The sequence below is a fragment of the Exiguobacterium sp. s146 genome, from assembly GCF_018618415.1.
Taxonomy (GTDB): Bacteria; Bacillota; Bacilli; order Exiguobacteriales; family Exiguobacteriaceae; genus Exiguobacterium.
Genome location: NZ_JACSMA010000001.1, coordinates 166,454 through 223,184, shown reverse-complemented (window position 1 = coordinate 223,184; position 56,731 = coordinate 166,454). Strand labels below are relative to the sequence as shown.

At 54.3% G+C, this 56,731-nt stretch carries 59 protein-coding genes (2 of these 59 cut by a window edge); 16 read left to right on the top strand and 43 right to left on the bottom strand.

Annotated elements, in window-relative coordinates; genetic code table 11:
* From fba to KNP83_RS01270, 3 genes are all read right to left on the bottom strand, one after another.
* Positions 1-525 carry the 5' portion of a class II fructose-1,6-bisphosphate aldolase gene (fba, locus tag KNP83_RS01280; protein WP_214759561.1) on the bottom strand. Its footprint begins 330 nt before the window's first position, so only the first 525 of its 855 coding nucleotides appear in the window; it begins with the start codon at positions 523-525; its stop codon lies beyond the left edge, outside the window.
* Between the two features lie 157 nt (positions 526-682).
* A complete protein-coding gene (locus tag KNP83_RS01275; protein ID WP_021066098.1) occupies positions 683-1,045 on the bottom strand; it encodes a response regulator in 363 nt (120 codons plus the stop codon).
* An 80-nt stretch (positions 1,046-1,125) separates the two neighbouring features.
* Positions 1,126-1,476, bottom strand: coding sequence for a YxeA family protein (locus KNP83_RS01270; RefSeq protein ID WP_214759560.1), 351 nt, complete (start codon positions 1,474-1,476; stop codon positions 1,126-1,128).
* Positions 1,477-1,588: 112 nt separating this feature from the next.
* On the opposite strand from KNP83_RS01270, the gene KNP83_RS01265 reads away from it, so the two are divergent.
* Positions 1,589-2,056, top strand: a complete 468-nt coding sequence (locus KNP83_RS01265) for a hypothetical protein (protein WP_214759559.1) — start codon at positions 1,589-1,591, stop codon at positions 2,054-2,056.
* Between the two features lie 37 nt (positions 2,057-2,093).
* On the opposite strand, the gene KNP83_RS01260 is transcribed toward KNP83_RS01265, so the two are convergent.
* Positions 2,094-3,749: a glycerol-3-phosphate dehydrogenase/oxidase gene (locus KNP83_RS01260; protein ID WP_214759558.1), complete on the bottom strand. Its 1,656-nt coding sequence runs from the start codon at positions 3,747-3,749 to the stop codon at positions 2,094-2,096.
* A 263-nt stretch (positions 3,750-4,012) separates the two neighbouring features.
* Between KNP83_RS01260 and KNP83_RS01255 the strand changes: the two genes are divergently transcribed.
* From KNP83_RS01255 to KNP83_RS01245, 3 genes are all read left to right on the top strand, one after another.
* Positions 4,013-5,128, top strand: a complete 1,116-nt coding sequence (locus KNP83_RS01255) for an NADH-dependent flavin oxidoreductase (RefSeq protein WP_214759557.1) — start codon at positions 4,013-4,015, stop codon at positions 5,126-5,128.
* A gap of 264 nt (positions 5,129-5,392) precedes the next feature.
* A complete protein-coding gene (locus KNP83_RS01250) occupies positions 5,393-5,605 on the top strand; it encodes a hypothetical protein (RefSeq protein ID WP_214759555.1) in 213 nt (70 codons plus the stop codon).
* Between the two features lie 39 nt (positions 5,606-5,644).
* Positions 5,645-6,388, top strand: a complete 744-nt coding sequence (locus KNP83_RS01245; protein ID WP_214759554.1) for a helix-turn-helix transcriptional regulator — start codon at positions 5,645-5,647, stop codon at positions 6,386-6,388.
* 14 nt (positions 6,389-6,402) lie between these two features.
* Here the strand turns inward: KNP83_RS01245 and KNP83_RS01240 are convergent, their stop codons facing one another.
* From KNP83_RS01240 to KNP83_RS01220, 5 genes are all read right to left on the bottom strand, one after another.
* On the bottom strand, positions 6,403-6,951 hold the full coding sequence (locus KNP83_RS01240) for a GNAT family N-acetyltransferase (protein WP_214759553.1): 549 nt from the start codon (positions 6,949-6,951) through the stop codon (positions 6,403-6,405).
* Between the two features lie 42 nt (positions 6,952-6,993).
* Entirely contained in the window at positions 6,994-7,824 is an 831-nt protein-coding gene (locus KNP83_RS01235) for a TVP38/TMEM64 family protein (protein ID WP_214759551.1), read from the bottom strand.
* A 132-nt stretch (positions 7,825-7,956) separates the two neighbouring features.
* A complete protein-coding gene (locus tag KNP83_RS01230) occupies positions 7,957-9,552 on the bottom strand; it encodes a CTP synthase (RefSeq protein ID WP_214759550.1) in 1,596 nt (531 codons plus the stop codon).
* Positions 9,553-9,787: 235 nt separating this feature from the next.
* Positions 9,788-10,267, bottom strand: coding sequence for a DNA-directed RNA polymerase subunit delta (gene rpoE, locus KNP83_RS01225; protein WP_214759549.1), 480 nt, complete (start codon positions 10,265-10,267; stop codon positions 9,788-9,790).
* Between the two features lie 80 nt (positions 10,268-10,347).
* Positions 10,348-11,667: a hypothetical protein gene (locus KNP83_RS01220; protein WP_353048503.1), complete on the bottom strand. Its 1,320-nt coding sequence runs from the start codon at positions 11,665-11,667 to the stop codon at positions 10,348-10,350.
* A 169-nt stretch (positions 11,668-11,836) separates the two neighbouring features.
* Between KNP83_RS01220 and KNP83_RS01215 the strand changes: the two genes are divergently transcribed.
* Positions 11,837-13,135, top strand: a complete 1,299-nt coding sequence (locus KNP83_RS01215) for a methyl-accepting chemotaxis protein (protein ID WP_214759547.1) — start codon at positions 11,837-11,839, stop codon at positions 13,133-13,135.
* A gap of 39 nt (positions 13,136-13,174) precedes the next feature.
* Here KNP83_RS01215 and KNP83_RS01210 read toward each other — a convergent pair whose 3' ends face one another.
* The 7 genes from KNP83_RS01210 to KNP83_RS01180 form a co-directional block, all read right to left on the bottom strand.
* Positions 13,175-15,304 carry a (Fe-S)-binding protein gene (locus KNP83_RS01210; RefSeq protein ID WP_214759545.1) on the bottom strand — a complete coding sequence of 710 codons (2,130 nt, stop codon included), beginning with the start codon at positions 15,302-15,304 and terminating at the stop codon, positions 13,175-13,177.
* A gap of 90 nt (positions 15,305-15,394) precedes the next feature.
* A complete protein-coding gene (locus KNP83_RS01205; RefSeq protein WP_214759539.1) occupies positions 15,395-16,111 on the bottom strand; it encodes a hypothetical protein in 717 nt (238 codons plus the stop codon).
* Between the two features lie 6 nt (positions 16,112-16,117).
* Positions 16,118-16,633, bottom strand: coding sequence for a GNAT family N-acetyltransferase (locus KNP83_RS01200; protein ID WP_214759537.1), 516 nt, complete (start codon positions 16,631-16,633; stop codon positions 16,118-16,120).
* A 132-nt stretch (positions 16,634-16,765) separates the two neighbouring features.
* Positions 16,766-17,194 (bottom strand): hypothetical protein, encoded by a 429-nt coding sequence (locus tag KNP83_RS01195; RefSeq protein ID WP_021066082.1) that lies wholly within the window; start codon positions 17,192-17,194, stop codon positions 16,766-16,768.
* The gene (locus KNP83_RS01190; protein WP_021066081.1) at positions 17,191-17,610 is read right to left on the bottom strand and encodes a YwiB family protein; all 420 of its coding nucleotides are present in this window, start codon (positions 17,608-17,610) and stop codon (positions 17,191-17,193) included. The genes KNP83_RS01195 and KNP83_RS01190 overlap by 4 nt, the downstream gene beginning before the upstream one ends.
* 186 nt (positions 17,611-17,796) lie before the next feature.
* Positions 17,797-18,456: a Type 1 glutamine amidotransferase-like domain-containing protein gene (locus KNP83_RS01185; RefSeq protein WP_214759535.1), complete on the bottom strand. Its 660-nt coding sequence runs from the start codon at positions 18,454-18,456 to the stop codon at positions 17,797-17,799.
* A gap of 94 nt (positions 18,457-18,550) precedes the next feature.
* Positions 18,551-20,260 (bottom strand): glycoside hydrolase family 13 protein, encoded by a 1,710-nt coding sequence (locus tag KNP83_RS01180; protein ID WP_276689907.1) that lies wholly within the window; start codon positions 20,258-20,260, stop codon positions 18,551-18,553.
* A gap of 213 nt (positions 20,261-20,473) precedes the next feature.
* Between KNP83_RS01180 and KNP83_RS01175 the strand changes: the two genes are divergently transcribed.
* Together KNP83_RS01175 and KNP83_RS01170 are read left to right on the top strand one after the other, a co-directional pair.
* On the top strand, positions 20,474-20,938 hold the full coding sequence (locus KNP83_RS01175) for a GNAT family N-acetyltransferase (protein WP_214759533.1): 465 nt from the start codon (positions 20,474-20,476) through the stop codon (positions 20,936-20,938).
* Between the two features lie 47 nt (positions 20,939-20,985).
* Positions 20,986-21,750 carry a MerR family transcriptional regulator gene (locus KNP83_RS01170; protein ID WP_214759531.1) on the top strand — a complete coding sequence of 255 codons (765 nt, stop codon included), beginning with the start codon at positions 20,986-20,988 and terminating at the stop codon, positions 21,748-21,750.
* Between the two features lie 26 nt (positions 21,751-21,776).
* Here KNP83_RS01170 and KNP83_RS01165 read toward each other — a convergent pair whose 3' ends face one another.
* Genes KNP83_RS01165 through KNP83_RS01140 form a run of 6 tightly spaced genes read right to left on the bottom strand, consistent with a single transcriptional unit; the run spans position 21,777 to position 28,017 of the window.
* The gene (locus tag KNP83_RS01165) at positions 21,777-22,430 is read right to left on the bottom strand and encodes a hypothetical protein (RefSeq protein WP_214759524.1); all 654 of its coding nucleotides are present in this window, start codon (positions 22,428-22,430) and stop codon (positions 21,777-21,779) included.
* 35 nt (positions 22,431-22,465) lie between these two features.
* A complete protein-coding gene (locus KNP83_RS01160) occupies positions 22,466-23,467 on the bottom strand; it encodes a polysaccharide deacetylase family protein (RefSeq protein WP_214759522.1) in 1,002 nt (333 codons plus the stop codon).
* A 22-nt stretch (positions 23,468-23,489) separates the two neighbouring features.
* Entirely contained in the window at positions 23,490-24,074 is a 585-nt protein-coding gene (locus KNP83_RS01155) for a hypothetical protein (RefSeq protein WP_214759504.1), read from the bottom strand.
* A gap of 12 nt (positions 24,075-24,086) precedes the next feature.
* Positions 24,087-25,229, bottom strand: coding sequence for a DegT/DnrJ/EryC1/StrS family aminotransferase (locus tag KNP83_RS01150; RefSeq protein WP_214759502.1), 1,143 nt, complete (start codon positions 25,227-25,229; stop codon positions 24,087-24,089).
* Positions 25,226-26,068, bottom strand: coding sequence for an NAD-dependent epimerase/dehydratase family protein (locus KNP83_RS01145; RefSeq protein ID WP_214759493.1), 843 nt, complete (start codon positions 26,066-26,068; stop codon positions 25,226-25,228). Before KNP83_RS01145 ends, KNP83_RS01150 begins: the two co-directional genes overlap by 4 nt.
* 29 nt (positions 26,069-26,097) lie before the next feature.
* The gene (locus KNP83_RS01140; RefSeq protein ID WP_214759483.1) at positions 26,098-28,017 is read right to left on the bottom strand and encodes a polysaccharide biosynthesis protein; all 1,920 of its coding nucleotides are present in this window, start codon (positions 28,015-28,017) and stop codon (positions 26,098-26,100) included.
* 420 nt (positions 28,018-28,437) lie between these two features.
* Here KNP83_RS01140 and KNP83_RS01135 point away from each other — a divergent pair, with 420 nt between their 5' ends.
* On the top strand, positions 28,438-29,190 hold the full coding sequence (locus KNP83_RS01135; protein ID WP_021066071.1) for a homing endonuclease associated repeat-containing protein: 753 nt from the start codon (positions 28,438-28,440) through the stop codon (positions 29,188-29,190).
* 39 nt (positions 29,191-29,229) lie between these two features.
* Here KNP83_RS01135 and KNP83_RS01130 read toward each other — a convergent pair whose 3' ends face one another.
* From KNP83_RS01130 to speE, 4 genes are all read right to left on the bottom strand, one after another.
* Positions 29,230-30,180, bottom strand: a complete 951-nt coding sequence (locus KNP83_RS01130) for a sodium-dependent bicarbonate transport family permease (RefSeq protein ID WP_214759476.1) — start codon at positions 30,178-30,180, stop codon at positions 29,230-29,232.
* A gap of 193 nt (positions 30,181-30,373) precedes the next feature.
* Entirely contained in the window at positions 30,374-30,742 is a 369-nt protein-coding gene (locus tag KNP83_RS01125) for a Na-translocating system protein MpsC family protein (protein WP_021066069.1), read from the bottom strand.
* A 2-nt stretch (positions 30,743-30,744) separates the two neighbouring features.
* A complete protein-coding gene (gene speB / locus KNP83_RS01120) occupies positions 30,745-31,626 on the bottom strand; it encodes an agmatinase (protein WP_214759474.1) in 882 nt (293 codons plus the stop codon).
* Positions 31,623-32,462 carry a polyamine aminopropyltransferase gene (gene speE, locus KNP83_RS01115; RefSeq protein WP_029594637.1) on the bottom strand — a complete coding sequence of 280 codons (840 nt, stop codon included), beginning with the start codon at positions 32,460-32,462 and terminating at the stop codon, positions 31,623-31,625. The genes speB and speE overlap by 4 nt, the downstream gene beginning before the upstream one ends.
* 204 nt (positions 32,463-32,666) lie before the next feature.
* On the opposite strand from speE, the gene KNP83_RS01110 reads away from it, so the two are divergent.
* Entirely contained in the window at positions 32,667-33,587 is a 921-nt protein-coding gene (locus tag KNP83_RS01110) for an EAL domain-containing protein (protein ID WP_251139142.1), read from the top strand.
* A 39-nt stretch (positions 33,588-33,626) separates the two neighbouring features.
* Here KNP83_RS01110 and KNP83_RS01105 read toward each other — a convergent pair whose 3' ends face one another.
* A complete protein-coding gene (locus KNP83_RS01105) occupies positions 33,627-33,767 on the bottom strand; it encodes a hypothetical protein (protein ID WP_214759457.1) in 141 nt (46 codons plus the stop codon).
* A 138-nt stretch (positions 33,768-33,905) separates the two neighbouring features.
* Here KNP83_RS01105 and cls point away from each other — a divergent pair, with 138 nt between their 5' ends.
* Complete coding sequence (cls, locus tag KNP83_RS01100; protein ID WP_353048502.1) at positions 33,906-35,429, top strand: cardiolipin synthase; 1,524 nt, start codon at positions 33,906-33,908, stop codon at positions 35,427-35,429.
* On the opposite strand, the gene KNP83_RS01095 is transcribed toward cls, so the two are convergent.
* The 9 genes from KNP83_RS01095 to ypfJ all read right to left on the bottom strand — a co-directional run bounded on the left by KNP83_RS01095 (position 35,405) and on the right by ypfJ (position 43,797).
* The gene (locus KNP83_RS01095) at positions 35,405-35,938 is read right to left on the bottom strand and encodes a TVP38/TMEM64 family protein (protein ID WP_214759448.1); all 534 of its coding nucleotides are present in this window, start codon (positions 35,936-35,938) and stop codon (positions 35,405-35,407) included. The genes cls and KNP83_RS01095 overlap by 25 nt on opposite strands.
* Positions 35,939-35,999: 61 nt before the next feature.
* Positions 36,000-37,262 (bottom strand): dicarboxylate/amino acid:cation symporter, encoded by a 1,263-nt coding sequence (locus tag KNP83_RS01090; RefSeq protein WP_214750972.1) that lies wholly within the window; start codon positions 37,260-37,262, stop codon positions 36,000-36,002.
* Positions 37,263-37,420: 158 nt separating this feature from the next.
* Positions 37,421-37,924, bottom strand: a complete 504-nt coding sequence (locus KNP83_RS01085; protein WP_214759446.1) for a YwhD family protein — start codon at positions 37,922-37,924, stop codon at positions 37,421-37,423.
* 57 nt (positions 37,925-37,981) lie between these two features.
* Positions 37,982-39,034, bottom strand: a complete 1,053-nt coding sequence (locus KNP83_RS01080; protein ID WP_214759444.1) for a DUF871 domain-containing protein — start codon at positions 39,032-39,034, stop codon at positions 37,982-37,984.
* Between the two features lie 54 nt (positions 39,035-39,088).
* Positions 39,089-40,462 carry a PTS transporter subunit EIIC gene (locus KNP83_RS01075; protein ID WP_214759442.1) on the bottom strand — a complete coding sequence of 458 codons (1,374 nt, stop codon included), beginning with the start codon at positions 40,460-40,462 and terminating at the stop codon, positions 39,089-39,091.
* A 12-nt stretch (positions 40,463-40,474) separates the two neighbouring features.
* Entirely contained in the window at positions 40,475-41,368 is an 894-nt protein-coding gene (murQ, locus tag KNP83_RS01070) for an N-acetylmuramic acid 6-phosphate etherase (RefSeq protein ID WP_285801521.1), read from the bottom strand.
* A gap of 162 nt (positions 41,369-41,530) precedes the next feature.
* Positions 41,531-41,986, bottom strand: a complete 456-nt coding sequence (locus tag KNP83_RS01065; RefSeq protein ID WP_214759427.1) for a GNAT family N-acetyltransferase — start codon at positions 41,984-41,986, stop codon at positions 41,531-41,533.
* Positions 41,983-42,831: a MurR/RpiR family transcriptional regulator gene (locus KNP83_RS01060; protein ID WP_214759426.1), complete on the bottom strand. Its 849-nt coding sequence runs from the start codon at positions 42,829-42,831 to the stop codon at positions 41,983-41,985. Before KNP83_RS01060 ends, KNP83_RS01065 begins: the two co-directional genes overlap by 4 nt.
* A 108-nt stretch (positions 42,832-42,939) precedes the next feature.
* Positions 42,940-43,797 (bottom strand): KPN_02809 family neutral zinc metallopeptidase, encoded by an 858-nt coding sequence (gene ypfJ / locus KNP83_RS01055; RefSeq protein ID WP_214759424.1) that lies wholly within the window; start codon positions 43,795-43,797, stop codon positions 42,940-42,942.
* Positions 43,798-43,961: 164 nt separating this feature from the next.
* On the opposite strand from ypfJ, the gene KNP83_RS01050 reads away from it, so the two are divergent.
* Positions 43,962-44,150: a 2-hydroxymuconate tautomerase gene (locus tag KNP83_RS01050; protein WP_012727443.1), complete on the top strand. Its 189-nt coding sequence runs from the start codon at positions 43,962-43,964 to the stop codon at positions 44,148-44,150.
* Positions 44,151-44,190: 40 nt separating this feature from the next.
* Here KNP83_RS01050 and KNP83_RS01045 read toward each other — a convergent pair whose 3' ends face one another.
* Together KNP83_RS01045 and KNP83_RS01040 are read right to left on the bottom strand one after the other, a co-directional pair.
* Positions 44,191-45,777 carry a Na/Pi cotransporter family protein gene (locus KNP83_RS01045; protein WP_214759422.1) on the bottom strand — a complete coding sequence of 529 codons (1,587 nt, stop codon included), beginning with the start codon at positions 45,775-45,777 and terminating at the stop codon, positions 44,191-44,193.
* A 23-nt stretch (positions 45,778-45,800) separates the two neighbouring features.
* Complete coding sequence (locus tag KNP83_RS01040; RefSeq protein WP_214759415.1) at positions 45,801-47,096, bottom strand: HD domain-containing protein; 1,296 nt, start codon at positions 47,094-47,096, stop codon at positions 45,801-45,803.
* A gap of 99 nt (positions 47,097-47,195) precedes the next feature.
* Between KNP83_RS01040 and KNP83_RS01035 the strand changes: the two genes are divergently transcribed.
* Genes KNP83_RS01035 through KNP83_RS01025 form a run of 3 tightly spaced genes read left to right on the top strand, consistent with a single transcriptional unit; the run spans position 47,196 to position 49,244 of the window.
* Positions 47,196-48,044, top strand: coding sequence for a lipoate--protein ligase family protein (locus tag KNP83_RS01035; RefSeq protein ID WP_214759413.1), 849 nt, complete (start codon positions 47,196-47,198; stop codon positions 48,042-48,044).
* 4 nt (positions 48,045-48,048) lie between these two features.
* Positions 48,049-48,894, top strand: coding sequence for a DegV family protein (locus KNP83_RS01030; RefSeq protein ID WP_214759411.1), 846 nt, complete (start codon positions 48,049-48,051; stop codon positions 48,892-48,894).
* Positions 48,891-49,244 carry a hypothetical protein gene (locus KNP83_RS01025; RefSeq protein WP_214759409.1) on the top strand — a complete coding sequence of 118 codons (354 nt, stop codon included), beginning with the start codon at positions 48,891-48,893 and terminating at the stop codon, positions 49,242-49,244. Before KNP83_RS01030 ends, KNP83_RS01025 begins: the two co-directional genes overlap by 4 nt.
* Before the next feature lie 37 nt (positions 49,245-49,281).
* Here the strand turns inward: KNP83_RS01025 and KNP83_RS01020 are convergent, their stop codons facing one another.
* A complete protein-coding gene (locus KNP83_RS01020; RefSeq protein WP_214759407.1) occupies positions 49,282-51,231 on the bottom strand; it encodes a glycoside hydrolase family 3 protein in 1,950 nt (649 codons plus the stop codon).
* 326 nt (positions 51,232-51,557) lie between these two features.
* Between KNP83_RS01020 and lipA the strand changes: the two genes are divergently transcribed.
* Positions 51,558-52,457: a lipoyl synthase gene (gene lipA, locus KNP83_RS01015; RefSeq protein WP_353048520.1), complete on the top strand. Its 900-nt coding sequence runs from the start codon at positions 51,558-51,560 to the stop codon at positions 52,455-52,457.
* 18 nt (positions 52,458-52,475) lie between these two features.
* Positions 52,476-53,306 (top strand): lipoate--protein ligase family protein, encoded by an 831-nt coding sequence (locus KNP83_RS01010; protein ID WP_214759403.1) that lies wholly within the window; start codon positions 52,476-52,478, stop codon positions 53,304-53,306.
* 27 nt (positions 53,307-53,333) lie between these two features.
* On the opposite strand, the gene amyS is transcribed toward KNP83_RS01010, so the two are convergent.
* The 4 genes from amyS to KNP83_RS00990 all read right to left on the bottom strand — a co-directional run.
* Positions 53,334-54,878: an alpha-amylase gene (gene amyS, locus KNP83_RS01005; RefSeq protein ID WP_214759401.1), complete on the bottom strand. Its 1,545-nt coding sequence runs from the start codon at positions 54,876-54,878 to the stop codon at positions 53,334-53,336.
* Positions 54,879-55,050: 172 nt separating this feature from the next.
* Positions 55,051-55,578, bottom strand: coding sequence for a DUF2812 domain-containing protein (locus KNP83_RS01000; protein WP_214759399.1), 528 nt, complete (start codon positions 55,576-55,578; stop codon positions 55,051-55,053).
* Positions 55,575-55,907, bottom strand: coding sequence for a PadR family transcriptional regulator (locus KNP83_RS00995; RefSeq protein ID WP_214759397.1), 333 nt, complete (start codon positions 55,905-55,907; stop codon positions 55,575-55,577). The genes KNP83_RS01000 and KNP83_RS00995 overlap by 4 nt, the downstream gene beginning before the upstream one ends.
* Before the next feature lie 114 nt (positions 55,908-56,021).
* Positions 56,022-56,731 carry the 3' portion of a YfbR-like 5'-deoxynucleotidase gene (locus tag KNP83_RS00990; RefSeq protein WP_214759396.1) on the bottom strand. It continues 418 nt past the right edge of the window, so only the last 710 of its 1,128 coding nucleotides appear in the window; the start codon falls outside the window, past its right edge; its stop codon occupies positions 56,022-56,024.

Sequence of the window (56,731 nt, the reverse complement as noted above, 5' to 3'; positions counted from 1 at the left end):
GGCTGCCGCAAGAGCGTCAACTTTCGCTTCTTTCACGAGACGTACGCACTCGTCGAGGTCAGCGTATTGTACGCCGCCAACAACGCCGTCTTCTTCGCCGCCGACTGTGCCGACTTCTGCTTCTACTGAAGCGCCTTTAGCGTGTGCGTATTCAACGACTTGTTTCGTCATTTCGATGTTCTCTTCGATCGGGTGGTGTGAACCGTCGATCATAACAGATGTGAAACCAGCGTCGATCGCTGCTTTACACTTGTCGAAAGATGAACCGTGGTCGAGGTGGATTGCAACTGGAACAGTGATGTTGTAGTCGTGCATGAGACCTTCAGTCATTTTAACAACTGTTGTGAAGCCACCCATGTACTTCGCTGCACCTTCAGATACACCGAGGATAACTGGTGATTTCTCGTCTTCCGCAGCGCGAAGAATCGCTTGCGTCCACTCGAGGTTGTTGATGTTGAATTGGCCTACTGCATACTTGCCTTCGAATGCTTTGTTAAGCATTTCTGTCATTGATACTAATGGCATAATGACATCCTCCTGTCTGTTCGCTATTGTGCACTTTGGGAAAAATGCCCCCGTGCAGTTCGTTCCCATTATAACACACGTCGAAACGTGTGCCTATGCTATTCGGGCATAGAAATGGCTCTGCGCAAGCGTTTACATATGTCATCTTCGTGACGAATCACGTGATTTTGAGGACTTCCTTCACTTTTTCGATCATCCGATAAATATCAAACGGCTTCTCAAATTGCGCGGTAATGCCAAGACGTTGCACTTCTTCGAGCGTCGATTTTTCCCCGAACGCGGTCATAATCATGACCGGGGTGTCGATGTCCCGTTGGCGCATGTTGCGTAGTACTTCATGGCCGAACATGCGCGGCATGTTCATATCGAGCAATACTAAATCGTATCCGTTCTGTTCGAGCTTTTCCCAAGCGTTTTGGCCGTCGTTCGCCGTGTCGACCTCGATGCCGAGGTTTTGGAACACTTGCGCCAACATCAACCGAATCCCGTCTTGGTCGTCTGCAATCAACATCCGTGACATCCATCTACCTTCTCTCCATAGTTTGCACTAGTCTAACCATACCAAATCCAATTTCGTTTGGCGACGGACCTATTTTGAAATCAAGGCAACGGAATCGATACCGGTTGCTCGGTCTGTTCGTCCTTTAACCGGGTCGGTACTTCCGACTCAGGCACGAGCTCGTACGCGGTCACCGTCCGCTCATCTTTCACGTACAGCTTTAAAAAATCACCTTCGGCCAACCGGGTCGGTGCCTCAAACGTGATCGGTCGTTTCTTTCCGTCTTCATCATAGCCAATCGTGTCATACGTATGTGTCTTTCCTTGATCGGTAGTATTCGCGCTCGGCACTTTTGTATAGTAGACGTCGGCAAATAGCCGATCTGTATCGATGAACTGCCAGCCGAGAATCAAGACGAGGACGACGCCCCCGATTGTCCATGCTCGTTTCATCGTAACTCTCCCGCCTTTCTCATTTCCATCTTTTTCAATACCATTGTCTCCCTATTTCTAAACACCCGGTACGCTGATATACTGAACACATGAAATGAATAGGAGCCAGATTATGAGACATTATTTGATTTACGTGCTGTTCGTCTTGGCGATTGGGGGCATGGTCGCACTCGTGGTAAACGTCTTCGGGGAAGAACAAGCAGCGCCACCGCTCGCCGCGGCCCTCGAGACCGATCTTGAGGAGTTGCCGGAGACGTTCGCCGCGGGTATCGAGACCGACCTTGAGGACTTGCCGGAGACGTTCGCCGTGTTGTCCGAGACGTTCGATGAGCCCATCGCAGACAGTGACATCGTCCGCATAAAAACGCTAGCGTCGAATCCGGCACTCGATGAAGCAAACATACACGCACTCGGCACCATCGATGTCATCTTCGAGGGACGCCCGACCACGCTGACACTCGAGACAGAAGTGTACCGTGAGGACGGCACGTATCTATATTTATATGTGTTCGGTGACCCGGACGTCGTCGAGGCGCTCGACGAACGCATCATGGCGTATTATGAAGAAATGGGCATATGAAAAGGACCCTCGCCGCGGCGAAGGTCCTTTTGTCTCGTTATTCGACTGTCACAGGTACGACCGCGAGATCGATTTCTTTCTCGACCTCGGCCCGCTCTTCGGCGAGACGCGCGTCCGACCATTTGAAGACGTCGGCCATGCAACGGAGTACGCCGTCTTTATAGTTACGAACAAAGTCGATGTCGAAGAACATCGCTCCGGTGCGGCGAACGAGGAAGTCGATGGCCCGAACGACCGACTCTTCTTCGATGCCGTAAATGAGTTGTGCGTAGACGATCTCTGGAAGGTCATAGGCGTTCGAATCCATCCGTTCGATGACACGGTCGATGTTCGATCCATATAGACGGACGAGCTGCTCGGCTTTGACGTCATCGAGACCTAGATTCTTCAGCTCTGCCTTCTTCTTCGTCAAGAAGTCATCGAATCCTTTCGAACCGCCGACATGGCCGCCCGACATCGGCATATGCTTCGTGCGCGAGGCGAGGAAGACGATGCCTTCTTCTTGTTTGAGCAGTTTCGCCACCAAATCGACGACCGTCTCTGACATCTTGCGGTAACCGGTCAACTTCCCACCGGCGATTGTGATTAAGCCACTCTCTGACTGCCAAACCTCATCCTTCCGTGAAATCTCAGACGGGTCTTTGCCTTCCTCATAGATGAGCGGACGAATCCCAGCCCAGCTCGACTCGACGTCATCTGCGGTCACGTTCACGTCTGGGAACATATAGTGAATCGCCTCTAAAATATAGTCGCGGTCCTCGGTCGTCATGCGCGGGTGCGCTTTGTCCTTATCGAAGAACGTATCCGTCGTCCCGACGTACGCTTTACCGTCACGTGGAATCGCGAACACCATCCGGCCGTCCGGCGTATCGAAATAGATGGCTTGTTTGAGCGGGAATTTCGATTGATCGATGACGAGGTGAATCCCTTTCGTCAAGCGGAGCATCTTCCCTTTGTTCGAGCCGTCCTGTTCACGGAGCACGTCGACCCAAGGTCCGGTCGCGTTGATGACTTTCTTCGCATAAACCTCGTACGTCTTGCCGTCGATTTGGTCTTCGACATGGACGCCGACGACTTTGCCTTGCTCATAGATGAGACCGGTCACTTTTGAATAGTTCAAGAGGAGGGCACCGTGGCTGGCCGCCTCTTTCGCGACTTCAATCGTCATCCGGGCATCATCGGTCCGATATTCGACGTAATAGCCGCCACCGACAAGACCGTCTTTTTTGACGAGCGGTGCTTTTTGAATGACTTCATCCGGCTTCAACATCAAGCGACGCTCGGCGCGTTTCACGCCGGCCAAGAAGTCATACACCATCAATCCGACCGCTGTGGAGAGCGGTCCGAACGTGCCGCCTTTATGCATCGGCAAGAGCATGCGTTCCGGTGTCGTGACGTGTGGCCCGTTCTCATAGACGATGGCGCGTTCTTTCCCGACTTCCGCGACGAGCGCGACTTCGAACTGTTTCAAGTAACGCAAACCTCCGTGGACGAGTTTCGTCGAACGACTCGATGTTCCGGCCGCGAAATCTTGCATTTCGAGCACGGCCGTCTTCATTCCGCGAGACGCGGCATCGAGCGCGATGCCGGCACCGGTGATGCCTCCACCGACGACGAGCACATCGTGACGCTCACCTGTTAACTGTTCATATCGTTTGGCACGTTCTTTTGCTGAGAAATTTCTGATTTCCATCTTGTCCCCTCCTATAATGAATCCGGTTCGATGTATACGAAAAGAGACCACAACAAAACAAGGCTTCGCCCCCCCATGTCGTGGTCTCTCTGTAGTCTCCAACCGGTTATCAACTTTTCTCCTGTATTATACCCCATTCTCTAGCATTCAACCATCAACCCGCTCACGGAGTGTGCAACCTGCTCCTTAGAAAGCGTCCCGCTCGCAATTTTTAAATGAGAAGTCTAGACTTCAAGGTATCACCAACAAGGAGGAGTTTTTTTATGAAACGCATGTTACAACCTTTCCAATTTAAAAACGGCGTCGAGCTCCACAACCGACTCGTGCTTGCACCGATGACCCATTATTCGTCTGAACCGACGGGTGAAGTATCGGAACACGAACTCGCCTATTACCGGAAACGGGCGAAGAACGTCGGCCTCGCCATCACGGCATGTGCTTACGTGACCGAAGACGGCAAAGGGTTCCCGAACGCCTTCGGTGTGAATGACGACAAGTTCATCCCTGGACTGCGTCAGCTCGCCGAAAGTTTAAGAGCGGAAGGCGCGAGAGCGATTCTTCAAATCTTCCATGCAGGACGCATGTCTCCTCCGGAACTCGTTCCGAACGAACAACCGGTGAGTGCCAGCGCCGTCGCGCCGGTCCGTGAAGGTGCCGTCACGCCGCGTGCCCTTGAAACCGAAGAAGTCGAAGCCATCATCGAGGCGTTCGGTGAAGCGACACGTCGTGCCATCGAGGCCGGTTTTGACGGCGTCGAGATTCACGGGGCGAACACGTATTTGATTCAACAGTTCTTCTCACCTCATTCGAACCGACGCGACGACCGCTTCGGTGGTGACGTGAACGCGCGCCTCACCTTCCCGCGTGAAGTCATCCGCTCGGTCAAACGCGCGGCCGAAGGCGCGGACGATTTTTTGATTGGCTACCGCTTCTCGCCTGAAGAAGTCGAAGAACCCGGTATCACGCTCGACGATACGGACGTCTTGATCGACATGTTGCTCGAGGAGAATCTTGACTATCTCCACGCCTCGCTCTGGAACTTCAACATCGGTTCGATGCGGAACGAGAACGTGACGGAACGGTCGATCGACCGCATCGCCAAGCGGATCAACGGTGCCGTCCCGCTCATCGGGGTCGGACAGCTCCAACGCCCAGGTCAAGTCGAAGACGCTCTCAACGTCATCGACCTTGCCGCACTCGGCCGCGAACTCATCATCGACCCGGATTGGCTCGAGAAAGTGAAAACCGACCGTGAAGACGAAATCGAGACAGAACTCGACTTGAACAAACAAGCCGAACTCGCCGTCCCGGCTCCGCTTTGGAACGCCATCACGACGCGGGCGGGCTGGTTCCCGATCAAAGACCAGGCCGTGAAATAAACCGCGATCCGCAGACTTTACGTCTGCGGATTTTTTTGATGGGTTCTTCTCATACGGCGATGTGACGGCACGTATGTGTCGCGGACACAATTTCGTCACATTTTTCATCTTTTTCACCGCCCCTTTCTTGCCGACCTAACTTTCCAAGCGATCTTCCGCTTCGTAAGCTAAGGACAGGGGCCGTTCCTCGATGAGACTGCGGACCAAGCCACGCTTGCGCCGCGCCTGTCTGTTTGACCGTCTTTTGAAAGGGGCATATGATGTATGACGAAACAGCCAATTGATCTCGATGCGTACAACAAACAGCTCTCGCAACATCAACAGCGTACGAAAGAAGTCGCTGAGACGTACCGACAAAAAAGCAAGGAGCTCGAACATCACCTCGAATCATCCGCACGTTCCCGTGAGGAAGCGCTCGCTCGCGAAATCGCCGAGCTGAAACAAGCGACCAAACGGAACCTTCCACGAAACAACTAAACGGTTCCCGATCGTACGACGAAAGAAGTGACTCATCCGTTGGAAAACAAAATCAAACGCCAATTCCTGAATCATATGCATCGTGACAAAAACGTGTTCGATGATTTTCAGCATGTGGATAACTTTTATATACTTGATCAACAAATCGTGAGCGCGCTCCGCAGCGCCCATCCGATTCGGGCCGAACAACTACTCGAGACGTTGACACTCGATTTGTTGAAACTCCCAGTCTCCGACGAATATATGAGCGTCCGCTTCTATTACCGTGGCCTCGTTTATCATGTCATCCGTCTGATTCCGGTCGACAACCCGAACGTCCAGACCGCCCTCGACTATACGAGCGCGCTCCTCATCTTAATCGATGAGCTGACGACGACGCTCGACTTCATCTATGCCATCCCCGTCATCGTCGAGTATTTGACGAAAATGATGGCGTTCCTCTCCCCTCCTGTGTCGACGAATCCGAACGTCACGACGACCATTCATTTGATTGAAGACCATTTGAAAGAGCCGGAACTGTCGCTGCCGTGGATCGCCCAGCAGATCGGGTTATCGAACAACTATTTGTCGGCCCTGTTCAAACAGGAAGTCGGCGAGAGTGTACCGGAACGAATTCGGCGCCGACGCATCGATGCATCCATCGCCGATTTGCTCGGGACGAACTTGCCAGTTTGTGCCATCGGTGAGAAATACAGCTTTGCCTCGTGCACGGCCTATATCAACACGTTCAAGACGTATAAACAAATGACCCCGCTTCAATATCGCCAATTGTTCCACACATGAAAAGCGCTAAGCCTCTACTGAGACTTAGCGCTTTCTGCCGTCCATTCTTCCCGCAGCATGCCCATCCGAATCGAGTCATAACGCACGTCATCGACGACACGCACTTGACGGATTCGACCTTCGAGCCGCATACCGACCTTCTCGGCGACTTTCATCATCCGCTCATTGCCGGACCACGTCGTCAGCCCGACCCGGACCGTCGGCAACGTCTCGAACAAATGGCTGATCCACAGCCTGAGTGCCCGGGTGCCGATGCCGCGATTCCAGCGGTCGGCTTGATGGAGGATGATGCCGACCTCGAGCCAGTTCTGGCCCGCGTCCTCATAATAGAAGGAAACCGTCCCGTACACCGTCCCATCGACCTCGATGACCCACATATCGTCACGGCCGACATGTTCGTCCGCGCTCTGACAGTAAATCTCATACGGTTGTGCCCGATGTTCAAAATACGGGGCGTCCCATTTCTTAAAGGCTGGCGTCGCGTCCTTATACATCAATTCCCATAACCGATCTAAATCGTATGTCTCAATCGGTCGAATCACTAATTCTTCATCGCGAACCATAACGTCTTCCTCTCTATCTGTGCTCTTGACGGTTTCGCGATGTCAGTTCGAATTCCCTTTTTTCCGTTTGCGCCAGACGAGCGCCAAGATGACGAGCAACAGACTCGCCGTCACCGAGACGACGGCGAACGGACTCGCGCCGGTGACGAACAGTTCACCGAGCGACACCGAATAGGCGAGACCGAACGACGTGACGAGCTTCGCCCCGATGGCAATCAAGACGAAGCGCGGGAACGGCACCCGGCTGAACCCGGCCGCGAGACAAATGACCTCATCCGGCAAAATCGGGATGATGAACAAGACGAGCAACACACCGAGTCCGTATCTGTCGACGTAGCGGTCATACGTCGCGAGCTTGTCGGCATCGATGAGCCGCATCACCCGCTCTCGTCCGAACCGGGCGATTCCATACATGACGAGGATGCCGAGCGTCGTCGCGACGCTTCCAATCAAGGCGGCCCGAAGCGGACCGAGCGCGACACTGCCAATCGGCACACTGACCGCTTCCGGGACCGGGAGCGCAATCGGCTGCAGGAAGCTGAAGGCGGCGAACACCCACATCGCCTGGTCACCATACTGTTCGAGCAACCGCTCGAGTCCGTACGAATCGTATAGGACGAGTCCAAACGAGACGTAATAGATAAAGACGAACAGGAGGAACAACGTGAAGGTGACCTTGAGCATCTGTTTCAAATAGATGCCAGACCCTTCACGGATGGAACGCAACAACCCGATTGACAGCGCGAGCAACACGATTCCGGTCCACCCGAGCTGGTACGGCAATAAGAGCGTCGGCAAGACGACGAACGGCAACAGGCTGAGCGTGACGAGCGCAGCCCCGTATCCTCCATAAACCATCATTCGTTCCCGCATAAGCATCGCCCTCTCCCCGTTCTACTCTTAGTGTACCCGGATTCGAGTGCTCATGTATCCATCTGAAGCTGTTGAACGGTTCAGCCTTTTGCCCGAGAAAAAAGGCCACAGTCATAGACTGTGACCTGTCACTCATTCGCCGAGTGAAGCTTGGATGAAATCGTGGAACAAACGTTGTGGACGCTCTGGACGCGAAATAAGTTCTGGGTGGAACTGTGACGCGACGAACCACTTGTGTTCTGGAATCTCGATGATCTCCACGAGACGGCCGTCCGGGCTCGTTCCTGAGAACTTGAATCCTTCTGCCTCGAACGCCTCACGGTACTCGTTGTTGAACTCGTAGCGGTGGCGATGGCGCTCGTAGACGAGCTCTTGGTTGTAAGCCGCATGTGCTTTCGTACCTGGCTCGAGCTTACATGGGTAGAGGCCGAGACGGAGTGTGCCGCCGAGGTCCTCGATATCTTTTTGTTCCGGAAGCAAATCGATAATCGGATAGTTCGTCGCCGGATCGATTTCGGCCGAGTGGGCACCGTCGAGCTTCAAGACGTTACGGGCGAACTCGACCGTCGCGAGCTGCATGCCGAGGCAAATCCCGAAGAATGGGACGTTGTTCTCACGCGCATAACGCGTCGCTTCGATTTTCCCTTCGATGCCGCGTTCTCCGAATCCGCCTGGGACGAGAATCCCGTCCGCGTCTCCGAGAAGCGTCTCGACGTTCTCTGCCGTCACGTCTTCCGCATTGACCCAATCGATGTCGATGTCGGCGTTGAAGGCGTAACCAGCGTGCTTGAGCGATTCTGCGACCGAGATGTACGCGTCACGGAGTTCGACGTATTTCCCGACGAGGGCGATTTTGACTTTCTTCTCGAGGTGCGTGACCGTGTGGACGAGCTCTTTCCAAGCCGTCATGTCTGCGGTCGGTGTGTTGAAGCCGAAGTAATCGTTGACGAGTTGGTCCATGCCTTGTTTTTGAAGGTTGAGCGGCACTTCGTACAATGTCGACGCATCTTGTGCCTCGATGACTGCTTCTTTGCGCGTGTCACAGAACAAGGCGATTTTCTCACGCATCTCTTCTGGGATATCGTGCTCAGTACGGAGGACGATAATGTCCGGCTGAATCCCGTAACTGCGGAGCTCCTTGACGCTATGCTGGGTCGGTTTCGTCTTCATCTCACCAGCGGCGCGGAGATACGGCACGAGCGTACAGTGGACGTACATGACGTTCTCTTTGCCGATGTCGTTCTTCACTTGACGAATGGCCTCGATGAACGGAAGCGACTCGATGTCCCCGACTGTTCCACCAATCTCTGTGATGACGACGTCTGCGTTCGTCTCGCGACCGGCGCGGAAGACGCGGTCTTTAATCTCGTTCGTGATGTGCGGAATGACTTGAACCGTTCCGCCGTTATAATCGCCACGGCGCTCTTTTTTCAACACCGTCGAGTAGATGCGGCCTGACGTCACGTTCGCGTTTTGCGACAAGTTGATGTCGATGAAGCGCTCGTAGTGACCGAGGTCTAGGTCCGTCTCGGCGCCGTCATCTGTGACGAACACCTCTCCGTGCTGATACGGGCTCATCGTCCCTGGGTCGATGTTGATATATGGGTCAAACTTTTGAATCGTCACGTTCAAACCTCGGTTTTTGAGTAGACGTGCGAGTGAAGCGGCTGTGATCCCTTTACCGAGTGAAGATACTACCCCACCTGTTACGAAAATATACTTTGTCATCATCATTCTCCTCTCTTGAATGCCACAACGGGAAACGAAAAAACAAAAAAAGCAAAAGTGCCCCCAACGAAATGGGGGACACTTTTGCTGCATCGTTACGTGCTAAACTAGCCCATGACTAATTTACGTCAGAGACGATGCAGTCGTCAAGTCATTATTTTTTTCTTTTTTCAACTGTCAAAAAAGAAAAAGAGACACGCCTAGCCGGGACAAATGCCCGGCTTTTTGCGGTCTCTTATAAATCATCCTCGTCTTCTAAGTCGAGGTCGTCGTCCAAGTCTTCGTCCTCGAACTCGTCAAGGCCTTCCACTTTTTCGGCTGTGTCCTCGGCATCGAACTCAGATGCGTCAAAATCTTCACCTTTTGCAAAGACGTCAAGGTCGTCTTCAATGTCGACGATGCCTTCATCCGTCTCATCGATCTCTTCTTCGAACTCATCGAGCTCACCGCGTTGGCGTGCTTCAATGACGAGATCTTCGTCTGACTTATCGAACGGATACCAAACACGAAGCGCCCAACGGTTAGCTCCCAAGTTGACGAATAGTCCGTCGATGTTCATGTCCGTGTAGAGTTGCGCGATTTTCTCGAGCTCTTCCTCTTCACTTGCGAACGTATAGTTTTGTCTGATCAGCTCACGAATCTCATCAAATGATACTGGTTGCTCGCCAGTCTTTTGAAGAACTTCGTAAACGAAATCGATCAACGATTTATTCATTAAAGGACACTCCTTTTCCGTCACTAGTTAAACATCACTCCTCATTATAAACAAAACACATATGAAAAAGCTAGAGGAAATTATTTTGATGTGTCGACGGTCTTTTGAATGCGCCACCAATAGAGGGTAATCAATCCGACGTTGAAAATCCACGTCAGTCCGAGCACCCCGAGCATCCAACCACGCGGGATTTTGAAGGACAACTCGGCATTCACCGATTGTCCGGTATACAGACCGTAGCCGAGCAATCCGACCATGAGCGCGGAATAGGCGACGACCATCCCGAACCGGTTCCACAGTTGCAGGAGCAACGAGGCGAACTCTTTATTGTCGCCATACGATGCATACAGATAGACGTGACCCGCACTCGCATACATCGTCTGGACGTACCCGCTCACAAACAAGACGGGGATGAACCCGATCGGCTCTAAAAATCCAACGAAGAAGAGGAGTGACGTGACGAGCAGAACGTAATACGGATGACGCGCCACGTCAAATACACGGTTCAATAGAATCCAGCCGATGACGCCCGCCAAGAACGGCAGGAACACATAGAATAAGAGCACTTGAAACGAATATAAGGCCAAACTGACGAACACAGCCCCAATCAACGTCCAGCCGCCGAACAAGCCGACGACGAACGCCAGCAGTTGGACTTGCCGCGTCTTGGTCGCGCTGACGTACGTTCGCGTCCGCTCTTGAAACAACACCCAACCGACATATCCGAGCAAAACGATCATCAGTAGAAAGATTTCCACGTATCCGCTTGCCCCTTCGAGCAGACTGAGGAGACGGCTCACCAACGTGAACACGGTGACGGCGATGAAGGCACGGACGAACTTCCCGGTCGCCCACGCCCACGTCGCCGTTTTCTCGAGCGGCAACTTTCGCACGAACAGCCACGGTAAGAGGAGACTGACGAGAAAGAGGATGACGGCGCCATTCGTCGATTGGGTCAACGTGTACGAAAACACGGAAATCCAGGTAATCAGTGTGAACACGAGCGGCAAAGAACTCCCTTTGTCTTTCCCGGCCGCTTGAGGGACAGACCGTTCACCCAATTGGGATAAAATCGTCGTCATAATCGAGCCGACGCCAATCGAGCCGACGCCGACTAAAAAGGCGCTCACTTCAATCGCCCAGGCGAACGGCCATAAGAAGCAGACAAGGCCAGCGACCAAGACGGATAGTGCCCACAAGAACGTTTGTTTCGAGCCGAGCCGCCCGATGACATACACCCATAGCAACAGCCCCGACATGCTTGCGACATAGAAAATCATGAACGGGATCAATCGCCCGACGCCGTCTTCGACTGCCATGGTGGACAAAAATAAAATTTGGGGCAAGATTTGACTGCTGAGGGCACTGACAATCGTCAATAACATGACCGCGTTCTTCACACCGGACACCTCATTTCTCAAAAATGACCGAGCCCATCTTTCTCCTCTTTCCCACTTCTAGCGCAAAAACAACAAGCTTCATCGCACATCGATTTCTTAGTTTTTTCACATTCTTGCCGATATAGAATAGAACGCTATTTTAGCTGTACGAGAAAAAGGAGAATGAAACATGTCACTGTTCCGTAAAACGAAATCTACCGCCTATACCGCGTCAATCGGTTTCCCTGATGTGACGGCAATCGCTCAACCGACCGACCCTAATTTAAATGGGCGTGCCCACTATATGGGGTACACCGCTTCCCAAGTGAAGCGACTCCAGGAAATGGCGCCGCTCGTCGAGTCGGTGTTAGATGACGTGTTGGAAAACGTGCTCGACCACTTGATGCTCCAACCCGACATGGTCCAAATCGCCAACGCCTCATCGACACGTGAGCGTTTGAAGAACGTGTTCGCCGCCTATTTCCGGAGCTTGTTGACCGGGAACATCGATGACAAGTTCCTTGCCATGCGCAAACGGATGGGCCAGACGCATCACCACTATTCGGTCCCGGTCGTCTGGTTCCTCGCGACATATTCCGCCTTCAATACGTTGCTCATCCCAAAAATCGTCGAGACGTATCAGCACGACCCGGCCCTGATGACCGAATCGCTCCTCGCATTGTCCCATGCGATGAACTTGGACGCCCAAATCGTCACCGAGCAGTATGTCGACGCCCGACTCGATGAGATCGAATCGGCGAACCAGGCACGCGCAGCACTGTTGAGCGATGTCAGCCGTGTCAGCACCGAAGTCGCGACGACGATGGAACAGACCGGTCACGCCATGTCCGAGACGAGCAAGCGGGCCCACCAAGTCTTGTCGGAGACCGAACAGACGGAGAAGATGAGCCGACACTTGATGAGCTTGACCGATACGAACGGTGAACAAATCGAACAGATGGAGTCGGAGTTCAAACAATCGGCGACGTATGTCGATGCCTCGCTCGACCGCATCACCGCGCTCAAAGACGGCTCGCAAGAGATTGTCAGCATGACCCGGAGCATCGAACAGATTGCCAACCAGACGAACTTGTTGGCGTTGAACGCGTCAATCGAGGCGGCCCGGGCCGGTGAACACGGCAAAGGCTTCGCCGTCGTCGCCACTGAAGTAAGGACGCTCGCTGAGAACGCGAAACAATTGAGCAGTCAAATCAACGTCCTCATCCACGAGAATGAGACGAATATCGCTGCGCTGCTCGAGCAGATGGGCCAGATGCATCGGACGAATGACGAGGCGATGCGCCAACTCGGCGCCGTCAAATCCGGCTTCTCGACCGTCAAAGACGAGATGGGCAATTACGTCCTATCTTTTGAACGCAATAAGCAAGACCTCGGCCAAATGGTCGAGACGATTTCCGCCATCAACGAGACGACGCAAGGCTTATCGCACTTGACGTCTTCCTTGTTGGCGACTGCTGAGATGCGCTAACGACAAAACAAGGCACGGTCCGCGGACCGTGCCTTGTTTTTATTGGACGAGTGGTTCTGGTAATTCAAGCGGAGCGAGGGAGCGATCGAGCAGTTCGACGACGTCGAACGTTCCGACCGTCTCATCGACTTCTTTCGCTTTCGTTCCGTCCGAGAGCATCGTCAAACAGTACGGACATGCCGACCCGATGACCGTCGGCTTCGTCTCGAGCAACTGCTCGGTCCGGGCCACGTTGACACGCGTCCCGACTTTCTCTTCTTGCCACATGAGACCGCCACCGGCGCCACAGCACATGCCGTTCTCACGGTTCCGTTCCGCCTCGACGAGTTCGACACCTGGGATGCGTTCCAAGACGAAACGCGGGGCGTCGTAAATACCGTTATAGCGCCCGAGGTAGCATGAATCGTGATAGACGACACGCTCGTTCACGGAGAAGTCCGGTTTGACCCGGCCCGTATCGAGTAGCTCGGCGAGGAGCTCGGTATGGTGATACACTTTCACACCCGTGAGTCCAAAGTCCGGATATTCGTTTTTGAACGTGTTATACGCGTGCGGGTCGACCGTGATGATTTTCGTGACCCCATACTTCTCGAACAATTTGATGTTCGCCTCGGCGAGTTCTTGGAACAACAGCTCGTTTCCGATGCGGCGCGGTGTATCTCCTGAGTTCTTCTCTTCATTCCCGAGGATGGCGAACGAGACGCCGGCCTTGTTTAAGACGCTCGCAAAGCTTTGCGCGACTTTTTGGCTACGGCTGTCGTATGAGCCCATCGCCCCGACCCAGAAGAGGAATTCGAACTCTTCGCCGGCTTTCTTCTTCTCTTTTGCCGTCGGGATGACGAGTTCTTCCCGGTCTTTGCGCCAATTCTCGCGCTCTTTCCGGTTCATCCCCCACGGGTTGCCTTGACGTTCGATATTGGCGACCGTACGCTGCGCTTCTGGATCCATCTTTCCTTCCATCATGACGAGGTAACGGCGCAAATCGATAATCTTGTCGACGTGCTCGTTCATGACCGGACATTGGTCCTCACAGTTGCGGCACGTCGTACATGCCCAAATCTCTTCTTCGGTGATGACGTTGCCGATCAACTCATCGGCGACAAGCATGTGTCCGTCTTGGGCCGCGGCGGCAATCTCGGCCCCTTGCGTGTTTTGGAACAAGAGCGCCGGCGCCCACGGTGACTTCCGGGTGACGGCGGCCCCTTTCATGTTCATATGGTCGCGCAGCTTGACGATGAGGTCCATCGGCGACAGCATTTTTCCAGTCCCGGTCGCGGGGCAGACGTTCGTACAGCGTCCGCACTCGACACAGGCATACAAATCGACGAGTTGTTTTTGGTTGAAGTCTTCGATTTTATTGACCCCGAAGACGACTTCTTCGTCCGACTCCTCGGCCTCTTCCATCGCCGAGAAATCGACCGGGGCGAGACGACCGACCTGGTGCGTCCGTCCGAGCCAGACGTTGAGCGTCCCGGCAATCAAGTGGGCGTGCTTGCCTTGCGGGATATAAATCATGAAGCTGAGCAAGAACAAGAGATGGAGCCACCAGAAGACGACGAACAAGGCGAAGGCAACCCCTCCCGGTACCCAAGCGAACACCGAACCGATGAGCGTCGCGACCGGTTCACCCCACATCGGAAGTTCTTCCTTATAGACGAGGTAGAACCCGTTCCCGAACAAGACCGATACCATCAGCCCACCGATGAAGATGAGGGCGAGTCCGGCCAAGAAGTTTCGTTTCAACCGCACGAGCTTCTCGATGTAACGGCGGTAGAATCCCCAAACGACCGCGACGAGAATCATGAGCATGACGATTTCTTGCATGAACGTGAAAATCGGATAGAGCGGACCGAGCGGGATGTGCGGGAAACGCGTCCCGACAGCAAGCCCTTTCCAGATGAAGTCAATAGCCCCGAACTGGACGAGGATGAACCCATAGAACATCATGACGTGAATGATGCCGCTCTTCTTGTCTTTTAACAATTTCTTTTGGCCAAACACGTTGATCATGACCTGTTCGAGCCGTTCCTTATTCGTTTGGCTCCACTCTGCCTGCTTCCCGAGCTTGATGAACGTATAGCGCTGATAGACCAGCGAGGCGAACAAATACAGTCCATAGCCGAGGACGAGCAAGAATAGAATCCAGTTGACGATTAAAAATGTAGACATCCCCAAAACTCCCCCTTATGAAAACGGATTCAATCTTGAATTCAGTATATCAAACAATGAATGAACAGTCATTCATTTTTATCGAAGGGGTCAAAAATTGAGCACATGCTTCAAGAATAAGAGGATGCCGCCATACCCGACGACCGCGAGGACGAACGTCCGGAAGTGGAGGTTGCGGTCGGATGGAAGTTCGAACTTGACGATATTCAGAATCATCGCCCCGGCGACGAATGCGAACAAGATGGCCTCGACGTGCGAGGCGAGATCGATGAAACGGGAAAAGAAACCGCCGATGAGGATGCCGCCGCTCAACAAATAACGTCCTTGCCGAAGGTAGCATTCCCCGTAATGGCGATACAAGTCGTGACCGACGGCAAGGAAGTGGACGCCGAGTGCCGTCGCGTAGAAGCTACGGGCAACGAATGTGACGGATGATGCCGTAACGACGTAAGCCGAGAACGACATATAGGCCGTCAACAGTGTCACTTGGAGCCAGTACGATACGTTCTGGTCAATCGTTTCGTCCTTAAAGTAAGGCGTTCGGACGACACGCATCGTCCCGTAAAAGACGGTAAATCCGAGCAAGCTGATTACATAAATCTCTGACGGCAAGGCCAGGTCGAGCCATTCGACCCGGAGCGTGTCTTGCCGCTTGTTCAAGGACGGCAAGAGATACATGAAAAAGTACGTGATGGCGATCCCGCTCGAAAATGAGAACCATTTTTGAGACGGTACCCGGTCTCGTGGAAACAGATAGATTCCGAAAAAATTGATCAGTGCTAAATAGACCACGATCCAGTTCGCCATCTCACGTCACCCTTTCAGTTCAATCCAAAACCGCTCGACGATTTTCCCACCTTCCGCTTTGAACGGTGTGTCCGGTATTCCTCCGTTATTCAAGATGACTTGGCGTGACGCCACGTTCGTCCGGTCACACGTAATCAACGCCCGCTCGATCCCGAGTTCCTTCGCCTTCTCGAGCGCGAGCTCGAGCTGTTTCGTCGCCAAACCGCGTCCACGTGCGCTCGGTTTGATGCCGTAACCGATGTGGCCCCCAAAATTGAGGAGATTATCATTCAATTCGTGGCGGATATTCGCCGCCCCGAGCAACTCGTCCCCGTCCGTCAGCCAATACGTCGTGCTCGGTACCCAACTGACGTTGTTCACCCGTATCTCTTTATCACGGATCTGTTTGACGTAGGACGCAAAGTCAGACGCATCGCGGTCGACCGCGTTCGGGACGATTGTCTCTTCCCGCTCCCGCCACTCCTGTAAAAATTCGAGTACTTGCGCTTGTTGCGCCATCGTTGTTTTGACGAGCTGTAGCATCTGACGTCCCCCTAATTGATTGGTCTCTTTTCATCATAACGAAGCTGATTCACGTTGAAAACAGACGTTCCAAAGACGAGATGTCGCCTTTTTATAGAATCATCTAGCAAAAAACCCGCAATCGATTGCGGGTCAGTCTTCTAATCCTAGTCGTTTTGGCATCTGTGGGGCGAGCGTACGGGCCTCGTCTAAACGGCCAGCCTCGACGAGCGTGTGGAACCGTAAAAATTCCTCGTGTGTCGCGTCACCGATGGCCGCCAAATAATCGATATAGCGTTCGTACACCGACTTGTCTTCCGGCCGCGCCTCGATCAACGCGACGTAAAGCCGGACCGTATCTTCTCCATAAAGAAGCGGGAACTCATCGTTCAACTGGAGCAACTTGTCGACCGAGTCCATATCGACACCGGTCTCGTTGTCATAGTGCCCGACGACCTGCTCAGCATGGTCCTCGAGGCGGCCACGCCACTCTTCATATTCGTCCTCGTTCGTCTCGAGCATCTCGAACCAATCCTCGTTCAACATCTCTTCAATCTTTTTCACGCGTTCTGCAAAATTCATGCGAACTCTCCTCCTTCAAACGTCCATGTGACGTCGACGTCATAATTTCCCGCCACGTCTTCGTTCATCGATAACTCGTAGACGAAGCGGCAACGGCCGTCCGCGACATCGAGTCGCTCTGTCGTCGTCGCCATCGTCATCGACATATATGGGTTTTTATATAGGCTTTGCGTCAAACGTCCTTCGATAAAGGAATGATTCATCTCGATCGGTCCTTTACAGATGAGCGCGAGCCGGCCTGTCGTATATTTGATTGTCGTCGGAACGACACCGTCTTCCCGTTCTTGATCGAACGTCAAGATGAAGCCGGTCTTCAATTCATAATAGAGCCCCTCGGCTTGCAGCTCGATCGGTTCCGCAATCTCACTGATCGTCGTCTTTTGGCGCACACGTACGCGTTTCGGTTCAATTGCCATGGTGATTCCCCTTTCCGCTGTCCCATCGTACCATATCTCGCGAACGGTCCGGAATCGGTAACTTTTTCTTTCCCGGTTCGCACGCGCTTCACACGTCGGGCCCGATCAATTTTATATTATGTGCGTGCAAGAAGTCCGCTTCAAGCAAAAGACCGCCGATGTGATCATCCGCGGCCGTTCGTTCCGTTAAAACTTCAGCCAATTCCCTTCCGAAATCACGTCTACACGCCCGTCGACGACTCGAATCGCCGTTTCGTCATCGATGGCATAGCTTGGTCCAGCCAACGTGTCTGCCCATTCAGTTGCATGCTTAGACGTGTTTTCTGGCAACATTTCGTGGTCAAGATGAGGGAAAATCGAGAAATCGACAAAACCTAAAGTCTCATCCCCCTGCTCGCCTGGTGCCTGCCACCCGACGAACTCCTCCCCGATTCGCGGCGTCATCACCATACTGCCGGCACTTAAACCGACATAGACACCCTTCCAGTCCGCCAACAGCCGCGCGACGCCAGACTGTTTCATCCAATAATGCAAGAACAGCGGGTCGCCCCCATTGACCAATAATACGTCCGCCTCGTCAAACGCCGGTCTCCAAATCGCTTCGTCGATACTTGGCAGGGCGCTCAATTCGAGAACCCCGACCGACTTCCACCCTAACTCACACATCGGCGTCGAAAAATCACCGTTGAAAAAGTTCCATGCATGATTCGTCCCGCCTGGCAACGCGTAAATCGCAGTCGGGATACAGAGGGCGGTACACTCCTCAATCGGTTTCCCTAGCAACTCGAGTAACGCTTGTTTAATCCGTTCATTTTTAATCCCGGCCGACGTCAGTAACAGTCTCATTCCAATACCTCCTCGTCTTTTCTATTTATATGAATTCGTGCTCTCTCTTCATTTCCCTGTACGCAAAAAAGACAGGGAATGTCCCTGTCTTGGATTAACTCATTTTATAGACGCGCCCCTCGAACGGCTTCAAGTGGACGAGTGTCGTCTCATCATGCGGCTCGAGCGGCATGTTTTGCAAGACGACGTCTTCCGAACGAAGCGTGAGCTCCGTCGCAAAGATCGCTTCTTTCCCCGTCAAGTTCGTCATGACAAGGTATTGCGAGTCACCAAGCGTACGCGTGTACGCGTAAATCTCTGGATGCTCCGGCAAGACGATGTCATACGTCCCGTAAACGAACGTCTCGTCTTGCTTGCGAAGACGAATCATCTCTTTATAGAAGTTGAGAATCGAGTCGTCGTCTTCGAGCTGGGCGTCGACGTTGATGTCCGTGTAGTTCGGATTGATGCCGAACCAAGGCGTCTCTGCGAACGTGAAGCCCGCATTCCGGGCATTGCTCCACTGCATCGGTGTGCGCGTGTTATCCCGTGACGAGTTCCACGTGATGTCCATCATCTCCTCATGGCTCTTGCCATGTTCGAGACCGATGTAATAGCGGTTTCGCGTCGCGATATCATCGTACTGGTCAATCGAGTCGAACTTCACGTTCGTCATGCCGATCTCTTGGCCTTGATAGATGAACGGCGTCCCTTGCATGAGGAAATACATCATCGCAATCGATTTCGCGCTCTCTTTCCAATAGCGCTCGTCATCACCCCATGACGACACGGTCCGTGTCTGGTCGTGGTTCTCGACATAAAGGGCATTCCAGCCGTCTTCTTCGAGACCTTTTTGCCATTTTGTAAGGACGTTCTTCAAATGGACGACGTCGAGCTTCGACTCGGCGTCTTCGCGCCAGAGACCCATGTGTTCAAATTGGAACACCATGTTCATCTTGCCTTCCTTCTCGCCGACCCAAAGATGGGCATCGTCAGGCGACACGCCGTTCGCTTCACCGACCGTCATGATGTCGTGCTTGTTGAACGTCTCATCGCGAAGTTCTTCCAAGTAACCGTGAATCCCGTCGACGTTCATGTGCATCTCGAACGATGGCACGAAGTCGAGGCCTTCTGGGTTCGGCAAATCGCCGAACGATGGATGTTTGCGGATGTGGCTGATGGCATCGACACGGAAGCCGTCAATGCCTTTGTCGAGCCACCAGTTAATCATGTTATAGATTGTCTGGCGCATCTCGGCGTTCTCCCAGTTCAAGTCTGGTTGTTTCTTCGAGAAGACGTGCAAGAAATATTGCTCCGTCGTCTCATCGAACTCCCAGGCCGACCCGCCGAAGATTGACTCCCAGTTGTTCGGTTTCGAACCATCTGGTTTTCCGTCGCGCCAAATATACCAGTCGCGTTTCGGGTTGTCTTTCGAGCTCTTCGATTCGATGAACCATGGGTGCTCGTCCGACGTATGGTTGACGACGAGATCGAGCAACAGCTTCATGCCGCGTGCATGGACTTCCGTCAACAGACGGTCGAAATCTTCCATCGATCCGAACTCGTCCATGATGTCCTGATAGTCGCTAATGTCATAGCCGTTGTCATCATTCGGCGACTTATACATCGGACAAATCCAGATGACGTCGACGCCGAGGTCTTTCAAATAGTCGAGCTTATCGATGATGCCTTGGATGTCGCCGATTCCATCGCCGTTCGCATCGTAGAAGCTGCGCGGGTAGATTTGATAAGCGACGGCTTCTTTCCACCAGTTTCGTTTCAGTGTTTTCGTTTGTGTGTGTTGGTCACGTTGTAAAAGTTGCATGTCTCAATGATACTCCCTTATCCCTAAACTCACTGCGCATCCTATATAATAATATCAGTGCTGTTGTCTTTATATTGCATTAGCGCAATCGTTTGCACGATGCACTACGTTTATCTTAACAAAAATTCGAAATCAATACAAAGAGTGTTTCAACAGCTTACTCACCGTGTACCCTACACGAATTTGAAATGAAATGAAAGTGAGGCGACTTATATGATCCGTTTGGCCACACAGGCCGATTTTCCCGCGATCGATCAACTGATTTTAATGAAAGCCCAAGCATTTCGGGCAGCCGGAAAAACGCAATGGGTGAAATATTTGGAACCGAGCCGGACCGATTTCGTGACGCATGACGTCACGAACGGGACCGTGTATGTATATGAAACAAATGGAACCATCACCGGGTCGGTCAGTTTGATTCCGCCGACGTCATGGGATGAGAATTTATGGGACGACCCCGGGGTGGCCGTCTATTTGCATCGTCTCGTTGTCGACGACCAGATGAAAGGCCAAAAAATCGGCGAACAATTGATGCGTCACGCGCTCGCAGCGACGTCGGACCGGATTCGCCTCGACTGCGTCGCCACGAACTCTTTTTTGAACGCCTATTATCCCCGCTTCGGCTTCCGGTACATCGGCGAACGGGATGGTTTTTCTTTGTTTGAAAAAGAGGCTTGACCTTGACGCGACGTCAACGTGTACGCTGAATCCAAGGAGGTGAGGACATGTATACGATTCAACAGCTCGCAACGCTCGCTGGCACGACCACACGGACACTACGGCACTATGACGCGGTCGGTCTGCTTGTTGCCGAGCGTGACACCAACGGGTATCGCCGTTACTCGTCACAGGACGCCGAGCGGTTGCAGACGATTTTGCTGTATCGCTCGCTCGACTTTCCACTCGAGACGATTCAAGTGTTACTCGAAGCCGAACCGTTCGATCGGACCCGTGCCCTCGAGGAGCAAGTGACCGCCCTACGCGCGAAGGCCGCCTATTTCGCGACACTCGCCGAGACGGCGGAATCGACGCTCACCTCACTGAGAGGAGGAATTCCAATGGAAGACAAATCGTTGTTCAACGGCCTATCGTTTGACGAACTGAAAGCCCATGAAGCGAAACACGAGCCCGAGGTCGTGGAGCGCTGGGGCGAGATCGAGGCGTACAAGACGTCACGTGCGCGCGCCGACAAGCGCTCGAAAGAAGATTGGGAAGCGCTCAGTCAACAACAAGTCAATCTCGTCAAACCGCTCTTCGACTTATTCACGGCCGGTGTCCCAGTCGAAGACCCGCGTGTTCAAGCGGCCGTCCAGGCGAACCACGCGTTCATCAACGACCAGTTCTATGAATGCTCGCTCGACATGTTCAGCGGACTCGGACAGATGTACGTTATGGACGAGCGCTTCACCGCGTTTTATGACAAGTACGCGCCAGGACTTGCCGTCTATTACAATGACGCCATTCAACACTATTGCATCACCCAAAGCTAAACGGCCAAAGCATCGCGCTTTGGCCGTTATTTCGCCGTTCGGCGGTCATACACGTCCTCCTTTAACAGCAACTCAATGTGTCGTCTCAGGAGGGGTAACATGGTAGTGAGCTGTAAATATGGGTATGTGGCAAAGTTATCCGTCCCGCCGATATAGAGCACGGCACGGTCGACCACGGACCATCCCCGCTCGGTCCACTGTTCGATTCGTGTCTCACAGACGTCCGGTTTGGCCCGGAACGCCCAGTATGCCTCAATCTGTCCTTCTGCAATCGTTGGTTTGACCGTCAACACCGGACAGTCGAATCGGGCGAGGACACTCGGATCAATCGGTCCCGTCTCATGGGTGACGATGAGTTGCGGGTCGAGACGGTCGAGCCACATCGTCGTCTTCGTATCGTTCAAGGAAGTGACCCGGAGGATGTGATGGAACGGAATCGGCTCATCGTTCAACGGATAGCGTCCTTTCAGTTCTCGAATCCGGGCCCGGCTCGATACGCGCATGAGGGGCGCCATCGACCGGACATAGGCGTGTGTCAGCCAATGGTTGATCGATTCGGGTCGATGCTCACTCGGACCGTCCTCTTGAATCACATGGGTCACCCCTAAATTGCGAATCGCCTGATAAACGTAGGCGGATGTGCGATGTTCCCCGATGAGCAATACGATTGGTCGGCCCATGGCGTTTCCCTCCCTCCATTTCCTTTGAATGCCGCTCATCCGTGACACTCCTGTGTCGAAACGATAGCCGGACGGCACCGGTTCGCCACTTCTTCCATCGACAAACTTTCAAATTGATACGTCTGGCGGAGCGTCTCGTAATGCGCGACGATTTCGCTCAACATCGCCATGTTTTCCGCTAAATGTTTCCCGAAGTTGTGCGGGTGCCACCACAGATGGAATACTTGCCCGGTTTTAGCGGCATGGGTCATGCTGCGCTTGATGCGACGCAATTTGAGACGGTCAAGGAAGCGGAGCGCCGGCACGTACGGACGGAGAAAGCGGCTCGAAGGCACGTTATAAGGAGACGATTGCCGAATGGCGTCCCATGAGACGGTGTGATGTCCGGTCAAGTTCACGTAGGCGTCCAGCAGACGAAGGGCCCGTCGGCCTAATCCCTCATCCCCTCTCGCGTCGGCCCGATAAATGTAATGGGTCTCATTGCCGCGATAGACATCGATTCCGACTTCTTGAGCTGCCTTGAAATGCGCCGGACTCGATTGATTGCGTGGATAGACGATACTTTGAATCGGGACGTCTCGCCGTGCCGCCACACGCTTCGCCGCCTCGAGGTCGGCCTTGAACGCCTCGATGGTCACACCTTCCTCGAGACAAGAGAGATGACAATACGTATGAGTTCCAATCGTTTGGCCAGGTGTGGCGATGATTTGATCGACGAGCGACTTCCCGAAGTGATACGGATCGGTCGCCTCGTCCGCCCCGACATGTTGCATCCAGTTGTATGAAGAATATTCGGGGTGACGGTACGCCGGTTGAATCGTCGGCAAGTCTTTCAACAGTTCCGCTTTCGTCTCGTAGAACAGGAAGCCGACGGTCGCCCACGTCACATGAATTTGATGCGCGGCAAACAAGTCGAGCAGGCTCGGCACGACTTGCCGGACCCCGAGCAGATTTTCGCCATACGCCTCAATCGTCGTGCCGTCAAACGTGCCCCAATTCAATTCAAAATCTAACGAGATGACAAATGCTCCGTTCATCGTGATTCCTCCTCCTCCATGTTCACTTCTTCCCATTGCACGACTCACGAAGCTCCAATTCGGCGAGTGCCCGTTTCCAAGATCCATACCGTCGCGATATTTTGGCGACACTCGGTCGTTTATGTCGTTTGGCCCATTTCTGATACGTGACGGCGTTGAATGGGACCACGACCCGGCTTGCTTCGAGTAACGATTGGACGATTTCTGCTTTTTCACGTTCTGGTTGGGCGGTAAAATGGAGTTCTTCTAAACGCTCAACCGTTTTCACGGCCAGACTCCAAGACCCGAAGTGGGAAATAATATCACCTAGGGAAGGGGCGACTTGACCTTTGGCCCATTGTTGATAGTGGGTGCTCGTCAATCTCCCTTCCTGTTCAAGTGCGAGCCGAAGTGCTGCGATGAGTTCTTGTTGGGTATACTGTTTGCGGGATTCGACGAGCCCGGCCGCTTTTAACGCACCGGTCCATGACCCATAAAAATTGAGAACGTCGAGGAACGTCGGGACGTCTCGGTCTCGGCTCCAGAGCTGATATTGTTTGACAGTGAGGGTCGGAGTCAGAGATGCAGCGGCTCGAAGCGACTGGATAATCTCTGCTTCCCGGTTCATCGTTCGTCCTCCTCAGACACTTTGTTCGGTCACGATTGTACGTGTATCGAGTACCGTCTGGATGACTTGCTGTTGTTCTCCGAGCGTCAAATCAGATCCCGACGGAAGACAGATGCCGTTTTCGAAGAGTCGGCGACTGACGTCTTCTCCGTCGACCGACACGTATTCTGCATCGCGGTAAACGGGCTGTAAGTGCATCGGCTTCCAGACGGGACGCGACTCGATTCCGGCCGTGGCGAGACGCTCCATCAACGTGTCACGGTGCAACTCGGTCTGATCCAGCTGCATGGCCGTGAGCCAACGATTGGCCCGTGAATACGGGACCTCTTGTTGATACGTCGTCCCGAGTTGCCGGAACATGCGCTCGTAACGGGCGAAGACGCGGCGTCTCGCTTGGACGCGTTGTTCGATCACTTCGAGCTGGCCCCGGCCGATTCCGGCCGAGACGTTACTCAACCGATAGTTATATCCGACTTGTTCATGCTCATAATGCGGGGCATCTTCCCGGGCTTGCGTGGCCAATTTGAGCGCCAACTGTCTCGTTTCTTCATTCGGCACCATCAGCATGCCACCGCCTGACGTCGTAATGATTTTATTACCGTTGAACGAATAGAAGCCGATGTCACCGATCGTGCCCGTCATCTGCCCGTGCCATGTCGAGCCGAGTGATTCGGCCGCATCTTCAATCAACGGGACACCATATTCGCGGCAGATGTGGCGAATCTCGCCGATTTTTGCGACAACGCCGTAGAGATGCACGACGATGACCGCTTTCGGAAGTTTCCCTTTCGTCGCCGCTTGAACGAACGCTTTCCGGAGCGCGTCCGGTGACATGTTCCACGTCGTCGTTTCCGAATCGATAAAGACCGGGATCGCCCCGACATAACGGATCGGGTTGACCGATGCCACGAACGTGAGCGATTGACAGAAGACCGTGTCATTCATTCCGACACCGAGGGTAAGTAACGCCAAATGGAGGGCAGCCGTGCCCGAGCTTGTCGCCAAGGCGTGAGGATGGTCCGTGTAAGCGGCCACTTCCGCTTCAAACGCATTGACGTTCGGGCCGAGCGGCGCGATCCAATTGCTCGCGAACGCCTCTTCGATATAAGCCATCTCACGTCCGGACATATGCGGCTTCGATAATAAGATGTTCATTTGATGCCCTCCTTCATCATGTTTTTATACGAGATATACCAGTCGACGACTTGCTCGAGCCCTTCAAATAACGATGTACTCGGGCTGAAGCCGATCAACGTATCGAGCGTCGGGATAGCCGACTGGCGAAGCATCGATTCCCGCATCGGTAGCGACGTCTTGGCTGACTTGTTGAGGATATGGCCGACATCGGACAGTAACGTTTGAACGTTCACGTAGTCCGAGGCCGGGATTTGAAAGTAACCGACGGGCGACAGCCCCGTTTGAACCAAACGCAATAGTCGAACGACCGACTCGACGACGTCATCGATATAGGAGACGTTGATGATATCCGTCGCATAATAGCCGGAGAGACGAACCCCGCGGTCGACGGCGACGATTGCTTTGGATACGAGTGTAGTGGCATCGTCCCAAGGGCCGAAGACGTCTTCCGTGAAGAGATGGATGGCGGGACCTTCTTCGTTCACTTCCTGTATCGGGAGGTCAAACGTGATGAACGACTTGAGCGGCACACGTTTCGTATGCAGTGCGATATATCGCTTCATCAGCTCATAACGTTCGAGTGGGTCGTCGACGGTACGGGTCGAACATAAGATGATGTGATGCGGGTCATGTCGATTCAACATGCTGCGCATGACCGTCTTGTTCGCGAGTGTTGTACGAATCAATTGAAACTGCGGGTGCGTCAAGACGTAGAGACGTTGTTTGGCGATTCTCGTCTTGTGTCGTCCCTCATCATCGATGCCGACGACATCAAACCCTTCTTGTAACAGTCGACGTGCCAGATGGAACCCTTGAAAACTGGCGACGCCGACGATGAGCACTGTTTGATCGACCATCGTTCTCCCCTCCTCGCTCATAGTGGCGTTCAGTTCCCATCGGCGAGACGTGACGCGGCGATATGAGGACGCATTCGTTTCCCTCCGTGTGTGAACAGCCGTTCGATGTCTCGGTCGAGGTCGTCACTGTTGGCGATGAACAGCAACAGATACATCAACGCGTCACGGTCATCGCGGAACGTTTCAATCAGATGCAAGACGGAGGAGACGGTTTTGAACGGGCGGGTCTGACCGACGAAGATTTTCGGGAAGACGTTCGCTTCCGGACCGAGCTCACTTTCAGCCAACAGTTCTTCGTACAACTTCTCACCGGGGCGAATCCCTGTAACCTCGATGCCGATTTGGTCGGTCGTGAAGCCGCTCAACTCGATCATCTTTTTCGCCAAATCGATGATTTTGACCGGGTCACCCATATCGAGCACGAACACTTCACCGCCTCGCGCTAAGACGCTCGCTTGAATGACGAGGCGACTCGCTTCCGGAATGGTCATGAAGTAACGGGTCATCTCGGCGTCGGTGACGGTGACCGGTCCCCCGCGTAAAATTTGTTCTTTAAACAGCGGGACGACCGAGCCGCGGCTGCCGAGAACATTCCCGAAGCGCACGACCGCGAAAATCGTGTCGCTGGCACGTGCCTTCTCTTGAACGACCATCTCGGCGATGCGTTTCGTCGAACCCATCACATTTGTCGGGTTGACCGCCTTATCCGTCGAAATCATGATGAAGCGATTCACTTTGTGCCGGGCCGCGACGTCGACCATATGTTTCGTTCCGTAAATATTGTTTTTGACGGCTTCGAGCGGATTGTCTTCCATGAGTGGAACGTGTTTGTGGGCGGCGGCGTGATAGACGATGTCCGGTTTATACATCCGGAACACTTCTTCAAGCCGGGCCTCATCCTGCACATCACCGATGACGGGATAAAGCACCGTGTCCGTCCCGAGTTCGCGCAGCTCGCGTTCAATCAAGTAAATACTGTTCTCGCCGTGACCGAGGAGAATCATTTCAGCCGGGGCAAATTTGATGAGCTGACGGCACAGTTCCGCACCGATGGATCCGCCGGCACCCGTGACGAGTACCGTCGCTCCTTCCACATGACTAGAAATTCCAGATATGTCCAACTGGACCGGTTCTCGGCCTAGCAAGTCTTCGATTTTCACTTCGCGGATTTCACTGATGGAGACCTTCCCGGTCGCGAGCTCCGAGATCATCGGTAACGCATGGGACTCAGCACCCGTCTTCTCAATCCGCTTGAGCAAGGCAAGTCGTCGCGCATAGGACAGGCTTGGGATGGCCAAAATCACGACTTCAATCCCGTGCTCTTGGATGATGCGCTCTAAATCGTCCGTTACCCCGAGCACTGGAACACCGTGCACGTAAAGCGACTGTAAGTGCGGGTTGTCATCGAGTAGACCGACGACGCAGAGAACGGTCGTCCGATGTTCTTTCAACTCACGGACGATCAACTGGCCCGAATCACCAGCCCCGATGATGAGCGCTTTTCGTCCGGGATGATTGGAGTGCGGTTTGAACACATCGAATACGTGGTTGCGGGCCAAGAATCGCGTGAACAAAATCAAGTTGAAGGCGAGCAACCCTTGGACAGCGATGATCATGCCGAGCCCTGCCCCGAAGTGGAACTGGTTGTAGGCGTACAACACCAAGTCACTGCTCAGTAAGGCGATAGCGACTTGTTTCATCTCATGGACCGAGGCGTAACGCCAGTCGATACGATGGATTTTTAACACCGTCCCGACGAGACTGAAGCTGATGATTTTGATACCGACCATCATCAACATTTCGCTCGATTCGAGCGCCGCGTACGACGTAATCGTCGAGAACAGCAATTCAAACGTCGCATAGAGCACAAATGAGACGATCAAGATGTCAAGACATAAGAACAGCAAATTCCGTTGATTCTTCCGATACACGTTCACAAGTGTTGCCATGGTAGTTCGCACCTCCAAGAGTCTGAGTTGTTCGTTCGTGGTGTGGGTTGGAATGCGCAAAAGATGCGTCGATGCTAGTAAACTACCCGACTCTTCTCGACAAATTTAAAGATAAAACAAGCTTTTTCTCATGAACGACACAGATGGCAACAAAGGAGTTCACGAAATTATTATCATGATTTCTTTCATATAATGAATAATTGTCGGACAAACGGGAAATGGAAATATACATAACCCGAATTGGGTATCGTTTACATTATCTTGAATTTCGTCTAAAACATCATGTAAGGAGGGAAACATCGATCGCACGCATTCTTTTTGACTAGCTCGTTGACTCTTCAACCAATACAAGCTGTTCATTCACACCAAGAGACCTTCCGAGACGCTCGCTGCGTCTCCCTCCAAAGGAGAGACACCAAGATGAAAAAATGGACACGCCCTCAAATCGTACAAGCATTACAGTTAGCTGCTCAAGAACATGCCGAGCTCGATTCGAAACGGTACAGCGTTTGGTCGCAAACCAAAAACGTGCCGTCCCTTTCCACCGTCATCCACCAGTTCGGGTCTTGGCGCGAGGCACTCGTCGCCGCCCAAATTCAAATGTCGTTCCATTACTATTCCGATGAAGATATCCTTCGGGCATTGAATCAAGCCGCTGAAGAACTTTCGCTCTTCACGAGCCAAACGTATCGGGAGTGGTCGAAAGTGACCCGTTCCCCGTCGCTCACGTTAATCAGCAGCCGGTTCGGCTCTTGGTCGAACGCGCTCCGGGAAGCGAAACTTCAGACGACCGCGGCGAAAAATAATGAAGAACGGATTATTCAAGCGTTGATTGAAGCGTCAGAGGAACTCGAGCGTCTCACATCCCAGCACTACGCCATCTGGGCCCAAGAGCGCGGCTATCCGACGGTCGCGACAATCGCGCGGAAGTACGGATCGTGGAGCTACGCCTTGTTCGTCCTCGATATCGCCCCACCGAAGCGGAAATGGGATGAAGAAGATGTCATCGAGGCGCTTCGGGTCGCTAGACAAGAGTTGTCTCACTTCAGCATCCTCCATTATCGGAAATGGGCCGAAGGACGAAACGTGCCGAGCACATCGACCATCAACGCCTTATTCGGCAGTTGGACGGCGGCGTTAAAATGTATGGAAGAACAAAAAGTGAATCAATAACAACAGGCCCGGTCTCAACTCGTGAGAACGGGCCTGTTTTCAGGTGACGATTGAAATGAATAGCGGGATGCCGACGAGCAGATTGAACGGGAACGTGACGGCGAGGGCGAGCGTCAAATAAAACGATGGCTCCGCTTCAGGTACCGACGCCTGTAGCATGGCCGGGGCGGCGATATATGACCCGCTCGCGGCGAGCGTCATGAAGAGAATCGTTCCCCCGTCCGACAGTCCGGCCATCCCGGCCGCGATGTAACCGATGACGGCCCCGACGAGCGGAAACGCCATGCCGATGACTAAAAACTTGAGGCCATAGGACGGCACCGCCTTCAACTGATGACCGACCTTGACGCCTAGGCTGAGCAGGAACAAGAGCAAGACGCCCGGGAACAAGTCGATGAAAAACGGTTCGAGCGCTGATGTATCCGGTGTGACGATTCCGACGACGAGACCGGCCAACAACAGCAGGATGCTCTTTGAGAGCAGACTGTCGCGGATGACCGTGAGCGATTGAGTCGGGGCCGCCGTAATCCCGAGGACACGGCTCTGATTGTAGAGCAACAGCGCGACGACGAGACCCGGAATCTCGAGCACGACGACGAGCGTCGTCATGAACGGTTCATAGACGATACCGAGACGTTCGAGCTGGGCCGTCGCGGCGACATATGTCACGAGCGAGACCGAGCCGAACGTGGCCGCCATGGCGATCCGTTCCGGGAACGTGAATTTGAGTAGCGAGCCGATTCCAAAGGCGACGAGCGGCAAGATGATGCCGACGACGAGCGTCACTGCCAGCGGGAGCGCCAACTCGTCCATCGACACCGAGGCGAGACCGATTCCCCCTTTCAACCCGATGGCGAGCAGTAAGTACAAGTTGAGCGTGATGCTGAGCGACTCTGGGATTCGTAAATTCGATTTGCCGAGAGCGGCAATCACACCGGTCACGAATAGGAGCACCGGGGCGCTCGTCAATAAAAACGTCAATAGTTCCATACATTTCCTCCTAGACGACAAAAGCGCACACCAAAGAAAGGTGTGCGCTGCATGCCGACGGCTCGAACATGTTCGCTCCGTCTAGCCGACAACTGTCGGATGTGTAGTTAGTCAGCTCCGGGTCAGGACGAAGGGGATGTCTCGCGGGCACCACCCATCCTGAACCGTCTCTGCTTCTAGTGTAAAAACGTCGTCACGGCTTGTCAATCCCGTTCTCCCACGGTGCATCGAGTCGAAAGACGATGAGGCGTTCCCCTGTCTTCGTGCTGATGTCCGTATGGAGCGAGACGAGTCGCCGCCCGAGTACGTCGTGCACGATGGCCTCGAGCTGAGGCCGACCGGATTCGACGAGGTTGTTGCGGTACTTCTTCAATTGCTCGCGTCCGGCCGATTTGGCGGCCAGTTCGTACTCGGCCGGGGTCAAGACGCCTTGGAGCGTCACGATCGCCAGGTCGCGGAGCAAATCTGCTTTACACGTCAAGGAACCGCGTCCGAGATACTCTTTCTCCCATTGGGTGATGCGAGCACTCAGCTCCATCTCGAGCTGACCTTTTTTCGGCATCGTTACTTCACGAACCCAATCATCATCTCGCGAAGAATCTTCGCGGCGGCGATGGCCGTCATGTCCGACTGATCGTACGCCGGTGACACTTCGACGAGGTCGGCCCCGATGACGTCGACGTCAGCGTTCGCGATGGCGTGGACCGCTTCAAGCAATTCCTTCGTCGTGATACCGCCGATCTCTTGCGTACCCGTTCCCGGTGCTGCCGATGGGTCGAGGACGTCGATGTCGATCGTGACGTACACTTTCTTCCCGGCGAGCGTCGGCAACACGCGTTTGAGCGGTTCGATCACTTCATATTTATACATGTTATAGCCAACTTCTTTGACCCAGTCGAACTCTTCCTTCATCCCAGAACGAATCCCGAACGAGTAGCAGTTCGATGGTCCAATCAAGTTGGCCGCTTTTTTGAGCGGTGTCGAGTGCGACAACGGCTCGCCTTCGTATTCGTCACGGAGGTCCGTGTGCGCATCGAAGTGAAGAATGACGAAATCATCGCCGTACGCGTCATGCATCGCTTTGATGACCGGCCAAGTGACGAGGTGCTCCCCACCCATACCGAGCGGGAACTTGCCTGCTTGGATGACGTCCTTGACGAACGACTCGATCATATCGAGCGATTTTTGGGCGTTCCCGAACGGAAGCGGGATGTCCCCGGCGTCATAGACGGCGGCTTCACTCAAGTCTCCGTCCAAGTACGGGCTATATTCTTCAAGACCGATTGAGACTTCACGGATTCGGTTCGGGCCGAAACGTGAACCCGGACGGAAACTGACCGTCCAGTCCATCGGCATCCCGTAAAGGACCGTCTTCGCGTCCGTCACTTCTGGCAGGCTCGCGATGAACACTTTGCCTGAGTAGGCTTCATCGAAACGTTTAATCATTTCGTCAAGTCCTCCACGAATTTCGGAAGCACGAAGGCCGCGTTGTGAAGCTTCGGCGTATAGTACTTCGTCTCGATGTCATGGAACCGCTCCGGTGCCACTGCTTCCGGGTCGTACTGCTTCGAACCGATTGTGAACGTCCACATGCCGCTCGGGTACGTTGGTACGTTCGCCGTGTAGAGCTTCGTAATCGGGAAGATCTCTTTCACGTCACGTTGGACCGTTTGAATGAGCTCTGGCGTGAACCATGGGTTGTCCGTCTGTGCGACGAAGATGCCATCGGCTTTGAGCGCTCTCGAGATGCCAGCGTAGAATCCTTTCGTGAACAAGTTGGCCGCTGGGCCGACCGGTTCTGTCGAGTCGACCATGATGACATCGTACTCGTTCTCAGACTCGGCGATATGCATGAAGCCGTCGCCGACGATGACTTCGACGCGCGGGTTGTCGAGCTCGCCTGCGATATTTGGTAAGTATTTCTTCGAATATTCAATGACTTTCCCGTCGATGTCGACGAGAACTGCTTTTTCGACTGATGGGTGTTTCATAATCTCACGGATGACGCCGCCGTCTCCGCCGCCGACCACGAGCACGTGCTTCGGATTCGGGTGTGTAAAGAGTGGGACGTGAGCCACCATTTCGTGATAGACGAATTCGTCCTTATCCGTCGTCATGACCATTCCGTCAAGCAACAACATTGTTCCGAACTCGTCCGTTTCGACCATCTCTAGTCGTTGAAACTCCGTTTGTTCGCTCTCATAAACGTGGTTTACACGGAACGTGATTCCGTAATCTTCTGTCTGGTGCTCCGTAAACCATAATTTTAATTTTTGGTCCATCGATAGAACCCCTTTCTGATTAAAAAGTTGTTCGTATGCGAGTGGCGTTTTGAGGCGCTTCTTATTCATACGATAGGAAGTATACAAAAACTGCCCGCATTTTGCACGATTTTTTTATTTATTTGCCCCGATGTGTGAGTTTTATGTGAGTTTTATCCGATAAACTAGAGACAGAGTATTTCATCATCTGAAAGGAGTGATCCTATGTGGTCTCCGTGTACTGCCTGCTCCACGAACATCCCTTTCTTTGAACGGGGTCTGGTCGTCGTCAATGAACAATCGCATCCATACGATTCCTTTGACGAATTGACCGAGCGTCTCACCTCCGTTGAAGACGATGTGTACTGCGTCGATTTGACGACGAAGCGCCAAACTGCCATCATTTCGGCGCAGAATCTGCTTGAACAAATCGCCAACCGGGATACGATCGAACTCATTCAACACGGTGACTTCGAAAGTCACTTGCAACCAATCGTCCATCTCGACACGGGCGAACGGTTCGGTTATGAGGCGTTGCTTCGCAGTCGGAACAACATCTCACCTGGCGAACTGTTCCGCGCGGCCAACCGGTTCGGTCTGCACTCGAAGCTCGATCAGCGTGCCCGCGCCGAGGCGATTAAAGCGACACATCATGCCGTCGCCCCGCACGAGAAGACGTTCATCAACTTCTTGCCGTCGACGATTTACAATCCGGACTACTGCCTCCAGCATACATTCGAAATTATCGACCAATACGAACTCAGTCCTGACCGCTTCATCTTCGAGGTCGTCGAGACGGAGAAAGTACAGGATGTCGCCCACTTGCAACACGTCTTCTCTACATATAAGAAGCGCGGCATGAAAGTCGCCCTCGACGACGTCGGGGCGGGCTTCTCGACGCTCGATATGTTGAAACGGCTCGAACCGGACTATGTCAAAATCGATCGGTCCTACATCTCGTTTTGTGACCAAGATGCCGAAAAACGGGCATTCTTGAAAAATGTACGTCAATTGACCAAATCGATGGGCATCACGATTCTCGCCGAAGGCATCGAACGCGCCGAAGAAGTCGACGTCTGTCGTGAACTCGGCTTCGACCTCGCCCAAGGCTATTACTTTGGTAAACCGTCCCCCTATTCGCTTTGACGCAATGAAGGCCTAGAGCAATCGCTCTAGGCCGTTTTTTTAATCGTCTTCCTCTTCATCCATATCTTCTTGCATTTCTGTATCATCGTTATTCATCGGTTCTTCGTCTGCTCCCCCGCAAGCCCCGAGAATGATGCCTGTCGCCAAGAGCGACGCGGCCAATGCACCCTTCTTCTTCATATCAAACACCCCTTTTTACATTGTGTCGTACAGTAACGATAATTCCCTAGCCTCTCACAATGAAACGTTTTTTAGATTAAGAACGTGTAAACGGTGGAATTCATTCAGTGATGACAACTGAACAGAAAGAAGGTGTACGTGTTGAAACGACGCGTCTGGCAACTCCTCACCATGATTGTACTCGGCCTCCTCCTTCTCCTCGTCCTCTATTCCGTGGACGGATTGATTCCATTCCTGATCGGTCTCGCGATTGTGGCGCCGCTCTTCGTCGGCTGGCATATTTTGTTCGACCAGGTCCAACCCCAGGCCAAACTCGCTTGGCTACTCGCCGTCCTGTTCATCCCGTTCCTCGGCGCTCTCGCCTGGGTCTTATTCGGGCGGACGCCGCGACGCCATCGCCGGATTAAACGAACCTCGACAGAGATTCGCATGTTCCGGCAAGCGATTGAAGGAGAACGCATCGAGACGTCCAACGACGTGTCCGATCATTACCCGCTCACGCGCACGCTCGAAAAACTTGGGGCGACCGGTGCGGACGGCCACACGTCGACGAAACTGCTCGTCAACGGGGAGGCCAAGTTCGAAGCGGTGCTTCGCGACATCGAGCAAGCGACGCATCATATCCATGTCCAGTACTATCTGTTCCGGACTGACGAGATTTCGATGAAAATTCGCGACGCCCTGATTAAGCGCTCCAACGAGAACGTCACCGTCCGCTTCTTATATGACGGGCTCGGCAGTCAGGAAATCAATGAAGACTTCATCGAACCGCTCCGCGAGTCCCGTGTCCACGTCCAAGCGTTCGACCCGGTCGTCCATCCGCTCCTCGTGTTTAACGCCAACTTCCGTAACCATCAGAAGTTGATCGTCATCGACGGACGGATCGCTTATACGGGTGGCCTGAACGTAGGTGATGAATATCTAGGTAACAATAAAAAACTTGGCTTTTGGCGCGATACGCACCTGCGCCTCGAAGGGCCGCTCGTCCGCGAACTGCAGCGCCTGTTCGTCGAGAATTGGCTATATGCCGGCCATGAGGACGACAAAGAGACGTGGGACTTATTTGCCGACAGCAAACACTTGCCGGAATACTTTATTCATGAGCCGCAACAAGCAAATGGGGCGACGCAGCTGCTCGTCACGTCTCCTGGGAAAGACGTGACGATTCGGGATGGACTCATGGCCCTGTTGATGGAGGCGAAGGAGTCGATTTGGATGACGACCCCTTACTTGATTCCCCCGCCCGAAATGCTCGCACTATTGGAAGTCGCCGGCAAACGGGGCATCGACGTCCGTATCGTCGTGCCTGGAAAAGGAGACGAATGGTTCAGCTTTCATGCGACCGAGTATTATTTCGAGCAATTGCTCAAACGGAATATCCGGATTTATAAATACAATCGTCATTTCATCCATGCAAAAACCGTCCTCATCGATCGCAAGATTGCGCTCGTCGGGACGGCTAACTTTGATTTTCGGAGCATGTATTTGAACCATGAGATGACCATCGCCCAATTCGAGACGTCATCCATTCAAGAGTTGCACGAAGCGTTCTTGAACGACTTCGATGAATCGATTCTCGTCGACTGGTCGATGATGCGCAAAAAGTCGAACGGCAAACGCTTCGTCGAAGCGTTCTGTCATATTTTCTCGCCGCTCCTCTGAGACAAACGCCACACGACGTATAAAACGGCGAGAACGGCGACGAGAACGAGTTGCCAACCGCTCGCCACGGTCAGGACGGCCGTGACGGCGAGCGCCTCCATCAAGAGCGCCGGGACCTTCCCCACCGTGCTCGCCATGGCGAACGACGGGAGCGACATCCGGCTGAACGCGGCTGACAGCGTGACGAGTCCGGACGGCACGAACGGCAACAGCCGGAGACCGAGGACAAGGAACCACGCCTCGACGCCTTCCGCCTCACGGAGACGCCGCAGCTGCTTCCCGTCCGGTGACGTGTAGCGATGGAGCGCCCGGCGATACAGGATGAAGCTGAGCACGGCTCCGAACGCCTCACCGACAATCGAGACGGCGACACCCGGTCCGAAGCCTAGAATCTGGACGTTCAGCGCCGTCAAAAACGCGCTCGGTAACACACCGGCGATGGCGATGATGCTGTTCAAGATGATGCTGACCACGATAAACAGCGGGATCGGCAGAACTTCCCATTCCATTCGTTAAACCCTCACTTCATTTGAAAAGGCTGGCCCGGTATGAACCGGGTCAGCCTTTAGATTATTTTGCGTCCACTTCATCCCACGAGTCTTCGTCGACGGCAGGAAGATGCTTCTCTTCGAGTTTCGAGACGACGACCGCACACGCGGCGTCACCTGTAATGTTGACCGACGTCCGGAGCATATCGAGGACACGGTCGACACCGATGATCAGGGCAATCCCTTCGACCGGTAAGTTGACGGATTGTAAGACGAGCGCGAGCATGACAAGTCCGACACCTGGTACGCCCGCCGTCCCGATTGAGGCGAGTACCGCAGTGATGACGACCGTCGCAAGCTCGGTGATCGTCAAATCAGCGTTGAACACTTGGGCGATGAAAATCGTCGCGACCCCTTGCATGATGGCCGTCCCGTCCATGTTGACCGTTGCACCGAGCGGTTGGACGAATGACGAGATCGAGCGCGGGACGCCGAGCTTCGTCTGAGCCACTTCCATCGAGACCGGTAACGTCGCGTTCGACGACGATGTCGAGAATGCGAATGTCATCGCCTCGTAGAAGTTTTTAAAGAAGAAAATCGGATTCATTTTTCCGATTAACGCTACTGCGCCACCGTACACAACGACCGAGTGCAAGAACAGCGTCAAGACGACGGCGAACATGTACCAACCCATCGCGTAGACGGCGTCGAGGCCGATGCCACCGATGGCCGAGGCGATCAAGGCGAACGCACCGTATGGCGCGAGCTTCATGACCAAATGAATCAAGTACATCATGATGCGATCGCCTTGTTTGACGAATCGGCGCCATGTGCGTGCTTTTTCACCGAGCGCAATCATTGCGAATCCGATTAGTGCCGCGAAGACGATGATTTGAAGCATGTTGCCTTCGGCGAGCGCTTGGACCGGGTTCGTCGGAATCATGTTGACGAACGTCTGCACGATGTTCGACGACTCTTCCGAACCTGATGCATCGAACTCAAGACCTGTCGTCGGGAAGTCCCCACGATCTCCTGGCTTGATGATTTGAGCGACACCGAGAGCCAACACAATAGCGATGGCCGTTGTCGTCAAGAAGAAGAGCAATGATTTCGTACCGACGCGTCCAAGTTCTTTCGGGTCCCCGAGACCCATGACGCCAAGAATGATCGAGAAGAAGACGATTGGGACGACTAGCATTTTAATCAAGTTTAAAAATACGGTTCCGACCGGCGAGAGAAGATACGTGTTCGTCACATCGTAAATGTTCCCTGGCAAAGCGGCCAATCCTAGACCGACGGCCACCCCCAACAGGAGGCCAATCATAATTTTCTTAGTTTCACTCATCGTGTCACCCTTTCTCTTTTACACAGTGCGTTTAGTATAGCATAATGCTGAATATTCATACAATTACGCCGATGTCACAATTCTGTAACATGTTGGCGATAATGAGTACGTCTCAAACGAAAACAAAAAAGATTGGAGACCAGGACGGTCCAATCTTTTCACTCGGCTTGAAGACGCGCGAGTTCGGTCTGAAGTTCGGTCGAATGCTCCCAAATTTCCGGACGATGTGCTTGTAGAAACGTCGCGAGCACGTTCCGTGACGGTTCGTCCATCATCTCGATGAGAATCCGGCCTTTCAGAGATTTATCCATTTGGTTGACGTGATACGGCAATAACTTGTAACCACGGCGCGCCTCGAGGTCGATGGACATATCGCAAGCCGCGACACCGCCGTAATAAAATCCTTCCGGCTTTCGCCCGACCGTCACCCAGACGATCCAATACGGCTTGCCGTTTGGCACCGCTTCCGGGTCCGTCAAAAACTTGATGCGTTTCTCGATCGCTGATTTGGCATGCATGGCTCCCATATCGATGACCGCGGTCCCCGCCTCGACATCGATGATGACGGGAGACATATTGTTCAAACTGAGCGACCCGATTCCGAAACCGCCGTGGCCATCGGTCGAATCGTCAGCGACGATGTTAAAATTAATCTCTTTCATAGACTTCCCTCCCTCTCTACTGTACACAAAGACGAGGGAATGTGGCAATCCGGAACGTCAGTGCCACTCGATTCGAAACTTCGTGCCCGGTCCGATCGCCCGGATGAGCGGCCGGTCCGCCTCGATGACGCGTCCGAGGACGTTGACCCGTTCGTCCGCCACTAAATCGTGTTTTGTGATTTGCAGCTCGCCCGCATAACGTCCGTACTTCGCGTTATCGACCGTGATTGTCCCGAGCGGACGCGGTCTTGCTGCCATCGGTTCGAGCAAGCGGTCGCCCGGACGGCCATAGCTTCTCGATTCGACCGAGCGGACGACGTCACGGGCCGGGTCCATCCGATTCGTCTGGACGCGATAAAAGGCGGCCTCGATTGTCGTCTTTGCTTCGGCCCGCAGGACGAGCATCTCGTCGGCGTGTGAGGCGAACTGTTCAATCGTCTCATCCGCGAGTCCCGGATCGCCGATTAAGATACGGTCGACGGAAGCGGCCAGGTCCAGATAACAGGCGAACGTCGACAACGGACGATGGTCCTCGAGCGTCGGCAACCGTTCGAATAGCGGTCCGCGCAATGTCCCGTCCCCGGGAATGAACGCCTGGACGCTCAAGCCTTGTCGCTTCAGCCAATCGTTCTTGGCATCGAACCAGTCGCGGTCGAGTCCCGTCTCCGGTCGCGGATAGAAGTTGTGCCACGCCTCGACATTGTCCGTCACGAGGCCATGTTGCTTCATCTCTAGGAGTTCTGTTTCAGACAGCGTGCTCGCGTTCAAGGCGACCGTCATCCGAGTCGACAAGTCGGCGACTTGTTTCGGGGTCACTCCGTAATCGACGCGCAGCCCCGTCACGCCCCATTCGGTGAGCGTATGGGCATCGTCCCACGTCTTGCCGAGTGCGGCGAGCGACGTCGGTGCGATATCGGCGAACAGTTCCATATCGAGCTCTCGGGCGAGCGCCCCAAGATCACGAAGCCGTTCCGTATACACCGACGTGTCATCCTCCGGAATATGAAGTGACGTGAACAGCGAGGCAAAGCCGATTTCTCGCATACGTCCGACCCATGTCTTGAACTGTGGTGTGAGCGGTTCACTCAAATAAACCGATAATCCTTTCATCAGAAAGCCCTCCTCGTCAAATGAAAAGGCGACTCCAAAGAGCCGCCTCGGTTGTTAAATCCCGTCTGCCATTTCTTCTTTGAAGCCGAAGAAATACGTGAAGATGAAGCCAGCCGTATACGAAATTACGAGACCTCCAATATACGTCAAGTACATGCCGTTGTCGATGAGCGGCGTGAGCGAGAGACCAGAGACCCCAATCCCGAGCGCTGCCGTCTTCATCGTCGCTTGGAAGGCACCGCCGACCGCTGCTCCCATACAAGCCGTCAAGAACGGACGCCCGAGCGGAAGCGTGACCCCGTAAAGGAGCGGCTCGCCGATCCCAAGGAATCCGACCGGGATGGCCCCTTTGATGATGTTGCGGAGGCGTTGGTTGCGCGTCTTCACGAAAATCGCGAGTGCTGCCCCGACTTGTCCAGCTCCAGCCATCGCCAAGATTGGCAAGAGTGCCGTATTCCCGACCGTGTTCAAGAGTTCCAAGTGAATCGGTGTGAGTCCGTGATGCAACCCGACCATGACGAGCGGCAAGAAGAAGCCAGCAAGTACGGCACCAGCGACCGGACCACCGATTTCAAGCACTGCGTTGAGTCCTTGCATGATCCCGTCCGACAAGACGCCCGCGACCGGCATGATCGCATAGAGCGCCGTGAAGCCGACGACGAGGACCGTGAGAAGCGGTGTAAAGATGATATCGACTGCTGTCGGCATGAAGCGACGCACGTGTTTCTCGATGTACGTCATGAGCCAAGCCGCAAAGATGACCCCGAACAATCCACCCCGTCCGACGACGAGCGGTTCCCCATAAATGGTGATGTCGGCGAGCATCGGGTTGAAGAGAATCCCCCCGGCGATGGCCCCGAGTACCGGTGTGCCGCCGAACTCTTTCGCCGTGTTCCAACCGACGAGAATGGCGAGATACGCAAAGACGGTGCTACCGAGCAATAAGAGGATTTGCATCCACGTCTCGGTCGGGTCAACCCCGGCGTTCTTCGCGAAGTTGGCTCCCCCGTTAATGATTCCTGAAGCGACAAGACCTGGAATGAGCGGAATGAAGATATTCCCTAAGCGACGCAAGAAGCGCTTGAACGGCGACTTCTGTTTGTCTTTCACTTTTTGACGTTCGATGGCCGCCCGTTCATCCGGCGTCAAGTTCGCATCGACCGATTCTTCCCCGATCGCGAGCTCTGTCTCACGGCTGAGATGGTCAGCCACGCGGTTGACCGTCCCCGGGCCAACGACGATTTGCAACGTCTCGTCATCGATGACACCCATGACACCATCGATTTGTTTCAATGCGGCGAGATCCGCTTTCGTCGGATCTTTGAGTGCCAAACGCACACGTGTCATACAATGCGCGAGTTGACGAATGTTATCTTTCCCCCCGACATGCTCTAATATCGCATGTGCCAGAACTTCTTCTTTCTTCATCTCGAATCCCCCTTATAGTGCGTCACGGACGAATCCGTTCGCACGCTCTAATCGCTCGACTGCCTCCGCATGCGGGACGTCGGCTAAAATCATGACGATCGCCGTCTTGACGTGACCACCGGATGAATCGAAATAACGCGCGGCCGTCTGTTCGTCGACCCCTGTCGCTTCCGCAATCATCCGTTTGGCCCGCACTTCCAACTTTTCGTTCGTCGGCTGCACGTCGACCATCAAGTTTTGATACACTTTCCCTACCCCAATCATCGACGCCGTCGAGATCATGTTGAGGACGAGTTTTTGCGCCGTCCCTGCTTTCAAACGGGTCGATCCGGTCAATACTTCTGGTCCCGTCTCGACTTCGATTTTGAACTCGGCGTGTTCGCTGATTTTTGAACCTTTGTTACACGATAGCGCGGCTGTCGTCGCGCCGACCTCACGGGCGTAATCGAGCCCGCCGATGACGTACGGTGTCCGTCCGCTCGCGGCAATCCCGATGACGGTGTCTTTCTCATTCAAGTGAAGCGCTTTCAAATCATTGACTGCCAAATCCTTGCTGTCTTCTGCTCCCTCGACGGCTTTGATGAGCGCCCGCTCGCCCCCGGCGATGAGTCCAACGACCATGTCCGGTGACACGCCGAACGTCGGCACACATTCTGCCGCGTCGAGGATGCCGAGCCGTCCGCTCGTCCCTGCGCCGATATAAATCAAACGCCCCCCTTGTTGGAAGGATGCGATGGCACGCTTCGTCACGTCGGCAATGACCGACAGCTCTTCTTTAATGACGTGTGGGACCGATTGATCTTCCTCGTTCATCACTGCGAGGAACTCCTCGACCGCCATCTCGTCCAAGTGCATCGTACGTTCATTTCGTCTTTCAGTAGCCAGTTTGTCTAACATCGCCACCATCCTTTCTTCTCTCTAATTTTATTGTACTAACTTGAAATTAAAAGTCAAACTTAATTAAAAAAATAAGGAAATAAAATTTCATTACAGGTTCGGCGTATACATGTAGATTTGTATACATGTATACAGCCATACAAAACGCCCGGCCCTAGTGGACCGAGCGCTTTAGGTGATGACTTTTTTCAACACATGGACGTGGTCGCCCCGTGCCGTGACGGAATCTTTCTCATAGACATAGCCTTGCCGCTCCCAAAAACGGCGCGCCCGTTCATTATGAGGTAAGACCCCGAGTCGGAACTCGGTCTGGAACGGACGCATCTGTTCCCGTTCCAGCTGTTCATAGAGACGCTGCGCGAGACCGGTGCCGTGGAGTTTCTCCTCGACGACAAATAGTCCGAGCCAAAGCGAGCCGTCGACCGGATGCTTCTTCAGCAAGTCGGCGACCGCGATGACGTCCCCGTCCGTAAAAACGAGACTGACGGTCCCTTCGGTTTCAAAGTCGGTCAAATTCTCGTCCTGGAACGTCTCAGGTGTCTGTCCGTTCAACGCGGCGAACGACCGTTGTCGCAAGAGAAACGCCGACACCTCGTCGCGCCACGTCGCATCATAGACATGAATCATCGGCGCAACTTCACCATCTCATCACGCGCCTCGGCGTAGCGATCGATCAAGCCCTCGCCTTTACGGTGCAACAGCCCCATATAAAGCGTGTCGATAATCGTCAACTGCGTCATCCGCGACGCGATGCTCGCAATTCGGAAGTCGCGTTCGACGCTAGGCGTACAGAGGCGCACATCCGCTTCCCGATAGAGCGGTGACTTATCGAGGTCCGTGATGGCGACGACCGGCACCCCTTTCTTCTTGGCGAAGCGGACGAGTTCGAGCACGTCTTTCGTCCGGCCCGACGTGCTGATGGCGACGAAGACGTCGTTCGGTCCGAGATGCGGGATGAGCGACAACATGTAATGGAAATCTTGCGACGTCTGGGCCGCATAACCGAGCTTTGTAAATTTATATTGCGCGTCGTACGCGGCCGTCGACGAGCCGCCGACCCCGTAAAACACGACCCGATTCGCCCGGGCGAACGTATCGATCGCATGCTCGAGCTCACGCTTGTCCATCGCCTCGGCACATGCCTCGACGGCCATCTTGTTCACATGGATGACTTTTTGGAAAGAATCGTACGGTGTGTCTTTCTGTTGCAACACGTTGAAGTCGGTCAGCGTCGTCTCGGTGATCGCCAAGTCTTTGACGAGGGCGAGTTTGAACGCCTTGAAGCTATCGATCCCGACGACACGCGCAAAGCGGACGATACTCGCCTCGGACACGTCTGTCTTTTGAGCGAGCTCTTTCGTCGTCATATTCGGGACGAGCGTCGAGTGGGATAAAATATAGTCGGCGATTTTTTTCTCCACGGACGTCATCTCGCTTTTGGCGAATTCGATTTTTTTGAGTAAGGATTCCATCGGGTCATCCCCTTCCTACTTCTAGTTTCTGTTTCCATGATAGCGGATTCTTTCTTCACAAGCCAACTTGGACATGGAAAAAGGTCAAGCCATCGCTTGACCTCATGGTTATAAGTTTTTGGCGTTGAACGTATCGCCACCTTGAATCGTCCCATTTTGGAATCCTTTATCGAACCAACGTTTCCGTTGCTCGGACGTCCCGTGCGTGAACGAATCTGGCGTCACATAGCCGCGTGCTTGTTTCTGCAGCGTGTCATCCCCGATTTGGTGCGCCGCGTTCAATGCCTCCTCGACGTCGCCGGACTCGAGGTAGCCCATCCCTTGCGCATGATGGGCCCAGACGCCCGCATAGTAATCGGCCTGAAGTTCGAAGCGGACTAAATATTTATTGAACTGCGTCTCACTCATCTCATTGCGAAGCGGCATAATCTCGTCCGTCGTGCCAAGCAACGTCTGGACGTGATGCCCGACCTCGTGGGCGACGACGTACGCCATCGCGAAGTCACCTGGCGCGTTGAACTGTTGACTGAGGTCATCATAAAAACTTAAATCGATATACAGCTTCTGATCACCCGGACAGTAGAACGGTCCGACGGCCGACCCGGCAATCCCGCACGCGGATTCGACTTGGTCTTTATAGATGACGAGCGTCGGCTCCCGATACGTCAATCCGTTCTCGGCAAAGATATCGGTCCATACTTCCTCGGTATCCCGTAGCACGACCGACACGAAATCGGCCATCTCTTCTTCCCGTGCCGAGCCTTCATACGTTCCAGACGACTGTTCCGGTTCTCCCAGTCCGATATTGTTGACGATATCGCCCGGGTTGCCCCCGTTGAGCAGTGTGAAGACGATAACTAAGATGAGACCGAAGCCCCCACCAATCCCTGCGATGCCTTTCCCTCCGACACGTTGTCCCCGTCGATCCTCGACGTTCCGACTTGCTTGTCTGCCCTTCCATTTCATGTGCCTGTTCCTCCTACGACTAGTCTGTCTTGTTCCTTACCCCGTTTTCACATATTTCGCACCTGCAAATTTAATGAGCATCGCGGCAGAGCTCGACTTTATTCTTCCCAGTCTGCGCGACTTTCTCTAAAATGAAAGAGAACGAACTAAAAGGAGGAAATGTGATGCCATACGTAACTGTCAAAATGCTCCCAGGCCGCACGGTCGAACAAAAACGCGCGTTGATCGAGAAAGTGACGGACGCCGTCTCCGAGACGACGAACGCCCCGAAAGAGAACATTACCGTCTTCATCGAAGAGATGGATGCGACGCATTACGGCCAAGCCGGCGTCATGCACGCGGATAAGAAGTAAACACAGCGACCGCCCTTCCATCTCGGAGGGCGGTCGTTTTTCAGTCTTCCAGATTCACTTCGAACCGTTCGCTCGGGACGGTCGGTTTAATGAGATGACGCGTCGCACGCCAAACGTGATAACCGATTCGGTCGAGCCAAAGGAGCGCCTGCACCTTTTGAATCGTCTGGTCCATCTCGAGCTGATTGGCCGCCGTCTCCTCGAGCAGTTCGGCCCGGTGCGCTTTTCGATACTCGGCGAGCTGCTTCGAGGCCGTTTTCCACTGTCGCGACTCTTCCGGGGGCGTATGATGAGTGAGCGTCTCGACCATGTCGAGCTCATGCAAGACGAGTTGACGCGCGACCAAGAAGTCCGTATCGCGGAGTGCGTCGACCGGGTCGACTTCCCGCATGACGAACAGCCACCGCTCCAAGTGGTCGATCGTATGGAGCAGCGACAAATGCTGACCATAGTCGTTGCGCCCTCGCCCTTCTTCCAATTGAACGGTGCTCAAAAACACACGGACGTCGCCGAGCGTTTTCTCGACGAGTTGGAGCTCGTCGTCGCGTTTGCGCGCCTCGGTCAATAACAACTGCGTCTCTTTTGCCAAATAGCGCTCAATTTCAATCAACGAGCGCCGGGCCGCCTCGAGCGCGACCGTCGGGATGCGGGCCATGTTCGGGTCGAGGAACCGGGTCAGCTTTTCGGCCCGGCTCGGAATCCACTTGAGCAACTGACGGCTGAACGCCTCGTGGAACGGCAAGAACGTGAACACACCGAGCAGATGGAACGAGGTGTGGAACAAGGCGAGCCGCAACAGTTCATTCCAATTGAGGCGGTCGGCCACACCGTTCACGATACCGAACAAGAGCGGGAACGTCAGCCAGCCGATGAGTAAAATCGACCCGTGGACGAGCATGTGCGCCAAGACGATGCGGCGGGCCGACTTCCAGCCTCCGATCGATCCGATGGCGACGACGAGACTCGTCCCGGCGCTTTGTCCAAGGACGAGCAGACAGGCTTGGGCGAGCGTCACCGTGTCGGTCGCGAGCGCCGTCATCGTCAAGACGAGACCGATGCTCGAGGACTGTAACAAGACGGTCATGAGTAAACCTGTCCCGAGCAGCGCGAGTTGATGCAGTGGTGTGTCCGCTTCCCAACCGGCGAACGAGAACGTGACGACGTCGCGCATCGCCTCTTGGAGCGTCCCGATGCCGACGAAAATCAGACCGAGTCCGACCATGAGCATGCCGATGCGTTTGACGCGCCGCCCAATCAAACGTAGCGCCATCCCGACCCCGATGAGCGGGAGCAACAGCTCGCGGATGTCCACGTTATATCCTAAGAGCGCCACGATCCAGCCCGTCGTCGCGCTGCCGGCGTTCGCACCGATGACGAGTGTGAGCGCTTGGGTGAACGTCAACAGACCGGCGCTGACAAAACTGATCGTCATGAGCGTCGTCACCGTCGACGATTGGAATAGCGCCGTCATCGTCGCTCCGAGAAACGCACCCGATACCGGCCCTTCCGCCAATCGGTTCAACCGTTGCCGGAGCCTCTCTCCGGCCATGTTTTTCAACGTATCCGTCAACAGCATCATCCCGAGCAAGAAGATGCCGACCCCTCCGACCAATGTGCCAACCCCCATGGTGTCACTTCCTTTTCAACGATTCACTCTCCTCGTAACGTTGACAACATCCATGTTTTTTCTGACGCGAAATCTTTCAAGTTGAGGAGCACGTCCTCGGGATAATAAATTTTTTCGTCCGACTGCCGCGAGTTCAAAATCGATTGGACGAGCATCGACACTTCCGAGATTTCCCGACGGTCGCCATCATTCATCTGCAAGTAAATGCCCTCGTATTTGCCGTGCCCTTTATACAAATCGTACGGCAGTTGACTGAGTTGGTCCTCGAGCAAGTAGTAGCGGGTCGGCAACCCAATCGACTCCATCGTCGAACGCAAGCGGTCCATGTAGCGGATGCGATTCGCTTCCGGGAAGTTCTTATACTTCAACAAGCGACGATTGACGAACCGGCTGGCGAGGTCGGCCAAAATCGGGTCCGCCTCATCCATCCATTCTTGGAAATAGAAATAGACGATCGTCTCATCGAGCTTCAAGTAATGCTCGAGCGTCATGTCCTCATGATTGAAAATCGGCAAGAAGTGTTTCGGCGTCATCGCGAAGGCGTAGCCCGACTCGTACAGCTCTTGCGCCCGCTCGAGCACGGCCTTGAGCAACAAGTCGCTCGACCGCGTCGCCGGGTGCAAATAGACTTGCCAATACATCTGATAGCGCCGCATGATATAGTCCTCAATCGTATGCATCCCCGACTGTTTGACGACGACTTGGTCCTCGTCCGGACGCAACACCCGAAGCATGCGCTCGAGGTCAAACTTGCCGTAACTGACACCGGCGAAATGGGCGTCGCGGAGCAAGTAGTCCATCCGGTCGACGTCGAGCTGCGAACTGAGGATGTTGACGAGCAGGCGGTTCGGGTGCGTCTTGTTGATGATGGCCGCCACTTCTTCCGGGAAACCGACCCCCATCTCGGACAGCACTTTGTTCACTTCCGTATCGCCGAGAATGATTCGTTCGGTCCACACCTCGTGACGAACGGCGAAGACGTGCTCGAACGCGTGCGAGAACGGACCGTGCCCGACATCGTGAAGCAACGCAGCCGCCAGAAGCAGCTCGCGATTGCGGTCGTCCCACTCCGGATATTCATGGAACTGGTCGATCAGCTGCCGGGCAATCTCATAGACGCCGAGCGAATGGTGGAAGCGCGTATGCTCGGCACCATGGAACGTTAAAAATGACGTTCCGAGCTGTTTGATGCGACGTAGCCGTTGAAACTCTTTCGTATTGATCAATTCCCAGACGAGATGATCATAGACGTATATATAACGGTGAACCGGATCTTTGAATACTTTCGAGCCTGACAATTGACCTCGTGACGTATACATGACGTTGCCCCCTACGTTTCATTATTGATGGATTCGACTTCTAGCGCGTTGTTCCTCCCATGTTATAATGGGAAGGAAATTATTTATTGAAAAGGAATTATGTATATGACCCATCCATTATTACGACAACCGACCTACCGTGTCATCGACCAGTCTTCGCTCGGTCCGGCGTTCCAAGCCGAGCAATCGTTCGCGACGGACGATACGCTCTGTGCCTCGACCGCGACGTCAGGTGCCGTCCTGCGGGCCTGGGTCCATCTAAACACGGTCGTGCTCGGGATTCAAGACGCCCGTCTGCCCCACTTGGCAGAGGGCATCCGTTTGCTGCATGAGCGCGGATTCCGTCCCGTCGTCCGTAACTCAGGCGGACTCGCCGTCGTTTTGGACGCGGACGTGTTGAACTTATCCTTGATTTTACCGGAGAAAGACGGCATTCAAATCGACAGCGGCTATGAGGCGATGACGTCGCTCATCCAACTCATGTTCCAAGACGTGACGACCAACATCGTGCCTGGCGAAATCGTCGGCTCATACTGCCCGGGCAGCTTCGATTTGTCGATTGACGGGAAAAAGTTCGCCGGCATCTCGCAGCGCCGCGTCCGTGGCGGCGTCGCCGTCCAGATTTATTTGAGCGTCCGCAAGAGCGGGAGTGAACGGGCCGCGCTCATCCGTGATTTTTATGCGCAAGCCATCCAAGGTGAAACGACACGATTCACGTATCCCGAAATCGTCCCGGAGACGATGGCATCCCTCGAGGATTTGCTTCAAATCCCGCTCACCGTCGATGACGTGTTGCGTCGCGCCTATACCGTCCTCAGTGGCGTGAGCCGGCTCATCCCGGGCTCGCTCGATGCGACCGAACAAGCGACGCTCGCAATCCAGCTCGACCGAATGTGGAAACGCAATGAACCGATTCGCGACATTGAACAACAATTAGCAGAGGAGTGATTGCATGTTTAAAATCATCACCGATACCGGGGCCGACTTGACCCAAGAACAAGTCGTCGAGTACGGCCTCGAAATATTGCCGCTCGGTGTCATCATCGACAACGAGGAATTTTTAGACGGGGAAACGATTCAACCGAAAGACGTGTACGACGCGATGCGGAACGGCAAGACACCGAAGACGTTCCAAATCGAGACGGCCCGACTTGAACATTGTTTCCGCCAACATCTCGAATCGGAAATCCCATTCCTGTATCTTGCTTTTTCGGGCGAGCTCTCGGGTACATACCAGACGGCCGTCATGGTCGGCAACCTGCTTAAAGAAGAATACCCGAACAGCACGTTCCATATTCTCGATACGCGTGCCGCCTCGGTCGGCCAAGGGCTGTTCGTCAAGACGGTCGCCGAATATGGCCAAGACCATACGTACGAAGAGACGGTCGCCTATGCGACGTCGCTCGTCGGCAAAATCCGCCATTTGTTCACGGTCGAATCGCTCGAGTATTTGATGCGCGGCGGCCGCGTCTCGAAAGCGAGCGCGTTCATCGGGGACTTGCTGACGATTTTACCGCTCCTCACGGTCGAAGACGGTAAGCTCGTCCCGATCGAGAAGATTCGCGGGCACAAAAAAGTGATGCGCCGCATCGTCGAATGGATGACCGAATCGAAACCGCTCGTCGAAGGCGGGCACGTCTTCATCGGTCACGGGGATGACCTGGTCAAAGCCGACCAATTCGAGGCGTTGCTCCGAGAACACACGAACCCAGCGAGCGTCACGAAGACGATCGTCGGTTCGGCCATCGGGGCCCATACAGGCCCTGGCCTTCTCGTCGTCGGCTATTTCGAGGCGTGACGAAGCGGCACCGTACTCCCCTTATTGCGCTGTTCGCTGTTGTGTTCATCTTTACGCTCTTCAAAATTGATGAAGCACGCCATCGCGATTTGTTGCAAACCTATTTGCAGGAGCAACATCAAGTTGACGAATCTGCTTATACGCTGCGCGTCTTCCCGAACCAATTCGGCTATTCGTACAGCCTCACGCTACATGACGAGCCGGACATCGCCTATAATTTTTACGGCAAGCGCCGGGACGGCATCATGCACATCGTTTATTATGGCTATGACGCCAAACAGGGACAAGGTCTCCGCGACCGCGAGTTCGAAACCGTCAACTACGCGCTTCTCGAATCGTTATTCGAATGAAAAACAGCGATCATCCGCGGATGATCGCTGTTTTCGTTCACTTGTTCCAGTTGCGGAATCCGTCTCCGAATTCAAGGTGCAGTTCGTCTCCGAACACGCCGTTCTCGAACGTCGGGACGTCGACCGGGAGTTTGCCCGTCGGCTTGACTTCACCGAAGATGGCGCGGATGCCGGCCGGGAGGTTCGGTCCTGCCGATTTGGCATTGCCTGCCTCTGAATCCGGTCCGTTCGGGTCACCTTTGAAGCCGTAGATGATGAGCTGGGCCGGTGCGTCCGGTTGAACCGCCACATCGTACGGGTTACGCAGACTGAGCATGACTGACTTCTTGCCCGTCTCGTTCGCGTAACGGAACACTTCGGCCGGCACGTAGTTGTCAGCCGACGTCGATTTCAGCTTGGCGCTGTTGTTCACGTTCGAACCGACGATGATATAGTCGGCTGCGTCGAGTTTCGCTTTCAAGTCTGGGTTTTGATCCAAATGTTTCGTCGATGCCGTATAGTTCGCGGCGATGACGTTCACGTCTTTCATGTTGCCGGCATTTTTCTCAAGCGACTTAATCGTCTTGATCATGCTGTCCGTCTGATCTTTCGCCGGTGACAAGACGAGGACCGTCTCGCCTTTTTTCGGTTTGAACGGAAGCGTCTTGTCGTCGTTCTTCACGAGCGTGACGGCCGCTTCGGCGATTTCACGTTCTTTCGCTTTATGCTCGACACTGCCGACGACCGCGTTCGCCTCAGCGAGTTTCGCCTCGAGCGTCGTCGTGTCGACCGACTCTTGCCAAATGCCGCGTTCTGCTTTGAGTGTCAAAATCCGTTCGACCGCTGCATCAATCTTGTCTTCTGACAGGCGTCCGTCCTCGACAGCGGCCATGACGTCTTCAAAGATCGTTTCGAGCTTCACGACGTCCGCATTTGACCGTAGAATCGTCGGCATGAGCGCGATATCGACGCCCGCATCGAACGTCTTGATGACCGCTTCCGCTTCCGTGAAGTTATCGGCAATTGCCTGCATGTTCAAGGCGTCCGTGATGACGATGCCGTCGTAGCCCATATCTTCACGCAAGACGCCCGTGATGACGTCATCCGAGAGCGTTGCCGGGAGCGGGAACGTGCCGCGCGGTGAGTTGACGACCTCATCCTCGATTTGCGGCATCCCGATGTGGGCCGTCATAATCATGTCGATGCCTTCGGTGATGGCCCGCTTGAACGGTAACAGTTCGAGCCCACGCAAGTCTTCGAGTGATTTATCGACAATCGGAAGTCCGTAATGCGAATCGACCGCCGTGTCACCATGACCCGGGAAATGCTTCGCCGTCGCGGCGACGCCTTGGTCTTGAATCCCTTGCGTCATCGCCGACCCGAGCTCACCGACGAGTTCCGGGTCGCTCGAGAACGAGCGCACGCCAATGACCGGGTTGGCCGGGTTGTTGTTGACGTCTAGTACCGGGCCGAAGTTGACGTTCACCCCGAGAGCGTTCAACTCCGAACCGATAATATTCCCCGCGTCGTATGCGTACTGGCTACTCCGTGTCGCTCCGAGCGCCATGTTGCCCGGCAAGTTCGTCCCTGCCCCGAGCCGTGTCACGATCCCACCCTCTTGGTCAATCGTGATGAAGAGCGGTACGTCGTTGCTTTCGTCTTGTTTGACGACTTCTTGGAGGTCGTGGACGAGTTTCGTCGTCTGTTCGGTCTCGGTCACGTTTTCCGCGAACAAGATGACCCCCCCGAGGTCAAACCGATCGACGACGCGCGCGACATCGGTCGCGAGTACCGTGTGGTTCGCTCCGTTCCATAATCGGAAGTCTGGCATGATCATTTGGCCGAGCTTTTGCTCAAGCGTCATCGAGGCGAGCTTCGTCTCGACACGCTGCTCGATTGATGGCGCCGGGCTCTCCTCCGCTACGACCGCATTCGCCATCGGGACCGATGAGACGAGTAGCGCAGTCGTGAGTCCGAGTGTCGCCGTCCAGTTCAGTGCTTTGTTCATGTTCCCCACTCCTTTTTTGAAAGTTTCCCCGACCCCCAAACAAAAAGGCATGGAGGAAGAAGCGTTGCCTCACCAACGCTCGTTCACCCCATGCCTGATCGTATCAGTTACATATGGTCCTTATTCAGGTGGTCAACGTCAGTATAGCAATTCAAAAAATGGGAAACAACACTTCACATGAAAGCGTAACCATTTTGAAATATATGTTCTGTTTTGACACACAGCTGACCTGTATTGGCAAAGCCAATAATTTCGCTGGTTCGAATTCGTCTTCATCTTTGGTAAACTCTTTTTGTTAGGGGTTAACTTTCAAAAAGGGGGAAATCATCTTGGCACGAGGGGAACTGAAACGAAAGCCGGAATGGTTAAAGATTAAACTGAACACGAACGAGACATACACCGGTCTCAAAAAGATGATGCGCGAGAAAAATCTACATACGGTCTGTGAGGAAGCCAAATGTCCGAACATCCATGAATGTTGGGCCGTCCGCCGCACCGCAACGTTCATGATTCTCGGGAGCATCTGCACCCGCGCCTGTCGCTTCTGCGCGGTCACGACAGGTAAGCCGAACGAGCTCGACTGGGAAGAACCGAAACGTGTCGCCGAGTCGGTCCGCCTCATGAACTTGAAGCACGTCGTCATCACGGCCGTCGCCCGCGACGACTTGAGCGACTACGGGGCGACGGTGTTCGCCGAGACGGTCCGCGCCGTCCGCGCCATGAACCCGGAGACGTCAATCGAAGTGCTGCCGTCGGATATGATGGGTGACTTCTCGGCGCTCCAGACGCTCATCGATGCCGGTCCGGACATCATGAACCACAATTTGGAGACGGTCCGCCGCTTGACGCCGAGAGTCCGCGCCAAAGCGACGTACGACCGGACGCTCGAATTTTTGAAACGGTCGAAAGAACTGAACCCGGACATCCCGACGAAGTCGTCAATCATGGTCGGACTCGGCGAGACGAAAGAAGAGTTGATTCAGGCGATGGACGACCTTCGGGCCCACAACGTCGACATCCTCACGCTCGGCCAATACTTGCAGCCGACGAAGAAGCACCTCGACGTCGAGCGTTATTATCACCCGGATGAGTTCGCCGAGCTGAAAGAGATCGCCTTGGCGAAAGGGTTCTCGCACTGCGAGGCCGGACCGCTCGTCCGTTCGTCGTATCACGCGGACGAACAAGTTCACAAGGCGCGTCGTCACACGATGTTGCCAATCGATTAAGAGAAAGAAGAGACGTTTATGACTGGAACGACATGGCATTTGCTCCACACTGCCCCGTTGTCCCCGGCCGAGAACATGGCGATCGATGAAGCCATCGCCGGCTGGGTCGCGCGCGGCGACATGAAACCGACACTCCGTTTTTACGCCTGGGCCCCGCACGCCATCAGCGTCGGACGCTTTCAACGGGCGACGCGTGACCTCGATCGCGAGGCACTTCGCACGAACGACATCCCGGTCGTCCGTCGTTTGACCGGGGGACGGGCCGTCCTCCACGCGGACGAATTGACGTATAGCGTCATTTTGCCTGAGACGATGCCGTCTTTGCCGACGAACGTCATCGAGAGCTATCGGCTTCTGACCGAAGGGGTGCGGCGCGGCTATCACGCATTAGGTGTCCCGGCCGAGTTCTCGGTCCCCTTGACCGAGGCCGACCGCGAGGCGCTCCGAAAACCAAAGTCGGCCGTCTGTTTCGACGCCGCCTCGTACTATGAGCTCGCCGTCGACGGGAAGAAGATTGCCGGAAGTGCCCAAGTGCGACACCAAGGCGCCGTCCTGCAGCATGGGTCGATTCCGTTATCGATTGACGATGACGTCTTGTTCGACTGCTTCAACCTCAAGGCCGACGAGAAAGCGGAAGCGAAGGCCCGGTTCGGCGACAAGGCCGTCTCGTTGAACGAGACGCTCGGCCGGACGGTCGCGTTCGATGAGGTCGCCGCGGCGTTCACGGACGGGTTCCGCGACGCGTTCGATTTGACGTTCGAACCGCTGACGTTCACTGAGGCGCAACAACAAGAGATTCAGGAGCTCGTCACCAAATACAAGAGTGACGACTGGGGCTGGAAACGCTAAAAACGAGTCTCGCGACTCGTTTTTTTCTTATTGTTGCGTATAAATCGAGACGGAACCGCCGTTGACGAAGAATTGTCCCCAGCCGTCGGCATTGATCGTGACGAGGCGAGAGTTGTTGTTCGTCATATCTTTCCATACTTCGCCGGCGTTCTGTTTGCCGACGTACATCCATTTCGAGCCGCCCAGGCCATCCGAAAGAATCGTCGCGAGACCTGACTTGGCACGGTCGGTCACCCCTTCACGTGTCCAGCCGATGACGTCCTGATGATCGAGGTAATCATGTTGTGTCCCATAGGCGAAGTCTTTCCGTGCCTTCAAAATCGGTTGGAGCGTGCCTGACATGTTCGGGATCTCCCGGTTCGTCGTCCCTTTCGTACCGTAATAGTCCCCGTAGAAGAGGGCCGGATACCCTTGGCCGCGCGTCATGATCGTCGCGTAGGCGAGCGGTTTGAACCAGTTGGCGACCGTCGACTCGAGCGATTGACCCGGCTGCGAGTCATGGTTATCGACAATCGTCACGGACAGCGACGGGTGCTGCTCGGTGACGGTGCCTTTCAAGATGTTGCGCATATCGTAATATCCGCCGCCGTTCCCGGCCGCTTGGAAGTTATAGTGGAGCGGCACATCGAAGACGGAATGCGTATAGCCCGTCTTATACAGATAGTCGTTGATGGCCCCAAGATCGTTCTTCCAATACTCGGCGACCGTGAACATCTCTTTCCCGGTCGTCTGGCGCACGCTCGTCACCCACTCCTTCAAGTACGAGTGGCTGATATGTTTGACCGCGTCCAATCGGAAGCCATCGAGCCCGAGCGAATCGGCGTACCATTTCCCCCAGTTCTTCATCTCTTGGCGGACTTCCGGATGTTCGAAATCGACATCGGCATACATGAGGTAGTCATAGTTGCCGTTCTCGTTCGACACGTCCGTGTCCCACGCCTTGCCCGTGCTCTTGAACTTGTAAATCCGGCTCAAGCTGCGCGACTGATCCCAATCGGTGCCATCGAAATGGTACCAGCGCCATTTGAACGGCGAATATGTATTGTTGCGGGCCGCAAAGTTGAAGCCGGTCCACGCCGAGATGGCGTACTCCCCGGACGTCTCTTGGTTCCGGTTCGACGGATTGACCTCAATCGCTTGGACGCTCTCGGTGTAGTCGGCCCCGCCTTTATGGTTCATGACAACGTCGCCATAGACGCCGATGCCCTTGCCGCGCAAGTTCGAGATGGCGGTCTGGAGCTGGGCTTTCGTGCCGTACTTCGTCCGGGTCGTGCCTTTTTGGTTGAACTCGCCGAGGTCATACAAATCGTAAGCGCCGTAACCGACGTCATTTTGCGACGTGCCTTTATACGCCGGCGGAATCCACACCGTCGTCACCCCGATGTCCTTCAAATGCTGCGAGTCATTCGATAGCCGGTTCCAATGCAGGCCGTCGTTCGGGACATACCATTCAAAATATTGCATCATCGTGCCGTTCTGAGGTGTCGCCGCCTGTGCGACCGGTTGCCCGGCGAGCAGTGCAATCGCGGTGACACCAGCCGTCACCGCTAACCCTTTCCGTCTCTTACCCATGCCTATTCCTCCTCTTCGAAATTAATGCAAGCGATTTCATTAGTTATCATGACGGATTCTCCTTTAGTTGAATAGAGGGTTTCTATAAAACAGTTCTCTGCGCCTAACTATTTTTCGTTTGAATAGTTCAGTCGACCAAAGCAAAAACGGATGGCTTGTGCCATCCGCCTAGTCAGTCATTCCGTTCCAGCCGTTTTCGTTTCACGAGGTATCCGAGATAAGGGAGTCCGGTAAAGACGAGCCCGATGGCGACCAGCGTCTGCAGCACCAAGATGATGGCCTCCGCCGTCTGCGGCCAATCCAATTGCAACATGAATACGAATCCGAGTGATAGCAATAGACAGATGAGCGCTCCCCGGCCCATCGTTCGCTCGACTTGACCGTATTTCTCTTCGGTCGTCTGGCGATCGGTATAAAGAGGCGTCGCGTCCGGACGGCCTTTGAACACATGAATCTCATCACCTGTCGATGTGACATGTTCCCAGCCGCTCGCGGCGAACAGTTCGAAGTATTCCGCGTCCGGTTGTTTTCGATAATCGAGACTATAGCGCACATCCATCGGTTCGCCTTCGACGAGCGTGTAGCCGAGCGGCGCGAATTTCTCCAAATGCCAGCCGCGAGCCGCCATCCGTTCCAGCTTTTTCATTTCTTGTTCTTCGGCGAACGCCAGTCCCCAACTCGACATATATTTCCGTTTCATCCCTGTCCCTCCCCGTCTAAAATGAAGCGTGCATCGTCGACGATCGCTTGCCTGCGTTTCAAGTCTTCCGCTACGAGCGCACGACCCTGTGCCGTGATCACATAACGTTTCTGTTTCCCGTCTCCGTCAATTGGCTCGATCAGCTGTGCGTTCACGAGCTTCTTGATGATCGTGTACATCGACGCCGGCCCGATTTTAATCCGCCCGTTCGTCAACTCGTCGACGAACTGCATAATCAAATAGCCGTGACGCGCCTCGGTCAAGGCGAGCAGGATATAAAGCATGCTGTCGGTCAATTCGCCGAGCTCGATCGTATCATTACGCGGCATCCCGCCACCTCCTATATCATTCATTGATATATCTTACCCTTAATATATATCGTTGAATGATATATGTCAATGAATGATATAAAAAAAGCCGCAGACGGTTCGTCTGCGACCTGGTTAACTGGTGACGTAATCTAAATCATGCAAGATGTACGCCAAGAAGAACAACATGCTCGGGTTCTCGTAGCGCATCTGTACTTTACGAAGTTGCTCGCGGTACGTGACCTCATATTCGGCGCCATTCATCTTCCGCTCCATGTTCATCTTGATGAGCGCGTCGAGCTTGTCCATCATGTCGACGAGCAGGCCTTCATACGTGTCATCTTTCGAATCGGCCATATAGCGGCGGAACGCCGGTTGCATATAGTCCGGGAGCAGCGACAAGAGCGCCTCGCTCTCGGCCCGTTCGTACGCCTCGAACGCCGCACCGGTCTCGGCGGTCGAATGTTTCACTGGGCCGAGCACGTCCCCGGTCACCCCTTCGACGAGATCGTGACAGAGCAGGCGGGCCGTCAGCTCAGCGACATCGACGTCGACGTCATATTTCTCCCGCTCGAGCAACCCGCTGAACATCCCGAGCGCGGCCGCCCGGAAGCCATGGATGGCGTCGTTATCGTCAATCGTATTGAATCGGCCTTTCCACCGTCTTACACTGTCCATCCGCATAACGTTCTCGATGAACGTCGCCACGTCCGTCTCCGCTTCGACTTGTTCGTACAGCCAACGGACCGACTCGAGCGGGTGTTCGCGCAGCGCCGTTTTCATCTCTTCCAGCTTGGCGACGAAATGGGGTGAGCCGTGTCCGACCTCCCGGCGGACGAACAGCA

Excerpts from the sequence above, each read along its gene's own strand:
- KNP83_RS01045 (WP_214759422.1), bottom strand. The coding sequence starts at position 45,777 with ATGGGGGTTGGCACATTGGTCGGAGGGGTCGGCATCTTCTTGCTCGGG.
- KNP83_RS01165 (WP_214759524.1), bottom strand. The coding sequence starts at position 22,430 with ATGGGCCGACCAATCGTATTGCTCATCGGGGAACATCGCACATCCGCC.
- KNP83_RS01110 (WP_251139142.1), top strand. The coding sequence starts at position 32,667 with ATGTGGTCTCCGTGTACTGCCTGCTCCACGAACATCCCTTTCTTTGAA.
- KNP83_RS01170 (WP_214759531.1), top strand. The coding sequence starts at position 20,986 with ATGTATACGATTCAACAGCTCGCAACGCTCGCTGGCACGACCACACGG.
- KNP83_RS01125 (WP_021066069.1), bottom strand. The coding sequence starts at position 30,742 with ATGCCGAAAAAAGGTCAGCTCGAGATGGAGCTGAGTGCTCGCATCACC.
- KNP83_RS01160 (WP_214759522.1), bottom strand. The coding sequence starts at position 23,467 with ATGAACGGAGCATTTGTCATCTCGTTAGATTTTGAATTGAATTGGGGC.
- KNP83_RS01255 (WP_214759557.1), top strand. The coding sequence starts at position 4,013 with ATGAAACGCATGTTACAACCTTTCCAATTTAAAAACGGCGTCGAGCTC.
- KNP83_RS01185 (WP_214759535.1), bottom strand. The coding sequence starts at position 18,456 with ATGAGACTGTTACTGACGTCGGCCGGGATTAAAAATGAACGGATTAAA.
- KNP83_RS01135 (WP_021066071.1), top strand. The coding sequence starts at position 28,438 with ATGAAAAAATGGACACGCCCTCAAATCGTACAAGCATTACAGTTAGCT.
- KNP83_RS01035 (WP_214759413.1), top strand. The coding sequence starts at position 47,196 with ATGTATATGACCCATCCATTATTACGACAACCGACCTACCGTGTCATC.
- KNP83_RS01130 (WP_214759476.1), bottom strand. The coding sequence starts at position 30,180 with ATGGAACTATTGACGTTTTTATTGACGAGCGCCCCGGTGCTCCTATTC.
- KNP83_RS01205 (WP_214759539.1), bottom strand. The coding sequence starts at position 16,111 with ATGGCGAACTGGATCGTGGTCTATTTAGCACTGATCAATTTTTTCGGA.
- amyS (WP_214759401.1), bottom strand. The coding sequence starts at position 54,878 with ATGGGTAAGAGACGGAAAGGGTTAGCGGTGACGGCTGGTGTCACCGCG.
- KNP83_RS01140 (WP_214759483.1), bottom strand. The coding sequence starts at position 28,017 with ATGGCAACACTTGTGAACGTGTATCGGAAGAATCAACGGAATTTGCTG.
- KNP83_RS01010 (WP_214759403.1), top strand. The coding sequence starts at position 52,476 with ATGACTGGAACGACATGGCATTTGCTCCACACTGCCCCGTTGTCCCCG.
- KNP83_RS01030 (WP_214759411.1), top strand. The coding sequence starts at position 48,049 with ATGTTTAAAATCATCACCGATACCGGGGCCGACTTGACCCAAGAACAA.
- KNP83_RS01195 (WP_021066082.1), bottom strand. The coding sequence starts at position 17,194 with ATGAATTTTGCAGAACGCGTGAAAAAGATTGAAGAGATGTTGAACGAG.
- KNP83_RS00995 (WP_214759397.1), bottom strand. The coding sequence starts at position 55,907 with ATGCCGCGTAATGATACGATCGAGCTCGGCGAATTGACCGACAGCATG.
- KNP83_RS01105 (WP_214759457.1), bottom strand. The coding sequence starts at position 33,767 with ATGAAGAAGAAGGGTGCATTGGCCGCGTCGCTCTTGGCGACAGGCATC.
- KNP83_RS01200 (WP_214759537.1), bottom strand. The coding sequence starts at position 16,633 with ATGCTACAGCTCGTCAAAACAACGATGGCGCAACAAGCGCAAGTACTC.
- speE (WP_029594637.1), bottom strand. The coding sequence starts at position 32,462 with ATGGACCAAAAATTAAAATTATGGTTTACGGAGCACCAGACAGAAGAT.
- KNP83_RS01250 (WP_214759555.1), top strand. The coding sequence starts at position 5,393 with ATGACGAAACAGCCAATTGATCTCGATGCGTACAACAAACAGCTCTCG.
- murQ (WP_285801521.1), bottom strand. The coding sequence starts at position 41,368 with ATGGTGGCGATGTTAGACAAACTGGCTACTGAAAGACGAAATGAACGT.
- KNP83_RS01085 (WP_214759446.1), bottom strand. The coding sequence starts at position 37,924 with ATGAAAGAGATTAATTTTAACATCGTCGCTGACGATTCGACCGATGGC.
- KNP83_RS01145 (WP_214759493.1), bottom strand. The coding sequence starts at position 26,068 with ATGGTCGATCAAACAGTGCTCATCGTCGGCGTCGCCAGTTTTCAAGGG.
- KNP83_RS01210 (WP_214759545.1), bottom strand. The coding sequence starts at position 15,304 with ATGTCTACATTTTTAATCGTCAACTGGATTCTATTCTTGCTCGTCCTC.
- KNP83_RS01080 (WP_214759444.1), bottom strand. The coding sequence starts at position 39,034 with ATGAAAGGATTATCGGTTTATTTGAGTGAACCGCTCACACCACAGTTC.
- KNP83_RS01060 (WP_214759426.1), bottom strand. The coding sequence starts at position 42,831 with ATGGAATCCTTACTCAAAAAAATCGAATTCGCCAAAAGCGAGATGACG.
- KNP83_RS01235 (WP_214759551.1), bottom strand. The coding sequence starts at position 7,824 with ATGCGGGAACGAATGATGGTTTATGGAGGATACGGGGCTGCGCTCGTC.
- KNP83_RS01095 (WP_214759448.1), bottom strand. The coding sequence starts at position 35,938 with ATGGAATGGGAAGTTCTGCCGATCCCGCTGTTTATCGTGGTCAGCATC.
- rpoE (WP_214759549.1), bottom strand. The coding sequence starts at position 10,267 with ATGAATAAATCGTTGATCGATTTCGTTTACGAAGTTCTTCAAAAGACT.
- KNP83_RS01040 (WP_214759415.1), bottom strand. The coding sequence starts at position 47,096 with ATGTATACGTCACGAGGTCAATTGTCAGGCTCGAAAGTATTCAAAGAT.
- KNP83_RS01020 (WP_214759407.1), bottom strand. The coding sequence starts at position 51,231 with ATGAACAAAGCACTGAACTGGACGGCGACACTCGGACTCACGACTGCG.
- KNP83_RS01175 (WP_214759533.1), top strand. The coding sequence starts at position 20,474 with ATGATCCGTTTGGCCACACAGGCCGATTTTCCCGCGATCGATCAACTG.
- KNP83_RS01050 (WP_012727443.1), top strand. The coding sequence starts at position 43,962 with ATGCCATACGTAACTGTCAAAATGCTCCCAGGCCGCACGGTCGAACAA.
- speB (WP_214759474.1), bottom strand. The coding sequence starts at position 31,626 with ATGATTAAACGTTTCGATGAAGCCTACTCAGGCAAAGTGTTCATCGCG.
- ypfJ (WP_214759424.1), bottom strand. The coding sequence starts at position 43,797 with ATGAAATGGAAGGGCAGACAAGCAAGTCGGAACGTCGAGGATCGACGG.
- KNP83_RS01150 (WP_214759502.1), bottom strand. The coding sequence starts at position 25,229 with ATGAACATCTTATTATCGAAGCCGCATATGTCCGGACGTGAGATGGCT.
- KNP83_RS01180 (WP_276689907.1), bottom strand. The coding sequence starts at position 20,260 with ATGCAACTTTTACAACGTGACCAACACACACAAACGAAAACACTGAAA.
- KNP83_RS01270 (WP_214759560.1), bottom strand. The coding sequence starts at position 1,476 with ATGAAACGAGCATGGACAATCGGGGGCGTCGTCCTCGTCTTGATTCTC.
- KNP83_RS01000 (WP_214759399.1), bottom strand. The coding sequence starts at position 55,578 with ATGAAACGGAAATATATGTCGAGTTGGGGACTGGCGTTCGCCGAAGAA.
- KNP83_RS01275 (WP_021066098.1), bottom strand. The coding sequence starts at position 1,045 with ATGTCACGGATGTTGATTGCAGACGACCAAGACGGGATTCGGTTGATG.
- KNP83_RS01265 (WP_214759559.1), top strand. The coding sequence starts at position 1,589 with ATGAGACATTATTTGATTTACGTGCTGTTCGTCTTGGCGATTGGGGGC.
- KNP83_RS01155 (WP_214759504.1), bottom strand. The coding sequence starts at position 24,074 with ATGAACCGGGAAGCAGAGATTATCCAGTCGCTTCGAGCCGCTGCATCT.
- KNP83_RS01240 (WP_214759553.1), bottom strand. The coding sequence starts at position 6,951 with ATGGTTCGCGATGAAGAATTAGTGATTCGACCGATTGAGACATACGAT.
- KNP83_RS01215 (WP_214759547.1), top strand. The coding sequence starts at position 11,837 with ATGTCACTGTTCCGTAAAACGAAATCTACCGCCTATACCGCGTCAATC.
- KNP83_RS01075 (WP_214759442.1), bottom strand. The coding sequence starts at position 40,462 with ATGAAGAAAGAAGAAGTTCTGGCACATGCGATATTAGAGCATGTCGGG.
- KNP83_RS01260 (WP_214759558.1), bottom strand. The coding sequence starts at position 3,749 with ATGGAAATCAGAAATTTCTCAGCAAAAGAACGTGCCAAACGATATGAA.
- KNP83_RS01090 (WP_214750972.1), bottom strand. The coding sequence starts at position 37,262 with ATGAGTGAAACTAAGAAAATTATGATTGGCCTCCTGTTGGGGGTGGCC.
- KNP83_RS01190 (WP_021066081.1), bottom strand. The coding sequence starts at position 17,610 with ATGGCAATTGAACCGAAACGCGTACGTGTGCGCCAAAAGACGACGATC.
- KNP83_RS01065 (WP_214759427.1), bottom strand. The coding sequence starts at position 41,986 with ATGATTCATGTCTATGATGCGACGTGGCGCGACGAGGTGTCGGCGTTT.
- KNP83_RS01230 (WP_214759550.1), bottom strand. The coding sequence starts at position 9,552 with ATGACAAAGTATATTTTCGTAACAGGTGGGGTAGTATCTTCACTCGGT.